Below are 56160 nucleotides of genomic sequence, written 5' to 3' on the forward strand. Positions count from 1 at the left end.
GGAAGGGATTAAGCAGGGCGCTGTTCTGGTCATCGACCGGTCAAGAACGGCAGTAGACGGCAGCACGGGAGAGTTTGAGGTAAAACGCCTGAAGCTTTTCCCGACTGCTTTCCTTGAGTCGCTGGATAATGTCGATGATGTTAGATTGATTGCAGGCGGCGATCTGGAAGGGGAAGAAACGATGATGTGGGGTGTGATGACGTTCATCATCAATGATGCGACGACAGGTGAGTTTGATGATTGCCCATTTATTTAGTTGTATTAGCTCAGACTTGAGCTGACAGTTTCATCGGACAAAACAGAATCAGATCTGACAGTCGGCTTTGAGCGAAAAGCCGACATTGCTAACAGCCTTCTGTGTGAATTATCAGGGAGCAGGTCAGTCCATTAATTAGTCAGTATGGACTCAACCCCACGAATCAGGCCGGGGAAATAAGACTGGTCTATCACTATGCCACCCTTAAGCGTCCACCCTTCATCTTCTTGAGGGCTGGCAGTAAAGTTGAAGCCGATAATATCATCGCCTTCCACCTCACGGACTTCAAACGCAAATACCGGCACTCTTGGCGTAAATAATTCAGGAGCCGCTTCTATGTTGTTCGAAATTTTGTCATAGAACCGCGAAAGCATGTCCCGAAGCCTTTCCAAATCAAAAAGAGTCAGCTCACACTCACATTGCAGCTTTATGGAAGGTTCCTCAATCTCCAGCCAGCACACAATCAGATCTTGTCGGCGGTCTTCCAGAACTTCGATTCGCTCGACAAAGGAGAAGCGGAATAAGACACTTTCGTTTTTGATTTCAAACATTATCGAACCGCCTCTATGTGATAGTGCATTACTGTCCAGTCCTTCTCTCTGATGATAACCTGCAAGGTGTACTTCTTAGGTCTATAAACGATCGCATTCCCTTCAACTCTTTTAGTGAGGCGGGTCATGCCTATGATGTATTCGAACTGGCCGGGTATCTTTTGTGGGTCCGGGCCTCGCCTTCCGAACCTTACCGCTTTTTCAAGGATATGAACGGGGATATACCTTCCGGGATCGGCCATATGCCTAGCAGTGGCCTGCGTGAACAGCAAGTTCCTTACTGACAGACCAGCCTTGAAGCGTCCCTTCAAGATATTGAGCGCCCCGCAGCTTAATACAGCCTTGACTCTGTTGCTGATGCCCGACTCAAACAATCCCACACCCGTGCGCAGCAGACGAAATGCACCAAACATGAATAAGGCAATATCAGTAGGGTCAATCAGCGGCGTCTCTAAGGGGACTTCTTCGAGTATCGCAAATCGTCCATCAGCGTCATATATCTGCCACAGGCCAGGTGCCTGAGCTACAGAGTAGCCAATGCATACGCCAGTTTGGTCGTCGATTATGGGCTGAGCGTTATGAGGAGGGCGATAGGTGGGAGTAATTGCGAAATACTCGCCTAGCGGTAGAGGTGTTCTGAAATTGTATTGATGCCCTGGTTCATTCCGATCCGTTTGGTTTAAAGCTGCCATTACAAGATTCTATGTAGTGATATCCTCAGGGAATTAAATACCACATGTCCTGCAATGGCAAACAAAGCATTATTTTTTCTTACGGTTCACAGCATGTAGATAATCCTGGCGATCGCCAGCTCAAAAAGTGCTGCCAGCATGGCCATGGTGATTATCTTTGCCTCGCCGCGCTTCAAGACGTCAAACTTCAGCACTAACAAAAGCCAACTGATCACAATGGCCATCAGCACCACCTGACCTAACATCATACCGCTCATTACTGTGCTCCTTTCCCTGGTGAGAACACGTAAACCGGTAAGGCGTAGTCCAGCTGGTTACACAGATACAGATAGCCGGTTCGCAGTTCTGCGTAGCAAGGCGCCATTATACTGATTTCAGCACCGGGTAAGTGTGATGAAACAGATCGGCCTTAATACACACTATAAGCGCTTCTGCGGCTTCATACATATAAGGATTGAATCGGTATCCCCATCACTCTGCGACTTTTTCCTGAAGCCGTGGGTGCGCAATTGCATGTGACCTGACTACCCATTTACATTTTACTTGACCATATCCAACAAAAAACGCGACTAAGGTGGCTGGCAGCTTTGAGCGATCAGCAGACATTACATGTCATCGCAGCCAATTTAACGTACAGTGATTCCTTTGAAGTTTATATGCAGAATTTATAAATGGTTATTGATTTGCAGCCAGTTTCACTTGCAGACAAAAATACTCTCCGGTCCATGTTTTCTCCTTACCTCAAAGAACTGTTTCACAGTGAGGACATGGAAGAAGATGACCCTTTTTTCGACAGATACTGGATCGATGAAGACAGGTGGCCTTATTTCATCATCAAGGATAAGACGATTGCGGGATTTGCGTTGATAAACACCTGGTCCCCGTCTGGAAAAGGCACTGACTATTCTGTTGCGGAATTTTATGTCCTCCCCGAGCATCGTGCAGGAGGTATCGGAAAACATGCTTTCACAAAACTTCTAAAGTTACATTCTGGAGTGTGGGAGATAAACGTAATGAAAGACAACGCAGCGGGAATGAGGTTTTGGGAAAAGGTCATACAGGTCACTGGTAAGGTATCAATTGAAAAAATTGCGTTAGAGAGTGATGTCGTGTTCCGCTTGTCCAGTCATTAAGCATCGATTCATAGTTGTAGGCAACCGCGAAATCCACACCCTTTGTCCGCTTTGAGCGAAGAGCAGACATGGTTTTCAATTACTTAGTCTGTTATTTAATATTTTAGCGCACGATGGCCTTGCTCATATTGATACCCGTTACTCCAAAACCGCTGCTCTCGTATATATGGAGAGCGCGGGCATTATCTCCAGCAACGCGAAGTCTAATCTCTTTAAAACCCTTATCCTGAAGATTATCTTCAAAAGCGCGAAGAGCCTGTTTACCCAACCCCTTTCCTTGGAATGAATTGAAAATATGAAAATCATAGATAAAAACCGTGCGCATTGCCGTATCTGGTTTGTACCAGAGATAGCCTACATGCCTTTCATATACATCTAATTTCGTGACAATGGACAGCAAAATTTGCCCATGTGTATTCACTCCTTCCGCAAGCAATTCCGATATTTCCTGCTTGGCTCTCGCCAGAGAATCACTTTTGGATATTCCATAATTTGACCCTATCTCATCTGCATAATCAGGAATAAAATATTCAAGATAAGCAGGGTACTCTTCTTCCGTCATTGAGCGAAACAAGATCATCTTTTAATCCTTATTGAAGAAGCCATACTAAGAGCGCTAACTGCGATGTCACGTCAATGTTATTCATTTATGGAATAACAACGGTCACGATTGATTACATGAAAGTGTTATTTCAACTTCCGCAATTGGCACAAAACTGCCTGTCAGATTGGGTTTAGTCCAGTGCCGTAACAGTGTCGGCTCAAATCTGAACTAATAAAATTTACACGAAAAAAAACCTCTGGGTTAGCAGAGGTTTTTCCTTCAAAGGATCCGCGTATCTTTTACGTATCCTTTTCTGTCTCGATGGTGTCAGTGCTGAGTCCTTGCCTAGCTCATAAATCACTGGTTTATATTAGTTTGTCCGGTCACTGTCCTATCTAATTTGGTGGAGCTGGGGGGATTTGAACCCCCGTCAATTATTGGGAAAAACTTCATAATAACAAGCTTTCGCCGATTGTAACTTACTGAGTTAACTTAACTAAATAATATGTCCATATTATGAAAGAGTTGGCTAACCATATGGATCATTAAGCAACCACGCAGGATTTAAAATCCCTCGGCGTTCGCGCTGTACGAGTTCAAGTCTCGTCCCGGGTACCATGGAAAATTACAGTATTATCATAAGCATAAAGTAGTAATGTCGTTATGCCACCTTCGGGTGGTTTTTTTGTTTTTGGGGTTTCATAATATTATTGGTCACCCACCGTAGGAACTGTAAGTATCCCAGCTTTAGTTCCACGCACTTTTTGAGATTTCTGGTTTCTCAGCCATCAACCGATATTCTTCCGGCGTCAGGTTATTCAGAGATTCATGAGGCCGCTCACTGTTGTATTCATTCAGCCAGCGCTCCGTTATTTCCCGTGCTTCATTCAGTGTTCTGAACAGATAAAAATCCAGTATTTCGGTCCGGTACGTTCGGTTAAACCGTTCTATAAACGCATTCTGTGTTGGCTTACCGGGCTTGATAAATTCCAGCTTCACCGCATGCTCTTCGGCCCATTGCGCCAGAGCCAGTGATATCAGTTCCGGTCCGTTATCCATTCGCATCTTCAGCGGATATCCACGGTTTGCCACTATCCTTTCCAGCACCCGGACGACACGCTGCGCTGGGATATTTAGGTCAATTTCTATCGCCAGAGCTTCACCGTTAAAATCATCGACAACATTGAAAGTCCGAAAACGTCGGCCACATGTCAGCGCGTCGTGCATAAAATCAATCGACCAACTTTGGTTGAGTGCTTCCGGCGTTGCCAGCGGAGCTGAATTACGCACCGGCAGGCGTTGTTTACCCTTACGACGAAAATTCAGTTTGAGAAGACAGTAAATCCGGTGGACACGTTTGTGGTTCCAGCCGTGCCCCTGCCTGCGAAGTACCTGAAAAAGCTTCTTAAAACCTTAGCGGGGATAGCGCTCAGCGACCTCTGTCAGCCTCTGGATCACCGCTTCATCACGTCGCGTATACGGTTGATAACGAAACACCGTCCTGCTCAGCGATAACGTCCTGCATGCCTGGCGTATGCTCATCGTAAATTGCGTGGTCAGATAGTTGACGAGCTCACGCTTTATCGCTGGTTTTAAAGCTTTTTTTCGATGACGTCTTTCAGCGCCCGGCATTCAAGACTCAGATCGGCAAACATCTGCTTCAGGCGACGATTCTCGTCTTCAAGATCTTTGATCTTTTTGATATCAGCGGCTTCCATCCCGCCATATTTCGCCTTCCAGTTGTAATAGCTGGCTTCAGAAATAGCAGCCTCAGGAGACACATCTTTGACGGTTCGACCAGCTTCTACAGATTTCAGGACGGCAATGATCTGATGCTCGGTGAATCGGATCTTACGCATAGCGATCTCCTCAGGTGGACATAATCAGTATGTCGGAAGATCTCTAAAAGTGAATGGTCCGTTTTAGTGGGATACTTACAGAACGACCTTCATTTTTCTGTCATAAATTGCCGTTTGCGATGCATTTTTTTGCCCGGTAATCGCCTGCTTGTTGTATAGATTTCCGGTCAAATCCGAAATGTCTTTCGCCTTCAAATCATGAAAGGTGAAACCGAATTCAATTTCAGGAAATTTTGCCTTTGCTTCATCCCTAGACCCCTAGCAGCTGCGCAGAAAACCTGAGGTAATTTGTTAGGTAGATAGGGAGTTTATTTAAAGCATCTGATTGAAAAGAAATTCAAAAAGATGCTTTATTGAAAACTTGCCGTAAAAGCGGGGTTAGCCTTTGGCTGACAGGGCGAGATGACGTGCTGCGGATCGCGCTCGATGGCTCTAAGCAGTGCTTTGGCAGGGCCAGTAGGTTCTCGCCGGCCTTGCTCCGAGTTTTTAACGTATCAACGCTCACTGAAATCAGTTTTGCGAAGCCACTTTGTGACAATCCCAAAGCAGTTCTGATCGCCTTGACCTGAACGGCAATCACGTTAGTTTCACGCGAAAGGTCGCGCGAGCCTTCAACAGTTTGCTCCAGTAAGAGCTCACGAAAAAGCATGGTGAGTTATAACATTATGATTGATATGGCCCATAAGGGGACATGCTTAATACAAAACTGGCTTGTAGATAAAACGGTGAGTTTTTAGCTAATTTTTTTCCTTAACTTAGGGAAATAGCGTTAATTCCAGCTTTGAATTTGGCGATAAATTTTGAATATTTATTTAAATAAATATACATAGTTCGCTTTAATAGTTAATTCTTTAACTTATTCAAGAGAGTTATTTGAAATTAATGAGTGGCTAACGATATATGAATTTTGAGATGGCTGAATGATTTTTAGGATTTAATACTTATTAGGAGCGTGTTAGTCTGGTTTTTCCATGCAATCAGAAAGGAAGTTTATATATGTCAAATGAAGACGTGCTTGTCTATATTCCATCAAGTCTGGATTGTTGTGAATGCCAACAACTCGCCTGTTTACGGTTCAATTACCAAATCGAGGATTTACCTCAGCTTCCCACTGCAGGAGAGCTGTTTACTGGCCTTACTCTTGAGCAGGCAAAGGTTATGGCGGCATTCCTTGATGAGTATATTCATAACACCGAATTGTCACGCTTACCTGTATATTTAAACTAAAAGCTTTAGTTTAAAAAGTTAACGTAATGCGTGTAGCGAATATTGACGCCATTAATAGTGGCGTTTTCAAAAGCACATACATTATTTGGGTAGACTTAGCCGTGATTAGTTTATAGGGAATGCATTCAAATAATCAAATCATTGAATGCATATTTGATATTCTGCCTAGGCTACCAACCAGGTGAAACGTATTTCTCCAGTGAAGACTCTCTGAATAGTTGGTGTTGCACTTTGCCATCGACAAACCACTCGCAGCGGTATTTTTCATCATCCTGATCGTAACTGTCGATAGTCATTTTTGGACCACCAGATTTAAGCAGTACTACGTCGCCCGCTTCAAATTTCTCTGCCATCTGTATTTCCTCATAACAAGGTAAAACTCCCTTTGAATATGGTTGATATTGCAGATAATTCAAGTCGCAAGGCCCGCGGTTCAAGTCTCTTGATGGGATTCATTACAGTGAGTTTCGGCGATTTTATACGCAATGAAGATGAATATAACCTCCATTTTAAAAACTTTAGCTTAATTTTCGAAGGTGAAAAAAGAGCAAAAGCCGCGTAGCCTCAACTCTTTTTACTATCAGAATTTCTTTAGATTTCGTACTGCACTCCGCGAACGACACCAATAATTTCACAGTTGTCGCAAATCGGAATATTGGCATAGCGCGGATTGAGAGGAACCAGATATTTGTTTGGACCATCAATGACTAACTTTTTCATTGTGGCCTCGCTAGTACCGGCTATACGAGCGACAACAATTTTGCCGTTGGTGGCTTCGACATTGGGATCGACAATCACAGTAGAGCCTTCCGGGATGCTAGGCAGACCAGATGGATTAGTCATTGAATCACCACGCACTGTTAAAGCGAATGCGTCTGAAGACACTCGTAATCCGGTTTCCATCCAGTACTCTGCTCTCTCAAAAAGTTCACTTGATTCCGATTCTGTAAACACCCCAGCTTGTACCCATGAAAGTATCGGGATTTTCCTGACGCTGGTTGCCAACGGCTGAAGGCCTGTAAAATCAGTGCCATACAACACATAAGCTTCAGTGGTATTAAAGTATTTTGCAAGCTTTAGCAGTGACTCTGCTTTAGGAACGTTTAAATCCTTCTCCCAATAGCCCACCGTAACGTCTGATACACCGCAGTATTCACCGAGGACTTTTTGTGTTGTTTTAGTCACACGGCGTAGTCTTTTTAGTCTCGCTCCTACTGATTCCATAAATTACTCTCACCAATCTTGTCCAGGTTGCATTTGATAAAACTTAACCATAGGCATACTAGCTAATTTAACTTAGGTTGGGAAGGTCAAGGATTAATAATTCTTAGGTATGACTTATGTTGATGACTTTGGCAAACCAAAAAAGCTTACACGGTCCGCAAAAAGCCATTTACTCTGTTAAAAGTGGTTACTGAGTCACGTAGCAATCCTGTAAAAAGCATGCCGTGGCCGCAACTCAAATGGCGTAAATTAAAATATCATTACTTTATGGGTGGCTTAACATGCTGTTTAATAAAGCCATTCACTTTATTCTGGGTATTCAAGGGATTTAAAAAAATATTTTTTGATCTGAGCGGAATGTAAAACGCCACTTCAGCCGTTGATTAGTACATATAAGAAACTATTGAGTATCGGTAGTACAGTTGGTCAAAATCGGTGGCGGGTCAAATTTTATCCATTAGAGTCACTGTCTGAAAATTCCAATAATTTAGCTTTAAGTTCTCTTAAGACTGGACCCACTAGTCTTATTTATCTCTTGAAATTGCTAAGTATTTTAGAGATTGCGCCTCGGTATTTTTATTCATGCGCAGCAGTTTCTCACTCGACACCTCCCAGATTCACATAAGTTATGTTCACTAATTTTTGCTAAGTTAACTTAGTTTTATTTGATCAAACTTAAGTTTGAATATAAAATCTAAGTTAACTTAGCAGGGTGATGCGTAGCTAATAGAACTTGGGTATGGATGTTTTAACCTGGGAAATCAACTCAGCCGCTAAATGGCAAGGTATGAATAAGCGATCTTTGGAGGACATCTTATGAGAGATATACCACAAGTTCTGGAGCGGTGGGGCGGCTGGGCGGCAGCGGATCACAGTCAGTTGGATTGGCAGAAAACGGCTGCCGGTTTCCGGGGATTATTGCCACGTCCTTCATCTTCGCGAATCAGCTGCTGCGATGATGACGGACTGTTAATTGACGGCTGTGTCACGCGCCTCCAGACTTCGCGGCCTGAAGAATATCAGCTGCTGATTCTGCACTATGTCATGAAGCAGCCTAAGCGTGCGATTGCCCGATCTATAAAACGTGATGAAAAACTGGTGCGGATCATGCTTCAAATGGCTGAAGGATTCGTCGAAGGATGTCTGGCAATGTTAGATGTAAAGCTGGATATGGACCCGATTGTTGAAATTTATCGCGAACCTAAAGAAATCTTCACACGGTCCGCAATAAGCCGTTTACTCTATCAGTAGTGGTTACTGAGTCACGTAGCTAACCCAGAATGTAAAACCTCGCTTCGGCGGGGTTTTTTGCGTTTAGGCCTCAAAAAGAGGTGATGTTGAATGTTTAAAAGTTTTTTCTACTGGCTGAAAAGCCTTTATTACACGCCGGCAAATGCCAATGAAAATACCACTGAAGAGGAAATAACCATGAGTGAATTAGCCCCTAATGTTTTAAATGCAACCGTTGCCGATGCGACACCTGCGGCAGATGTCACTGCTGCGGATACCGCCTCGGTGACACCAGTGACGGACGTAGCTTCTGCCAATGCCGCATTGGCAGCGGCTTCTACCGATACATCATCTTCTGATACCGAATCGGCCAGCAGTTTGGCTCAAGCTGATGCAAGTTCACCCCTGGATGATTTTAAGGCCAAGGCTCAGGCTTTTGTAGAGTTTGTGGAAAAGGGGATTGAAGTTTTGGGTCAGGAAGCTGAGGCCGAACTGGTTGCGCTAAAGGAAAAATATTTCTAAGCGCCTAGGTAAATGATTAGTTTAAACAAACAAATTTACCCTGCTTTGGCAGGGTTTTTAGTTTCATTCTAAGGGTCACTTCGGTGGCCCTTTTTGTTTACCTCTTTAGTGCCGAGTAATCAACCTCCCAAGACTTTATGTCGCAACTGACTCCGGCGCTGAAACTATGACTACAGAGCACAGCCAACAACAGTTGGAGGTGGAGACTATGAAAATGAACCCACAAAGTGACGGATTCTGGACGCATTTTTGGGCCACGATCACTGCACTCTTTAGTGCGGCGGGTCTGACCACTGAACAATGGATTTATGTGTTCTGCGCCATCTTCGGCGCATTGCTGTCTTTTAACTCTTATCGCAACAATAAACGTGCCCTGGTAAACCGTGAAAATGAAGACTCGAAAAGAACCGAGATCCTTCGTTCCTATCTTGCCGGTAGAAAAAATAATACGGAAGTGGATACCGCAAGCGTCGCCGAAGAGGTGAAAGATGTGATGAATAAGGTAGGTTCCTGATGGCTATGTCAGCAGCATTGAGAAGCAAATTAGTCAAATTGGGCGGCACTACCGCATTAACTATTGTGATTGCCTTACTTGGCGGGCCGGAGGGCGTTGAGGGGCAAAAAAGTACCCCTTATCGCGATGCGGGTGGGGTATGGACCGTTTGTAGTGGTATTACAGGGGCTGATGTTGTTCCGGGGAAATATTACTCGGACAAGGAGTGTGAGGCTCTGTTGCTAAAACACTTGCAGCCGGTCAAAAAAGCCGTCGATGCGGCAGTCAAAGTACCCATCGATAATTACACCCGAGCTGCGCTGTATTCCTTCGCCTACAACGTCGGTGTCGGCGCTTTTAAACACTCTTCTTTACTCCGACACCTCAATGCCGGTGATACCAAGGCTGCCTGCGATGACCTGCGCCAGTGGGTTTACGTGAATAAACAGCGCAATCGCGGGCTGATAAACCGGCGGGAAATCGACCGGCAAGTGTGCCTGATGAGGCCATCATGATTAATAAAATTGCGGTGATGACTACTGTGCTGATCCTCGCCTGTATAGGCCTGTTGCTGGCCGTTGCCTTTCATTTTTATGGAAAAACGCTAACGCAGGCCACGGCGTTGACTGCACTGACCCAACAAAAGGAGCAGGCCGAGTTTATCACTCAGTCACAGGCCCTTAGCGTAGGGATTTTCAACCAGATAGCCGGAGCGACGCTGAATGAACAGAAAAGTAGCCAGACCGCCAGTCAGCAGCGGCAGACAGTTATTAAAACGGTGCTTGCAACGGCGCCCTGCGCTGTGGTGCCTGTTCCTGCTGCCGCTAATGACAGCCTGCTCAAACACTACAACGCAGTACGTCAAAGTTCCAGTAACACCCATTCCGGCAAGCCTTCTGGCACAGTGTCAGCCGTCGTCTCCTCCCGCTGACCCCCTCAACTACGGAGCATCTGTTGTGTGGAACGAGCTTTTATTGACTGATTTACAAAACTGTAATGCCCAACTGGATGGCATTCGCCAGATAGAACAGGCAAGACAGAAGTAGCCTGCGCCGTTAATTATTAAGGGATATTCGTCGGGCAGCATCGACCTGCCCGTTGAATCTTTTCAACTTGTGATTATTTTGTTACAAACTTAAAATCATCATAAAGCAGCAGTTCTATTCCGATCGGTATAAAATGACATTTTTGAAAATGGCGAGCTGTTGACTCTACTATGAAATGGTTATCAAAAAGTGCGATTTTATTTGCCGTAAAGACCTGTATTGCGGCCTTTCTGGCGCTTTACATTGCGCTTAAACTTAACCTCGATAAACCAGCCTGGGCCATGGTTTCGGTTTATGTCATATCACAACTTTATTCAGCCTCCACTGTTTCCAAAGCGATTTTTCGCTTCTTGGGCACCGTTTTAGGCGGGATTTTTATTTTCATCATCTATCCCCTTACCGTTCAGCATCCTGTACTTTTCAGTCTCAGCGTGTCGCTATGGGTTGCCTGCTGCCTGTTCCTCTCGCTTCACGATCGCACGCCCAAAAGTTACATCTTTATGCTGGCTGGCTATAGTGCCGCCATCATGGGCTTTGCCGATGTCACCACGCCGCTCGCGATAACCTATACCGTTATTTCCCGTGTTGAAGAAATCACTGTTGCCATTCTTTGCAGCAGTCTGATCCACATGCTGGTGTTCCCGGTGCGCATGCGCAATCTGCTTGAGAGTAGTGTTAGCAATTGGTATGAAAGCGCCAAAAAGCTTTGCAACGAATTATTGACCGCCGAATCGAAAGACAGTACGCCGGAAAGGGCGCAGATTCTGGTGCAAATGGCCAACTATCCACTGTCTGTGGAAACGTTGATCACTCACTTGGTGTATGAAGGCGATTCTGCGCGTAAGCTCATTCGCCTGGTAAGTGCTCAGTACCAACATCTGTCTTATTTAATCCCTACGTTAACTGCTATTGAAAAACGCCTCAGCCTGTTGGCGGAGCAGGGGATTGTTTTTCCTGACTATGTCGCAGAGTCCTTTAATCATTTTCTGCAATGGCTCAACAGTCCGGAGCAAAGCGGGCAAGCCAAGTGGATTGAAAGCGACATCAGCGCCTCTCAGGAGCGCATCAAGGGACAATATGAGCGCGAAGAAATCAGTGCCGAAGAGGGCCTGTTGCTGATTGGCCTGCTCGAGCGTCTGCAGAATTTTATTCGCTTGTCCGAGTCTTATATGGGGGCTAAAGAGCGCGTCAGCAGCATGGGTACCGAGAGAAAACGCGACAAAGTCAAACTCATCAGGAAACACGCCGACCGTGGCATGATCCTGCTTTCTTGTTTTACCGCTTTTACTGCCACCATGATAGGTTGCATTTTCTGGATAGGCACCGGCTGGAAAGATGGCTCTACCGCGCCGATGATGGGAGCGGTGGTGTGCTCATTCTTTGCTTCTTTGGACAGCCCGATTGGCTCGATGAAAGTCTTCCTGAAAGGCGTGTTGGTGGCCATTGCCATCAGTATCGTTTATGTCGGGCTGTTAATTCCTCCGGCGATTAACTTCGAGTCGCTGATCATTGTGCTGGCACCCGGTCTTATCGCCCTGGGTTTGGTTATTGCCAACCCCTCTACCAACTTCCTTGGGCTAATTGTTGCCACCCAGATCCCGGGTTTTATTGGCATGACTCACAATCTCAAACCTGATTTGCTGTCGATCATTAATGCGTCGGTTTCTACGGTAGTCGGTATTGTGATTGCCGTGGTTTTGACGGCGGTTATCCGTAACAAACGGCCTTCCTGGACTGCGAAACGTGTGCTGCGTCGCGGTATTAAAGAGCTATTACAGTTTACCTCTGAAATCAAAATGAATGCCTCATCGTTATTGGCGCGTCAGAGGTATGTGGCCAGTATGATCGATAAGATAAATATCATTCTGCCGCGAAACACCGTCGACCCAATTCCTGACGTAGCTTTGGGGGGGAATTTGATTACCGAGATATGGCTGGGGGTCAATTGCTACGATTTTTACGCCCGTCATCAGGATTTACTCAGGGAAAATATTCTCGATAGCGACGCGTTAATGGCTGAAATTACTCGCTATTATAAAAAAAGGCTAAAAAATATTTATATCAAGCCGCCGCAGTCTCTTTTGGACGAACTCGATAAATTGCTGTTGCGAACTGAGTTTCTGTGCCGCTCGAACATGCAGTTATATACCCCCTTGTTTTATCTGTTCAACATCCGCATGGCGCTGTATCCCGCGCAGAGATGGCCTGAACAATAACCACTAAGTTTCAGATTAATAACGAAAAGTCACTTTAATGTGACTTTTCGTTTTATTTATACATAATTGTGAACATCTTTGTTACAAACAAAACAAGATAACTGCTTTATTAGAGGTATAAAATAATTCTTTAAAATTTACGTGATTTGTTTAAATAAAAAATGAAGTGGCTGACAAAAAATGCTTTTTTGTTCTCGGTAAAAACCTGTATTGCTGCATTCCTGGCTTTATACATCGCTTTAAAACTTAATCTTGATAAGCCTGCCTGGTCCTTGACCTCAGTTTTTATCATCTCTCAGCTTTACTCCGCGTCGACGCTCTCAAAGTCCGTATTTCGTCTTTTGGGAACGCTGTTGGGCGGCGCATTTATTTTCTTTATTTATCCGATCACGGTTCAGCATCCGCTGCTTTTCAGCGTAAGCGTTTCGCTGTGGATTGCTTTCTGTCTTTATCTTTCGCTGCACGATCGCACGCCTAAAAGTTATGTCTTTATGCTGGCAGGATACAGTGCGGCGATTATGGGCTTTGCCGATGTCACCTCCCCGTTGGACATCACCTATACGGTGATTTCGCGAATTGAAGAAATCGCTGTCGCCATCGTCTGTAGCACCTTGGTACATATGATCATTTTCCCGGTTCGTATGAGTACGTTGCTGGAAAATAGCGTCAACAACTGGTTTGAAAGCGCCAAGAAAATTTGCGGGGACATGCTGACGCGCGTGTCTAAAGAAAAGTCGCTGGAGCATGAAAATATCCTGATCCAGATGGCCAATTATCCGGTCAACGTCGAAGTGTTGATCACCCACTGCGTTTATGAGGGCGACTCGGCGCGTACCTTAATCCGCATGGTGACGGTGCAATATCAGCATCTTTCTTATTTAATCCCGACCCTGAGTGCGATTGAGAAACGTCTGATCTTGCTGAGCGATCACGGTATTACCTTTCCTAATTTTGTTGCCGAAACTTTTAGCCACTTTTTAATTTGGCTCAATAATCCTCAACAGTTTGGTGATACCACCGTGTTGGTGGATGAGATGATAGCTTCACAGGAAAGCATCAAAGATCTCTATATCCGTGGAGAGATGAGCGCGGAGGAGGGGTTATTGTTAACCGGCCTGGTTGAGCGCCTGCAAAACTTTATCCGTATAGCGCACGCTTATCTGGCAGTAAAAGAAAAAGTCAACGCGTTAGGCGATGAAAGGAACCCTGCGAAGTTTAAGCTATTTAAAAAGCATGCTGATAAAGGACTGATTTTCCTGTCTTCACTGACGATTTTTATCGTCACTATGCTTTGCTGTCTGTTCTGGATTGGCAGCGGCTGGAAGCACGGCGGTACCGCGCCAGTGATGGCATCGATTGCCTGTTCGTTTTTTGCGACTCAAGACAGCCCGATTGCCTCGCTGCAGGTTTTCCTTAAGGCGGTCATTATCGCCATCGCTGCCAGCCTGATTTATACCCTGATTCTTATCCCCACGGCGACCAGCTTTGAAGCATTAGTGATGTGTTTAGTGCCGGGTCTACTGGCTTTGGGGTTCGTCATTGCCAATCCGGCGACTAATATCTTTGGTCTGATTATCTCGACGCAGATCCCAAGCTTTATGGCCATGAGCCATGATTTCCGGCCCGATCCACTGACGATTATCAACTCGGCAATCTCTACCATTGTCGGCATTCTTATTGCGGTGCTGGTTACGGCAATTATTCGTAATAAACGACCTTCCTGGACTGCAAAGCGCGCGCTGCGCAGAGGAATTAAAGATCTATTGCAGTTCACCCAGGCAATTAAAATGAATAAATCGTCATTGCTGGGGCGTCAGCAATATGTGGCGGGAATGCTGGATAAAGTTAATATCATTTTGCCGCGTATCAAAGTGGACCCTATTCCTAATGTGGCCCTGGGGGGCAATCTGATAACAGAAATCTGGATTGGCGTTAGCGTATTTGATTTTTACGCCAGACATGAAGAGTTGTTGAGAAACAACGGTATTGATACTGACGCGCTGCTGTTTGAGATAAACAATTATATTAAGAGCAGGCTGAAAAACATTTACGTACCGCCTCCGCCATCGCTGCTGGGCGAGCTGAATCAGCTATTATTAAAGCTGGAACCAGCATGTCGGGCCGATATGCATCTATTTATGCCGCTGTTTTATCTATTTAATATCCGTATGTGGCTCTATTCTTCAGAGCGCTGGCCAACCGTTTAAATCCTGCCTGACGCTGCTGCGGACCTGAATTTTCGGTCCGCAGCATTGCCTGTTTTATCAAATATTTTCTAGCTCTATGTCTTTGGTTTTCGGTCCCAATATCGAGATAACCAACACCACAATGATCATACTGGCGACGATAAACGACAGTACGCCAATATTGCCGGTGTATTGCAAAAACATTCCGATAATAATGCTGCTAAACACTGTCGATAGGCGGCTAAACGAGTAGCAGAAGCCAACGGCAGTGACGCGAATACGCGTCGGGAACACCTCGGTTTGATAAGAGTGGAAACTATAGGTCATCCAGGCGTTACAGTAGCTGACCATAAATCCGCAGAAGATCATGCCGATTGGACTGCGCTGAAAACCAAATAACGCACCAAAAATGACTACCCCCAGCGCGCCTGCCACTACCTGCCACTTGATCTCGAACTTGTCGGCGTAGAGTACTGAAATCAGACACCCCAGAGGAAAACCGAGCGTGATAACTATCGAGTAAGACAGGCTGTGGGTGAAGCTGCTGCCTTGTCCGGCCAGCAGAGCAGGTAACCAGTTGCCGAAACCAAAGAAGCCAATGGCCTGAAATATATTGAAAATCATTAGCATAATAGTGCGAGAACGGAACTGTGGCGTCCAGATTTCTTTGAATCTTCCGCGACGCTCGAACTGTTGTTCATCATGTAGAGTCACCAGACGCTCAAGGCGTTCTACCTTCGCTGCTCCACACTGTTTTTCCAGATCTTCAAGCACTTCAAGGGCTTTATCAGCTTCGCCTTGCTGTAACAGCCAGCGAGGAGACTCAGGCAGTTTTTTGCGCACGATCCAGATAAACAGTGAAAACACTACGCTGACCAACAACACGTAGCGCCATCCGGTAAGGCCAAACCAGGTATGCGGAACGAACCACCATGAAATCAGCGCTACCACCGGGACCGACATAAACTGGATGAAAAATGAAAAGGCGAAGGCTTTACTGCGCAGGCGAGTAGGCACCATTTCAACCAGATAGGTGTCGATGGTTACCAGCTCGATACCCAAGCCAACACCGACCAGAAAGCGCAGGAAAATTATCCATTCGGCCTGGTTCTGAAAGACGATCAGCAGAGTGAAAAAGCTGTACCACAACAGGGCAAACATAAAGGTCAGGCGACGACCAAACTTGTCGGCCAACGGACTCAGAAGGCTGGTGCCGACAAACAGGCCGAGGAAGGTCGAAGAGGCGAAAGCGGCCTGATCCGAAATACCAAATACGCCAGCGCTGCCGGTGTGGAAAATGCCTTCAGCGATCAATCCCGGGCTGATATAAGCCGTTTGGAACAGATCGTAGAGTTCAAAGAAACCACCTATTGCCAACAATATTATAAAGCGCCACAGTCCCGGTGATGAGGGTAGGGCGTCTATCCTGGTGATCAGCTCAGGGGCGTTAATTGCCGCCGACTGATGCGATAAAGACGATGAATGTGCGAATTCCATAAGTACCATTACCCGTTAAAAAAACTCCACCATGCTAAGTTTTTATCACCGGATTTAAATTCGGAATAAGATTTCAAGATGTAAAAAAATAGAGGAATATTCTGATTAAAATTATCTTGGGAGATAATTAGCTTTGTATCTGTATCAAATCCCTGAAGCTAGTATTTATCCGATTTGCACAAAACTCATTCAGTAAATATTCAAATAAAGTTGAAGTCGTCAAGTTGGGCGTTTAATGGTGATTTATTAAAAAAACCATCAGCAATCAAGGGTTTTTAAAACTGATTTTTTCCTGAGATTTTCCCAATAAAAAGCTGAGTAACATCCACCCACAGGCCAGTGCTACGCTAAAAATCGCCATCGGCGCTAATGCTAGCCCTAATACACTTAGCGCCTGGTAGGACCATGCGCCAATCTGGTCACCGGTGCGATAAACCAGGGTGTCGATAAACACCTTTGCATGATATTTTTCCTGCTTGCTGACTACGGTAAACAGGATTTCACGACTTGGCCGAGCCAAAGCAAAATTAACCGCCCGCCGTAAAATAGTGAATCCAACCAAAATGCTTAGAGAAGGTGCCCAACCCAGCCAGGCAAAACCGATGATGCTAATAAAAGGCAGCAGCGCCAAAGTATAAGGTGTACCAAAACGGGAGATGATACGACCCGTAACCGTCAACTGGCAGAGTAAGGTCAGAATATTGATCGCCAGATCGACGCTGGCAAAAAAGGCGGTACGCTGACTTTCATCGCTGAAAGCCTGCCTCACGATGCTGGCTTGCTGAAAATAAAGCAGGGTTGAAGTGACTGAGTAAAACAGAATATAACCGCAGATACCTAGCAAATAAGGAGATTTTATCGTTTGTCGAATCCCGGCCAACAGGGGTGTCAGCACGTTTTTGGCCGTTTCGTTCACCAACATATTGCCGGTAGGTTCTTCGGCAGGCTTCTTTAGCTGCGCCCCGCGTCGCGATAATCTCACCGCGCTGAATACCGAAATCTGCACCAGTAATGCCGATAGCACCAGCAGCGCTGAAGTTGAGAGGTGTCGGGCCAGCAAGGCAGTGACTGTAGAACCGGCTATTGCGCCCACGGTGGCTGCGGCCGCCAGCAATCCAAACAGTCTCTTTCCTCGTCGGGTATCAAAGACATCGACAATCAGCGCCCAAAAAACCGAGACGGCAAATAGATTGAAAACTGAGACCCAGATAAAGAAGATCCGACCAACCCAGCGGTTGTTTAATCCACCAGGCAGAAAGAACAGCGCGGCGAACAGCAGCAGAATCAGGCTACAGAAATGGTAGCTGTAGGCAATAAAGCGTTCACGCGGCAGGCGCTGAGTCAGGAAATTATACGGCCACTGCAATAGCAGCATCGTCACCAGCACCGCGCTGAATAACCACGGCAGGGTATGAGCCCCCGCGACGGTACTGATCGTATCGCGGATTGGTCGGATAATGTAGTAAGCACAAAGCAGTGAAAAAACGTATAACCACCCCCACAGCAGAGGGGCGATTTCTTCACGGCGTACGCGCACCACTTTATGCCAAAGCCTTGGCCGAAGAAGGCGATGCAAAAAGTTATTTTTCAGCCTGATCAAGAAGGATTGGCCAGGCTAGCGCGCAGCTCTTTTTCGTTTAAAGCCTGTAAGAACAGTGATGATCCCGGTTGGAAAAGCTTGGCGCTGTCAAGATTACCGGTAACGACCGGCACGAAGCCCGCAGCATGAATCAAAGTAGAAATCGCTTCAACGGCGGCGTGACTGTCTCCGGCCAACGGCACTGCAATCAGCGGCGATTGATGGGCGTCGGAAGCCAACGTGCTGGCCGCTATCGAGTTAAAGGCCCTGACGACTTGAGCGCCGGGCAAGAATTTTGCGCTTGCCCGACCGCTGCCGATGCTCAGCGCGGTTTGTGCGGTTTGACCATCGCGACCTGGATACGGATTACCGACATCGAGCACGATTTTATTTTTTAACGCGGGTCCCAGCGTTTTGCCCAGTCCCGGCAAAGCTCCGTAGGGAACCGCCATCACCACCACGTCGCCAAACTGGGTTGCCTGCTGCACCGTGCCGACCTGGGTGTTATGCCCCAAAGAGCTGGCAAGCGATTTCAATTCATCTGGATGACGCGAGGCGAACATTACCTGATAGCCAGCATCGACCCACAGTTTGCCTAATGTCGATCCCATCTGACCGCCGCCAATAATGCCAATTTTAGGCAGCGGACGCGGCGCGGCCAATGCCTCGGAAGATAGCATAGCTATGCTGGTTAATATCAGGATTAACGCTAAAGGTAGCGCAGTGGCCAAATGAGTCAGGCGTTGGACAAAACCTGATAATTTCCTTAAAAACATGATTTTTTCCTCAATTTATTGCGTCACAACGGGTCAATAACTAACAATTGGTACCGGTCCCATTTTGATTGAAAAGTTTGGTATCTATCTTATTTTCTTAGCTTTGTTGCCAACGTTGCCGAATACCACCCTGAGTTCCGGTCACCGGATCGGTAGTCGGCATCGCGATCCGCGCTATGTTTTGACGTGTTTCGGCGAGCTTGGAAGGATCGTCGTGATAAAGATCCGGGCTTAATCCAGTAGGGTAGGCCCCCAATACTTGAAAATCGGCGCTGGCGGAAAGCTGTTTATGGCCTACTCCGGCGGGTATGAGAATGACATCACCCTTCTGGATTGTCGCTGTCGGGCCGGTTGCGCCACCCAACTGAACTTTTGCCTGACCCTGGCTGACGCCCAATAATTCATGGGTGTTGGAATGATAATGGGTGAAGGTGAATATCTGATAGCGCCACTGTACAGGCCAGCCGTTGCGGGCAAATAAATCAGTAAGATAGCCATCGGTATTGGCGATGTTTTTGGGCACGGCCTGTTGGTAAATCAATAGAGGAAGTTTATCGTTGGGCACGCCGCCAACGGTTTTATCTAAGGTGAGTGAGCGGATGTTGACGTTCGGCTGACTGTCTTGCGCATAGCCGGTCAATGGCATGGCTGAGGCCAGTAACAACAGCTGGCAAAAATCTCTTCTTGAAACTTGATGACGGTTGAGAATCTTCATTAAACGCTCCTGTGTCTGGGTTAACACATTGCCTGGGAAGGCTTTATGAACGCAGACGCACCTTTGCCAAAGCAAAAAGTGTCGCGAACCCACAGTTAAAATATGTGAGTTAGATCGCAATTTTGTCAAGGTCAGGAGCAAAATGAACAGAATAAATTGTGAAGGATGAGGAAATAAAACAGCCCCGAAGGGCGTTTATAGGGCTAGAAATCGCCCGCGGGTTCAGGATTACTTATTGCCTTGAGTGATAGAGGCAAATGGTAATTTGGCTGGCTTGAGAAGAAGGCTTGCAGAGCAACGCGCTTGCTTCGATCAACGGAAATTTCTTGCACGGTTTTGCGGAAAATACTGTAGCGTCCGCAGGTGGTGCAGGTTACGTTAACCACTTTTTCAGTCAGGTTGAGTGAAGTCTTGGTTTTGGTTGTACTTTGGCATAATGGACACTCGTCAGGAGTGTTAACTGCGGTGGAGCTCATAAAACCTCCGTTTTTATTTGGGCCAGCAGGTAGTATAGCGCAAAAAGCGGTCAAGACCTTAATGCTAATTGATTAAAAGACGATCTGTTTTTTTAAATGCTCAAGGACTGGGCATAATCAATGGTTTACACGACTTATTTTCATTCGTTGTAACAAAGCTCAAAGTAAGAATAAAGTAATGTTAAGAAACCGAAGAGGATATCTAACATTATGGCACTTACCCAACATATTGATAGTAGTAAGTATCGCAAAGTTTTTGTGGTTGGCGATCTTCACGGCTGCCTGACTCAGCTGAATCTGGCGCTGGAGTCACAGGCATTTTCTGCGCGGGAAGATCTGCTGATTTCGGTAGGCGATCTTATCGATCGCGGTGAAGACAGTATCGGATGTCTTGAGCTGATTGAGAAACCGTGGTTTGCCTGTGTCAGAGGCAATCATGAGCAAATGGCAATCGATGCGCTGCAAGGTCGTAATGTAGACCGCTGGCTGAGAAACGGCGGCGACTGGTTTTTTAAACTGCCGCCAGCGTTGGAAGCGCGCGCTCGGGAGCTCATCATTCAGGCCGCAAACTTGCCACACATGATTGAAATCACTACAGACGATGGACAGTTCACCGTCGTCGCCCACGCCGATTATCCGCTGAACACTTATATAAGTGGGCAACCCGTTGATGACTACGCCGTAATATGGAATCGCGAACGGATAACCGAGTCTGCTGCAGGTAATTTATCGACTATTGCGGGAGCGCAGCGATTTTATTTCGGCCACACTCCAGTAGAAGAAATCAAGAAATATGCTAATCAGTATTATATCGATACGGGCGCGGTATTTGGCGGACATCTCACGTTACTACAAATTCAGTGATATTATTGAGTTAATCAGAAACAAGGCGGTACTGAATTTTATCTCCCGAGAATAATAGATCATGGAAAACAAGCGTGAAGATCGGCTACAAAGATTGCTGCTGGCCTTGAAAAAAAGTGACAAGATCCACCTTAAAGATGCGGCATTGCTGCTTGATGTGTCGGAAATGACTGTTCGCCGTGACCTCAATGGGGCGGCAACTCCGTTAATTCTACTCGGCGGTTACATTGTTATTGATCCGAAAAACAGTCCGGCAACGCACTATTTTGTCAGCGAGCAGAAATCTCGTCAGGTGGCTGAAAAGCAGCATTTGGGAAAACTGGCCGCGCAGTTAATCAATGATGATGACCTGGTGTTCTTTGATTGCGGAACCACCACGCCCTATATTATTGAGCAAATTCCTGACGAGCTTGTATTTAGTGCCATTTGTTATTCGCTTAATACTTTCTTGGCTTTGCAGGATAAACCTAACTGTGAAGTCATGATGTGTGGGGGAAAGTATCGAGCCAGTAACAGCGTCTTTATTCCTTTTGGGCACAACAACAATGAGCTGAGCAATACTTTGCCGGATAAGGCTTTTATTTCCGCTGCGGGAATTAGCCTGGAGTATGGTGTCAGCTGTTTTAATTTCGATGAGCTGATCATGAAACACCCTGCAATGCAACGTTCGCGCGAGAAAATTCTCGTGGCCGATAGCAGCAAGTTTGGACAGGTTCGCCCGGCTTCTATCGCGCCTTTGAATGAATTTACCGCGCTGGTGACGGATTCCGCACCGCTGCCAGCATATATCGATTATTGCCGGCAGTCGGGTATCAGGCTTCTCTATTAATAAGTCTTAGCGCATGGCGGAAATTTTCTCGACCGACTGGTAGAAGACCACTTCAAATACTCCGGTTTGTCGGCCATCGCTGAGATACTGTTCATAGCATACTCGGCCATCAGGGCGGTAGCCGCTGTTGGCGAGATGAATACTATAGAAATCATTCCAGGCCTGAGCAAAATTGTCGTCATCGACAGTGGTATGAAATGCTGCATAAGTCCCGGCAGGCAAGGTTTGTAGCGTAATTCCCTCACTGTGATTATCCAGCTTGAAATCCTCATTTACGCTGACCGATGGGTCGGCGCGGCAGGCTTCGGGTGGGGTGGTATTCGGGTTATCCCAAAATATTGTCAGCCATTCTCCCTCCGAGAGTTCGTTCGCCTCGGCCCAGGGTGTCAGGGTTGAGAATCCCTGCTTGATGGTAGTTTCATAAGGTCCGACCACGCGGTGGCTGGCGACAACTTTTGCAGGTTTTTCCAGGATCATAAATGCCACAATATATTCCTCATCTTCAGTGAGTTAAGTGATAACTGCGATTAATCCTATAACAGATAGACAAATAAACCGTGCGAACTGCTCTACGTTATATAACAGTCAGCGTGATAAAATCAGGCTATCAAATTGCAGTATAGCCCTGACTGTAGTGAGGTTTTCAATGGATGTCGTTAAAAGTATTCTGAATAGTGAAATAGAGCGCATTAATCGTACCGAAGGCCGTGATGGCAAACCGCGTATTAACAATGAATTCTTTATTCATCACCCGTGGCTGTGTCTGGCAATGTTTGTCGGTTATATCGCAGTGGGTGTTGTCATGTATGCTTCGCCTTATATGGGGCTGGGCTGGTTTGCCGGTTTCACCCTATTTCTGGTATTTATGGCCGCGATGCTGCTGCTGGAAATCAAGCCTACCTATCGTTATGAAGATATCGGCGTGCTGGATCTTCGCGTTTGCTATAACGGGGAATGGTTTTTCAGCCGTGAAATTTCTTCGCAAGCAGTGGATACCCTACTGCAAAGCACGGTCGTAGACAGCAGATTCAAATCCCACGTCAAAAGTATTGTGCAAAACAAAGGTGCGATAGACTTCTATGATGTTTACGATCTGGACAGGCAATATCAATCTCATGTGCCTGCTTCACAAAGTTCAAAAATCGCCTGATAAAAAGAGCGACAAGTTTCATTTCTGCTCTGACTCTTCTGCGGCGGCTCTGTTAAACTGATGGTTAAGTACTATGCAATGAAATGTACGCAAAGAAATGATAAAATGTTCTTTGCAAGCTCAGGAGCCGTCGTGGAACGTATCAAACTTTCTATTCATCATCTGCATAAACTCGTTGCTGGCGAAAAAGTCGCGGCTAATGCGACAGCCAGGATTTATGCGGGGGATCAACTCATTGTCGTCGAAGAAATGCAGGGCCAAACGGCCTGGTATGATCGCTACATTCAGGCGAAAGACGATAATGGACAGCCTTTGCGAGTCGAATGGGACTGTGACGGGGACGCCAGCATGGACGTTTCTCGTGTCGAAGTCTGTTCTTGCTGCGGCGGCGATGAGAGTTTGCACGGTTAAGCGTTTTCGCCCTGTACCGATAGCGCGAGTAAATTGTTTAGGAGCGAGTAATGAAATTTCTGAATAATGAATTTGAGTATCGTACCTGGATTATCCAGGAAATTTTCCAGGCATCAGTTGTCGGTGAACCGTCTGACTTTGCCGACCAGGAAATTGATGATTTTATCTTTGACGCGCGCCCCGTGGCGTATCCATGCATCGCCGTGATGATTCAGACCCCTGGGCAGCCGGGCGTTTGCGAACCTCGCTTTGTCTATAAAGAGCAGGTTTTCGAGTGGGCACATCAGATGGGATTTGGCTTCGACAGCTAAGCCCTGGAATAATCCAGGGCCTGACAGCTTTATCAAGCACGTTAATTTTCACTGACGTTGCTTAATCAGACGTTTTTACGATCTATCTTCTCTTCGCCCCAAAACAGATAGTCTTCTTTGGTTTTGGCAAAAGCGACAGGCAAGACTTCATCATTGCCTTCTTCCCAGATTTTCTGGGCCAGTACCTCGTCATTATCCGCCAATTCGAAAATAGCCTCAGCAATCTCGTGAGAGGTTTCGCGGACGTTGGCCCAAGCTTTTATATTTGAACTTGTCATACCTTTCTCCTTTGTTTTGGCACTCCTTAACTATGGGTGCTGGTTCGGAGAGACGCAAATTTGAATGGCTAACTGTTGTGCAATCGCGGCTGTACTAGAGATGCGAGCGTGCTATCACGCTTTTCGACAGCACAGATTAATGGTATCTGTTCCGCGCTGTCGTTTATACTTATCAAACACTGTTTGCCAGGCGCTGAACGTCAGGGAGGCAGTATAATGATTAAAAACACGCGGTGTTTAAAACAAGGTGATAACGATGAGTGACGATATTTTTGATTTTGATATAGATGCTGCGCTGGAAACTGCTGAAGAGAAAGCCGCCGAAAAAGCGTCTGCCTTACCGGAAGTTTTGGAAGATGAAGCAGACTGCGAAAGCTGCAAAATCTGATTCAGCATCTATTAAGATAAAATTTAAAGAACCGCTTCGGCGGTTTTTTTGTGGGCTTAAACTGCCAATTTTTCTTTTCAAGCACTTTTTTAAAAATAATTTCCAGAAAAATTTAGAGGATTAAATATCCAATTTATTAAGCAGGGTGTTAATTTTTTCTTTGGCGCCATAGCCTTACGTATTCGTAACAATTGCAACTGCACTGAAGCAACTGTAAGGAAATTGTGAGCCGCCGGTAAATGGGATAAATTCCTATAGAACAGCTAGATAGCCAGAGTAAACTCACTCCCATCAGATCGGATAGATCCTGGAGTGTAATATGAAAAAAATAATGTTGATGCTCGCCGTGGTTTCCGCCTTGTCAGGCATCCCGGCAATAGCACATGCAAATGTCTCGGTCGGGGTTAATGTTCCTGGCTTATCACTGAATATTGGTTCCCGCGATCATCGTGGTTATTACTGGGATGGCGGTTACTGGCGTCCACCGGGCTGGTGGGCAGAACATCGTTATTATGGCGGTCGTTGGGTTTATTATCGCCCTGGTCCGCCGCCGCCGCCACGTGGTTACTACTGGCGTGAAGGTCCACCACATTGGCACGGTGGCCCACCTCCGGGCAGATGGCATGAAGGCCCGGGAAGATGGCATGATGGTCCACCTCCGGTTCGCTGGTAACAGCTATAACCCGTAGGCTAATTAAATTATTGATTAATAAAGATTTTTAGTACAGGGTTGGCGCTGGCTATGCGAAGGCATCCCCAACGTCAATTCTGTACTTCTTTATAAATCGAGATCGGCAGATCTTTGTAAAGCCATAGAATAAAGCGTTAGTTACCACGAACTTCTACCAATACCGGGCAGTGCGCATTGGCCACTACCTCGGCACTCACCGAACCGCTAAACATTCTGCCAAATGCCGTTAAATGGCGATGTCCCATGATAATCACCGACGCATTTTTACTTTTCGCTTCCTCGACCAACGTTTCCCCAGCCGATCCTATTACCAGATTTCCCTGAGCCTTAATGCCTGCTTCAGACAGTTTGCGCAAAGCGTTGGTTACCACAGCTGTGGCCATATCCTGCTCGGCCGTGGCGGCGGGGTACTCAATAACGTCCGCTGGCTGTTCTTGCTTATTGGCAAATGCGTAAGATTCATCGATACAACAGGTGACATACACAGTCGGTGAGCCGTATTGAGCAACCTGACTGGCCAGCGCGAGCACCTGTGGCATTTGCGATGAACCGTCCACCGCCACGATAATCACATCAAACATAGCCTGTTCCTTTTTTCAGGGATATAAAGACCAAATGAGTTGGTTGTTTATAAATGCGTTATTGAAGTTACTTAGCGCTATTTAGTCGGCCAATTTCGCCGATCAGCGACTCTTTGCAGCGCAAGATGGCCTGCTCGACTTTTTGCTGCCTGGAGCCGAAGCGCTCGGTGGGCATCAAAACAGAAATAGAATAGTGCCCAAGAATAGTTTCAATCGCGGTCGACATGGTCGAAACGCCCAACACGGTTTCGCCACTTTCCATTGAGATGCCAGTGGACCTGACCTGTTCAATCTTGGTCAGTAACGTGCTGATATCTTTGACCGTATTTTTGGTAGCAGGCTCCAGCGTTTCACCCACCAGCTGGCGTATTTCTTGATTGCTTTTCATCGAGAGCAGGGCGCGCCCGGCAGAGGTGCTATAAATGGGCAAGTTGAGACCAAATTTGGGCACAACGCGCAGCTCACGCTCGGCGACAATGTAATGAATGTTGGAGATTTGCCTGCCGCTGGCGCGGCCTAACGAGACGGTTTCTTCGGTTTCATTACACAGCTGTTGCAAGTAGGGCGAGGCAATAGCGATGACGTCGGTGTGAATGGTGGAAACCAGACGCAGTAACATTGGCCCCAGCCGCACGCCTCCAGCCCCTTCGGTACGAACCATGCCTTCTTCTGCCAGCGCGGCGACAATTCGTTGCACCGTTGAGCGCGGTAACTGTACCTCATTGGCAATTGCGCCCAGGCTCAAACCCTCAGGATGACTGCCTAACGCGTTCAGGATAGCGGCCGCGCGGGAGATGACCTGTATTCCACCGCTGCGTTCTTCGTCCGCTAAAATTTCATTATTCATTGCATCAATCCTTCTAAATTTTCGCTTCCCTGCCTCGATTATACCCTATCAATGGAGTGCCAGTGTGTACTTAAAACCGTCAAAAACCACATTGCAATACACTGCACCGTATTATAGTATCTCGTCAGTGTATCGTATAGTGATGCACTGCATCATTTAAATAATTAACAAATCATTGCGATTACTGTCTTTCAACCACTGGTATAAAAATGATTATTAACGCCGTTGAGCTGAATAAATAATATATGAATCAGCAAACTACACCTGTCAGTTCCCCAAGCGTGCCTGCCGCACCACCTCCCCCAGCGCCACAGCCTTTTACCTTAAGGCTGGTTATTGGAATGATCGGGGTCCTTATAGCCTCGATGTTTTCTGGACTCAATGATCGAGTGACTGACATCGCATTGGACGATGTACAGGGCGCGCTCAATATCAGCAGTGATCCTGGTAGTTGGGCAATCGGTGCTTATCAGGCTGCTGAGGTTGCCGCCATGATGCTGGCTCCCTGGTTTGCGATGACCTTTTCTCTACGACGATTTGCCATTGGCGTTTCGCTGGGCTTTTCACTGGTCGCTGCGGTGCTGCCTTATTCGCCGAATATCGACACTTTTATAGCCCTACGCGTAATACAGGGGATTTTTGGTGGTGCATTGCCGCCGTTGTTGATGACCGTTGCGCTGCGATTCTTGCCGCCAAAGTTCAAGCTCTACGGCCTCAGCGCCTATGTGCTTACCGCGACTTTTGGCCCGAATGTTGCCACCACGCTGGCGGCATTCTGGACTGATGTTGTCGGCTGGCGGTGGGTATTCTGGCAGGTAATCCCGCCATGTTTGCTGGCGGCCACGCTGATCGGCTACGGCATTCCTCAAGATCCTTCCCGTTTTGAGCGATTCAGGCAGATTGACATCGTGGGCATGCTAACCGGCACCAGCGGTATCGCCTTGATGGTGTTGGTTCTGCAACAGGGCGAGAGGCTCGACTGGCTGAATTCACCGCTGATTGTGATGATGTTGCTGTCGTCGATTGCGCTACTGCTGGTCTTCTTTATCAATGAATGGTCACACCCGCTGCCGCTGTTCAAATTGCAGATGCTGAAACGGCATAACTTGAGTCACGGCTTGTTGACGCTGGGCGGATTAATGGTGCTGGTGCTTTCCGGCTCGGCACTGCCATCGAGTTATATGGAAAGCGTGCAGGGTTTCCGCGCGGTGCAGGTCGGCCCATTGGCGCTGACGATTGGTCTGCCACAGCTGATCATTGCTCCACTAGTGGCGGCGGTATTGAATATTCGCTGGGTAGACAGCCGCGCGATCCTGATTATTGGTCTGGCGCTGATTGGCATCTCCTGTTACGGCGGCAGCCATATCACTGAGGGATGGGCCAGACAGAATTTTTACTGTTTGCAGGCGATGCAGGCTTTTGGTCAGCCGATGGCGATTTTACCTGTACTGATGGGCGCCACAGGCGTAGTGCAACCGCCAGAAGGGCCTTTTGCCTCGGCGATGTTCAACACGGTTCGCGGGTTTAGCAGCGTAATGGGCTCCGCGCTGGTTGGAGAATTCTCCAGTAAACGCGAGCAGTTTCACTCTAATGTGCTGTTAAATCATGCCGGTAGCGTTAACTCACTGCTTTCCCAGCCTTATGACGGCGATGGAACCTTTCTGGCACCGCTGAATCCAGACGGATCCGCGGTTTCAACCGAGGCGTTAAGCGCATTTTCATCGTTGGTTAAACGACAGGCCACAATTTTGGGAATCTCAGACAGTTATCTGATGATTATCGGCATTGCGATTGCGTTGGCACTGTTAACCATTTTTTTGCCTAAACGCACTTATTCGCCGCAGTCGCTGGTCAAGAAACCAGACTAACTACGCCATTTTTGCTTAAAGACTATCAATAAGAAAATCGAGAGAACAAGAACCATGTCAAAGACATCTTCAATCAAACCTGTATGGCTGGCAGTGGTCGCCATCATTATTTTACTGGCCATCGTTGGCTGGTATCTGATTTCCGGGCAGACATCGCCAACCACCAATGATGCCGTGATATCCGCCGACTCCACGCTGGTCGCCCCGCGAATTTCCGGCACCATCCAGTCTGTGCTGGTTGAGGATAATCAAACGGTGAAGGCGGGGCAGCTGCTGGCCAAGATTGACGATCGAGATTACGTTAACGCGGTACTAACAGCCCAGGCGGCGTTGGAAACGGCGCAGGCGCAGATGCAAAGTCTGGTTGCACAAGTGGCCAAACAAGGGCCGACGATCGAACAGGCACGGGCAGTGGTCAATGCCGATGCGGCGGGTCTGGTTTATGCTCGCAAGAGCGCCGAGCGTTATAAAGCGTTGTCGGCCAGTGGTTCAACCTCGCTGGATCTGCGTGATGACTCAGATGCCAACTATCGCCAAAAACTGGCTTCGCAACAGAGTGACATGGCGGCGGTGCAGGCTGCAGAGAGGCAACTGGATGTCTTGAAAGCCGAGCAGTCGCAGGCCAAGGCGGCTATTGATTCTGCGCAAACGGCATTGCAGCAGGCACGGCTCAACCTGTGCTATACCGATATCAAGGCCCCGATTGATGGGGTGGTGGGGGTCCGTTCAGTGCGTGTCGGGGCTTATGTCAGCGCGGGTACTCGTGTTCTGGCGGTGGTGCCGGTGCGCGAGGCCTATGTGGTCGCCCACTATCTGGAAACTCAGTTGGCTCATGTTCAGCCACATCAAACGGTGAGCATCAAAGTCGATGCTGTTCCGGATGTGACCTTCAAGGGTACGGTAGACAGCATCGCGCCAGCAACCGGCGTGACGTTCTCGCCTATCACCCCGGATAATGCGACCGGCAACTACACCAAGGTCACGCAGCGTCTCGAAGTCAAAATTCTGCTCGATGCCAATCAGCAGGATTTGTCGCGCCTGAGAGTCGGCATGTCAGTGGTGCCAACGATTGATATTCATAGCCGCTAGCTTGTAACGAAGAAAACTGATTTATCGGGAAGGGAAGAGCGGCACTGCGCGGCGGTTCAACCCTTCCGCCACGCAGTGCCTGTCATCTTGATTAACTCTGCTGCTGGTTGCCCGCAGTAACGGGTTTGTCGTCTTTATCTTCTTTCATAAACTGCCATTTGCCTGAGAACAGGAAGCGCAGCAATGGAATGCGTTTGTGCACCTCATAAAGGAAGAAGGCGATACCAAACACAAACACCAGCCCCAACCAGAAGCCCAACCAGTCACTTTTGATCAGCGGAGTAATAAACGCGCCATAAATCAACGTTAAAGGGTGGTGAATCAGGTAAACAAACAGCGATGCATTAACCAGGTAAGTGACGAACGGCGACTGGAAGTTCAGCACGTAATGGCTGAACGAGAACACCACGTTGACCATCAGAATGCCCAGCAGGCTGGTAATAATTGCATCCAGCTCCATCGAATAAAGCTCTGGCGTATTTACATGCTGGTTAATCATGTAAGCGGCGAACAGCAAGATACAAACCGCACAGGCAGGAACCGAGGGTTTAAGGAACATGCTTTTTAAGCTGGCAAATTTATAGGTACAGGCACCAATAAAGAAGAACGGCAGATAAAAAAGCGTCTGCATCACAATAAAGTTAAATGCACCGTTACCTAACAATTCAGGGGCAAAAAGATACAGGCTGCGATTAAACGCCGCGTATATTAATCCGAAAAATAAAAATAATATTGAGACTTTTCCTAATGAGTCAGCCTCGCGAATTATTTTAATAATCCGATTATTCTTATTTTCTTTTAATGCCCGGAATAAATAGAAGGAGATGGCGGTTAATATAACCAGAGTTAGCAGGAACCATAAATGGGCTACCAATTCCCAAACGGTGATATTAAGTTTCTGGTACAAATCCATCGTTCCCCAGTTGGCGAACTTGTCTGTAAAGAAGTACAGGAAGAACAACTGCGGGATAGTAATCAGCGGGAACGCCGCGGCCAGCGGGATGGCGACACGCTCTAGCCGCACCTTGAGCCACTTGTGGCGCTCGTAGCGCTCGTACAGCATGTAGGAGAAGTAGCCTGAAATGACAAAGAAAACCTGCATGCGAAAGGCATGAATAGTATCGTTTAATATTGTCAGACCATCAGAGGGCGTCGCGCTGTTTACGGCCCAAATATGACTGGAATAAATCAACGATATATGAAATGGAATACCGAGCAGCATTAAGTATGCTCGTATGGAGTCCAAAAAGAACTCACGTGGTTGAGTTTGTGGTTTCATAATGATCCATTTTAGCAAAATATCCGTTGACCACCGCTTGTTTTCTTATCAATTTACTCATTAATAAGAACTGTCTGCTTTTTGTAAAGCGACAACAGTAGCGGGCCGCAACCCTACTATAGACTCAGACAAGTTTCCATAGCGGGACTTTCTCCGAATTGATATCCTTGTACAACTATGTGCTTAAACGGTTCATCAACGTGATGATCCATTCACCTCTCAGTTGTCGGATTTCCGACTATTCCTTAAAATGGACTAAATGAGTTGAGCGCATTTAAAGGAGGGGACGTGCCGGGTAAAAATTTTTCCAAAGGGCCAGATATGACTAAAGTCCGTTTGCTGAGTGCCGCAGTGTTGATGACCTTGTTCACATCATCTGCCTGGGCTTTTTCTATTGACGATGTCGCCAAGCAAGCTAAAACGCTGGCTGATAAAGGCTATGAAGCGCCTAAAACCAATCTGCCATCGCAATTTCGCGACATGAAATTTGCGGACTACCAACAAATACAGTTCAATCATGACAAAGCGTATTGGAATAATCTGAACACGCCGTTCAAGCTTGAGTTTTATCATCAGGGAATGTACTTCGACACGCCGGTCAAAATTAACGAAGTGACCGCAAACAGTGTTAAAGAAATCAAGTACAGCCCGGACTATTTTAATTTCGGTAATGTTAAACACGACGCTGACTCGGTAAAAAACCTCGGTTTCGCTGGTTTCAAAGTTCTTTATCCAATCAATAAAGCAGATAAAGATGATGAAATTATGAGCGTGCTGGGCGCGAGCTATTTCCGTCTAATAGGTAAAGGTCAGGTCTACGGCCTGTCGGCTCGTGGTCTGGCAATCGATACTGCGCTTTCCTCTGGGGAAGAGTTCCCACGTTTTCGCGAGTTCTGGATTGAACGTCCTAATCCGGACGAAAAACACCTGGTAATCTATGCGCTGCTCGACTCACCTCGCGCAACCGGTGCCTATCGTCTCGACGTTTACCCTGGTAAAGAAGCCTCTGTAGACATCCAGGCCAAGATTTATCTGCGTGACAAGGTTGGAAAACTGGGTCTGGCACCATTGACCAGTATGTTCCTGTTTGGCCCGAACCAGCCTTCAACCGTGATGAACTATCGTCCGTCACTGCATGATTCTGATGGCCTGTCGATTCACGCCGGTAACGGTGAGTGGATTTGGCGTCCGCTGAACAATCCGAAGCACTTGTCGGTTAGCCAGTTCACTATGGAAAATCCGAAAGGCTTTGGCTTGCTGCAGCGCGGTCGTAACTTCCACGAGTATGAAGATCTCGACGATCGCTACGATCTGCGTCCAAGCGCCTGGGTAGAACCAAAAGGCGATTGGGGCAAAGGCAAAGTCGAGCTGGTGGAAATCCCGACTGCGGATGAAACCAACGACAATATCGTGGCCTTCTGGACACCAGATCAACTGCCAGCGGCCGGCAAACCGATTGATATCAGCTACCGCCTGCACTTCACCCGTGATGAAGACAAGCTGCATTCTCCGGACTCTTTCTGGGTATCACAGACCCTGCGTTCGGCCGGCGATGTCAAGCAGTCAAATCTGGTGCGTGAACAGGATGGCAGCATTGCCTACGTGGTCGATTTCGTGGGTCCTGCCCTGAAATCACTGAAACCGGATACCCCGGTCGCGTCTCAGGTCAGCATGGGCGACAACGCCGATCTGCTTGAGAATTCTGTCCGCTATAATTCTGTCACCAAGGGCTGGCGTTTGACGCTGCGTCTGAAAGTGAAAGATCCCAAGAAGCCGGTTGAAATGCGCGCTTCTCTGGTTAATGGCGACAAAACGTTGAGCGAAACCTGGAGCAATCAGTTACCTGCCAATGAATAAAACAACGCATTCTACTCAAGAGTACGTAGAGGCATTGCCCCTGACTGAGACTCAGAAAGGGGATATCACTCAGCAGCTTCCGGCTGCTGATGATGTTGCTTTCACGTCTCTGCATCACCGCCTCGGCGGTGATTCTGCTGTGGCGATTGAAACCGCTGACGCACAGGCGCCACTTGCTTCGGTGAAAGCGCGCATTGGCGAAGGCTGGCCAGACGCCGACGAGAACGGCACGTTATCCGCCGTGGATAACGAAGGCCGTACCGTGGTGAAAGCCATGCCGCCAGTCAAGCGTTCCAGCATGTTCCCTGAAATTTGGCGTACCAACCCGTTAGGCCGCTTCTGGGATACGCTAATGGGGCGCAGCGCGATTGCCCGTCGCTACACTTCTTCTCAAATGCCGGAGTCAGAGAAAAGGTGGCGCGCAGCAGGTTCCATTCGCCGTTATATCTTGCTGGCGCTGATGCTGGTGCAAACCGCCATCGCCACCTGGTACATGAAAACCATTCTGCCGTATCAGGGCTGGGCGTTAATCGATCCGTCCGATATGCTCAATCAGGATCTGCTGCAATCCGTGCTGCAATTGTTGCCGTACGTGTTGCAGACCGGAATTCTGGTGCTGTTTGCGATACTGTTCTGCTGGGTTTCGGCCGGTTTCTGGACTGCTCTGATGGGCTTCCTGCAACTGATGATGGGGCGTGATAAATACAGTATTACGGCTTCCACAACCGGTAACGAGCCGCTGAATCCCAATAATCGCACCGCGCTGATTATGCCGATTTGTAACGAAGACGTTGAACGGGTTTTTGCCGGTCTGCGAGCGACTTATGAGTCAGTAAAAGCCACCGGCGATCTCGACCAGTTTGATATTTACGTTCTCAGCGACAGTTACGATCCGGATATCTGCGTGGCCGAGCAAAAGGCGTGGATGGAAGTCTGCCGCGACGTCGACGGCCACGGGCGCATTTTCTATCGTCGTCGTCGTCGTCGCGTGAAGCGCAAAAGCGGCAACATCGATGACTGGTGCCGTCGTTGGGGCGGAGAATATGCCTACATGGTTATTCTTGATGCCGACAGCGTAATGAGCGGTGGATGTCTCACCGGTCTGGCACGACTGATGGATGCAAACCCTAACGCCGGTATTATCCAGTCTGCGCCAAAAGCGTCAGGCATGGATACGCTGTATGCGCGCTGCCAGCAGTTTGCAACACGCGTTTATGGCCCATTGTTTACTGCCGGTCTGCACTTCTGGCAGTTAGGCGAGTCGCACTATTGGGGCCATAACGCCATCATCCGCGTGAAGCCGTTTATTGAGCACTGTGCACTGGCACCTCTGCCGGGTGAAGGTTCGTTTGCTGGTTCGATTCTGTCGCATGACTTCGTAGAAGCCGCGCTGATGCGTCGCGCAGGGTGGGGCGTGTGGATTGCCTATGACCTGCCGGGAAGCTACGAAGAGTTGCCGCCAAACCTGCTGGACGAGCTGAAACGCGACCGCCGATGGTGTCACGGTAACCTGATGAACTTCCGTCTGTTCCTGGTTAAAGGCATGCACCCGGTTCACCGCGCCGTGTTCCTGACTGGCGTGATGTCTTACCTGTCTGCTCCGCTGTGGTTTATGTTCCTGGCACTGTCTACTGCGTTACAGGTTGTACATACGCTAATGGAACCACAGTACTTCCTGCAACCGCGCCAGCTGTTCCCGGTGTGGCCGCAGTGGCGTCCCGAGCTGGCAATCGCGCTGTTCTCGACTACCATGGTGTTGCTGTTCCTGCCTAAGCTGCTGAGTATCGTGCTGATTTGGGCCAAAGGTGCGAAACAATACGGTGGAGCGATTCGTCTGCTGCTCTCGATGCTGCTGGAGATGCTGTTCTCTGTGCTGCTTGCGCCGGTGCGTATGCTGTTCCACACCGTTTTTGTGGTCAGTGCGTTCCTGGGTTGGGAAGTGGTCTGGAACTCACCGCAGCGTGACGATGATGACACCCCTTGGGGCGAAGCATTCAAGCGTCACGGCTCACAGCTGTTGCTGGGTCTAGTTTGGGCTAGCGGTATGGCCTGGCTTGATCTGCGCTTCCTGTGGTGGTTGGCACCGATCGTCTTCTCGCTGATCCTTTCGCCGATCGTGTCTGTGCTTTCCAGCCGGGCGACGTTGGGTATCAAGAGCAAGGCCGCCAAACTGTTCCTGATCCCCGAAGAGTACGATCCGCCGCGTGAGTTGGTCGCGACAGAAGAATATCTGAAGCTTAACCGCGAACGTATGCTGAAAAATGGCTTTATGCACGCAGTGGTCAACCCGACTTTCAATGCGCTGGCAACGGGTATGGCGACTTCGCGTCACCTGCTGCGTCAGACAATTGAAAACGGTCGTCGGCAAACGCTTGAAAAAGCCTTGCAGAGCGGGCCGAAAAGCCTCGGTAAGGCCGATCGTCTGGTGCTGCTGAGTGACCCGGTGATTCTGGCAAGACTGCACTCGGCTGTGTGGACCAATCCAGAATTACACGAATGGCGAGACTATTATGGCGAGCTGCCGCGTAACGTTCAGGCCTTCCCTGAAACGCAAACGCTGGAAGCGAAAACCGCCTGAGAATATTGGGTTGCCAGTTAAAGCGGTAGCCCATTCTCAACGGCAGTTAACGTCATAAATCAGACGGTTGACCTAAAGAAAACGGGCAGTTTGCGTAATGCAGACTGCCCGTTTTTTTATGCGCGAAAGATTTCAGAGAAGGTTTTTTACTCCCTTAACTCAATTGGCCGGAGCCTGATCTTCTACTGCTGCCAGCTTCTCAACTGTGGTGTGGAAGGTGTCCTCATTCAGCTTGGGTAAGCCATCGAAAACCACCTTGTTGCGGTAAAGATCGCGATCTGCTTCAACAATATGCGGTTGAGTATTCAGACTGCCAGTCGCAACACAGATGTTGTTAACATCTTTCAATTTCGGATCCCAGATATTGCCCATCTTGCTACAGCTATCTACCCAGACAAACTTCTCGTTCGGGTCGAGTTTCGAAAGCTGTTGCTCTAAAGGAGCTGAAAGATAGACGTCAAACATCGGGTCGACCCTGCCATCGGTAACCCGCAGGATTAGCGGATATTTGAACGACACGCCGGAGAAGGTCAGCATTTTGCTGTCGGTGTGCAGTACATAATCGGTGATCGTTTTCGGGAAATCCCACATCTTGATAATTGCCGGTTTCCAGCGCAAAACGTGACGACGGATATCGCGATAGTTATTGGCGAGCGACTCGCTGGTCAGGCTGCTGCGCCCCAGTCCGATATAGTTGTCGCCGCCCATCACATCCAGCACGGTCGCACCGTTATCCAGCGTGGTTCTCTTCTGACTGATGACCTGATTATTGGAGCCTGTACCGCGCAGCACGAAGAACAGATCTCTACGATTTTGTTTGGTCAGAATCGAATACGCGGTGTTGTTCATTGCCAGATGGTCAGAAGAAACAACAATCACTGTATTTTTGAAATACGGCGAGGCTTTGATTTTATTGATAAGTTTTGCAACCTGTTCCTGACTACAGGCAACGGCGCTTAACGACTGATTGCGTTTATTGTCATAGGAATAGCTTTTTCTGTTGCAGGTCGCATCAATATAGCCGTCGGGATGATGAGTATCGACGGTCAACGCGAACAGTGAGAAAGGTTTACCGGCTTTAGACAACTCGATAAAACGATTGTAAACGAAGTCCAGCATCGTATCGTCATACCAGCCCCATTCATTTTTATAATTTGCATCTTTGACTAACGGCTTAAGCTCGTTATAGCCATAGAGATGGTCGATGCCGTGGGTCGACAGCAATAGTTCTTTGCCGGCAAATGCCAGGTTCGCGCCCTGATAAAAATAGTTGGTATAGCCAGAAGCTTTCAGGATATCGCCAAGACAGATGCTGCGCGGATAAAAGGTCGACAATGAGCTTGACGCGTTGCTGTCAAAAGGGGCAAAAAGCGGGATGCCGCACAGGGCCGAAACCATGCCGGATACGGTGTTTTCTGCCCCGGGTATCTGAATGGTATTACTGAAGTCTAGCGACTCTTTCTTTATTGCGCCCAGTTCAGGAGTCAGGTCCGGAAATACGTCATTATCGAAATAAGTACGCTCGAGACTTTCACCAAAGATATACACCAGATTAGGCTTGCTGCCGTTGATAGTCTTGACCGCGTCTTTATAGTTTTCGGAAAAATCAGACTTATCATCGCCATACTGAGAAGTAGTCAGACTGACCAACTGGGCCGTAGCGGGCGAAGTACCAATCGCCAGCAGCGCAAAAAGCAGCGCTCCATAGTTGTAGGTGATCCTGCGATCGGTGTTTTTATTGCGTAAAATTAACCAGGTCAACAAGCCAAATATCAGGAAAATAAATACGATCAGGCCTATTGCCGGGAGAACATATTTGCCAACTCCGGCGCCGGTCAGACTATTGGTAATGGTAAACAACACCTCGTCATTTACGCCCTCACCGGTGAAGTAATTACTTGCAGTCCAGATAGCGCTCAGGAGCAGAAACAGCGCCGAAAGTAACAAATTCACGGAGATCCAAAAGGAATTTCGTTTCGCCTTGAAGATACAGAGGGTAACTGAGGCGATAAAAAACAAAACGGAAATGAGTTCAAGTGCCATGCACTTTCCTTGAGTGGGAATTAACCGATGGAGTAATAACCCTTTGATAAAAAACATCTAATTAAAACGGAGATGATTCTTATTCAATAGGACCCTTACTGTTCATCTTAATATAATTTTAATAAACAATTCTTATACAGAATGATCGCGCCGTATTTTATAGCATTTTCTTATCTAAGGTGAAGCCTTATGACAGTATTGGTTTTACGTTTGCTTAACGCAGGCAGAGGCTTTGGCTGTGGTAAACTTAACAATAGAAACGGTAAGAAAAAGGGGATTCTGGTGTGAACAAGGGTGTAATCGCAAGGACAGTTTTGCTTGGGGTTGCCGTGGCTACTTTATCCGGCTGTGGCAGCATTATAAGTCGTACAGTACCGGGGCAAGGGCATAATAATCAATACTATCCGGGCGTGCAGTGGGATTTACGCGACGGGCCGTGGCGATATGTCACCGTCATCGATGTTCCGCTTTCGATGATAGTTGATACCTTTATGCTACCTATTGATGCCCGCCACGGGCCGTACGAGTAAAATCAGGCCAACCGCGCCTGACTGGCAAAATTAATCAACGTCACGTCCTGGATAGTCGTCTTCATCGTCCCATTCTTCAGCCGCGGCGGCACCTTCTTCCGTATCCAGTGGCGGCTCTAGCTGATATTCGCCTTCGTCCCATTCATACAACGTATTCTCGTCCTGCCATTCCTCCAGCAATTCTTGCTTATCAAAATCGTCATCAAAAACTGCCTGTGCAGCTTCGCCGCTCAAGAAGCTTAAATCCTGAGTCTCTTCGCCTTCCTCGGCACCGAACTCGGCTTCCCACATGGTGTCGCCGTCTTGCATAATATATTTCTGCAAGTTGAGCTGGCTGACTGACGGTGATTCGTCGTCTGAAGTTTCGGCATTTTTCTCCAGAAACTCTTCTCGTGCTGCATCTATAGCCTCTTCCAGCGTGGCATACAGTGACATATTTCCTCCTTTTACACAGGTTGCAGTGTTTTTAGGAAAGGATAGTTGAAGATTTACGGCTCACAGACAATTAGGAATAAAAAAAATTAATTTGCGATTCGGTAGGAGATTTATTGAGCTAAAAGACCGCGTTAGTTCAACTTGAGTAATGAGGGGCGGGGCACAAAATGAGAAAGTTGAACACGAAATCGCCTGTCTATGTTGCGTGTGACGGAACATTAGCATAAACTGTTCCTTGTTGCGCAACAAGGAGTGGTTATGATCATTAGCTGGAAGCATCGGGGATTACAAAAATTTTTTGAGACAGGATCAACAGCTAAAATCATGCCAGAGCATGCAAAAAACTGAGGACTCGGTTAAGAGTTATTGATATTGCGCAAAATATTGAGGACATTAACCTTGCTGGGTACAAATTACATCCTCTGAAAGGAGATCGTGAAGGGGTCTGGTCAGTAACAATTAGTGGGAACTGGCGTATAACTTTCGAATTCCGGAATAGCGACGCCTATATTTTAAATTATGAGGACTATCACTAATGGCTATGTTTAATCCTCCCCATCCAGGGGAAATTATCTCAGGCATTCTTGAAGATTTAGGTGTCGGGATCCGAGAACTGGCGCGTGCGCTTGATATAGCCCCTTCAACGGCTCAGCGTTTAGTCAGTGGCCAAGCGGCCGTTTCACCAGAGATGGCAATAAAACTGGCGGCAGTATTAGGAAGCACTCCTGAAATGTGGATGCGGCTACAAGCGAGCTATAGTTTGGAAGTTGCTGCAAAAGCTGTTGATACCTCTCGACTGACCCAGCTCTATAAGCCTACTTCTTTTACGCCTCATTGGATTTAAGGGACAATGTATGCGCTACAAGATGGGGAAACGGACGTGGGCTATTTTCGGGAATTTCACTTCTTTAAACGGGATTGCAGGCAATGAGTAATAATTGCTTTCTGCACCGGCAATAACCACTGCTTTTGCTGATAACCGGCAAAATTTGCATAGAGCAGAGGATCAAAATCCAATTCTTGTCCGATGGTGAAAGGGGGCGTGGGCAGGAGTTTGGGCCGACCAAGCTTTTGCAGCAATGCTTCTGTGAGTGAGAGCGGTGTTGCACAATTTGGAGGCCAACCGTCTGTTATCACAACATCCGCGGTAAAATCGAGTGTTGAAGTAAATTTTACCCCTTGTGCTCCATCGTGAAATTGCCGATCGCAGAAATGGGTCAGCTGTAAACCCAAGACTAAAGCCAGCTGGTGCCATGAGCGGAAGACATTAGTCGTTGGCCCCCAAAGGCAAATACGCAGCTGGTTTATCGCGCCTATCGACTTATTAATCCAGAATGCATCGGTTAACACCTCGCACGGATGTCCCTGACTGGACATAGCATTAATCACCGGTTTAGCAGAGTGCTTTGCAAACTGCGAGAGCCTCTGGTGATTTGCTTCTCGAATCACATAGAGACTGTAAAAGGGGTCAAGATAACCGGCTAGATCCTCCACGCGTTCAGCTGTTTTCAAAAGATTCGGCAGCTCGATAAAAGGGATTTCAAGCTCCTGGAATGCCTGAATAAAGGTCGTGCGCGTTCGTATGCCATTTCCTTCGAACGACCAGGCTGCTTTGCAATTTAGGGATTTCGATGGGGCTTCCGCCAACCGCCAAATCTCATAAACGTTTTCAACGCTGAGTTCACTTAACGCTATTAGATTCATCACATTATCTCGGATATTGACCCATCTTGAAGTTCAGGCTTTTTTTAACCGTTGGCCATTCGCTGTCAATAATCGAGAAAATTACCGTATCGCGACAGGCACCGTCGGGATCCTTTTGCATATTGCGCAATACGCCGTCCTGCTTGGCGCCGAGGCGCGCAATGGCGGCTCTGGAAGTGTGATTGTGCCAGTGGGTTCTGAATTCCACCGCAATGGCGGCAAGTTGTTCAAACGCATGCTGTAACAGCAGATATTTACACTCGGTATTGACTGCGGTTTTTTGCACACTTTTCGCATACCAGGTAAAGCCTATCTCAACGCGGTGATGCTGATTATCTGCGCGGCAAAAACGCGTGGTACCCACTATCTGCCGAGTTGCGTTAAGCATTACCGCAAATGGCAGAGAAGCTCCGGCCTGCTGCTCTTTTAACGCTGTTGCGATGTAACTCTCAACGCTGCTTTTAGTCGGCACAGAGGTGTACCACAATTTCCATAACTCCCCGTCGGCGCACACCTTACCGAGTTCCTCGGCGTGTTCGCTGCGCAGGGGAATCAACGTGACCGTTTTGCCAGGTAGTGTGATTTCTTGCAGCCAGTTTTCAGAAGTCATAATCCTTTATTTTTCCTTTAATTAGAGCATTCCTATACCCTATAACTCCAAAACGGTTTTGCCAATAAGTTTTAGGAAAATCGATGGTTAGTTTGCAAGCGTTTTTGTCAATGGAGATTCAGCTTTGCAAAGAGGGTGCGGCGATAGGGTAAAGGTTTAGCAAACGGGGTTTATTCATTGAAAATAGTGGCTCAAAGTAAGCCTGAACTCATTTGATAAGGCCGTTGCCATGAAAATTTCTACCCGCAGTATCTTGTTACCGCTTTGTGGTATTGCCGCGTTAATCAGCGTGGGAAGCCATGCAGCAGAGTCTACGGAAAAAGCGCCACAGAATGCGCCTGTCAGTCACCCTCAGGATGAGCCGCCGTTTCACGGTGAAGGCCCGCATTTTCCACCCATGGGGATGATGATGCCGCCTCCGCCAATGCACGGTTTCTGCCACGGCGGCGAACTGTTCTGTGCATCGGTTGCCAGTGATAATCCCACCGATACGCTGCAAAAGTTGAACGGTGTGATCCCTGCTCCAACTGCTGGTAAACACTATGAAGTGCGCGTATCTGTGATGGAAGTCCCGGACTTCCCGCACCATGAGCATGGTCCAAGAGGCCCGCAGCCGGAAGGCAACAAATAGCGTTTTGACTCATTCAGCGCCATTCGGGGCAGGGCAGAGGTCTTACTCTACCGTTGCCTGGCTCGGACGGCGCTGTAAACTCCAATAGGAGTAGCAGGCATTAAACAAGACGACACAGGCGGTGACGCAAAATACTGCTCTAAACCCATAACCTGCCGAAACTGATGCGCCTAGCAAGGGGCCGGTTACGTTCCCGACATCGCGGAAAGACTGGTTATAGCTAAATACTCGCCCGGCGACCTGATTAGTACAGTTATAAATCAGCAAAGTTTGTACTGCTGGCAGTAATGCGCCATCGCACGCCCCCAACAAGAATCTGAGAATCCCCAACTGTAGCGGATTTTGCACGAACGCCATCGGGATAAGCAGCAGCACCGACACTCCAAGCATTGCTACCAAAATTCTTTCAGGTCCAATCCTGTCGCCCAACTTGCCTAATTTCGGCGCGCTTATCAGTGCCGCTACTCCCGGTACAGAGGCGATCATTCCGCTGATAAATGCCAGACTTTGGGTATTTCCGGCCAGTTCACGGACGTAGAGGGTCAGGATTGGCGCGATCGAGCCGGTGGCAACCTGAATGATTAAGGTGGTGATAAACAGGCACAGCACTAATTTGGGATCTTTAAGCGAGGCGAAAACCTGCTTGCGGTTAAGAATATCTTTCTTGTTAACCGGAACAAATTGCTCGCGGATGAGATACAGCGTCATCAGGAAGCAAATAAACAAAACCGTCGCGGTAATAAAGAATACCGGTCGCAGGCCGTAACTATCGGCCAGAATTCCGCCAACTAATGGACCAATCAGCGCACCGCTTACCGCGCCGGTGGATAAAGTCCCTAACGCCCAGCCACTTTTATTGCGCGGTATTTGAGTGGCTATCAGGGCATTGGCATTAGGCACGAATCCGCCGAGCAAACCCAGCAGCGCACGCAGGATAAGAAACTGCCAGATATTTTGCGCCATTCCCATCAGCGCCATGACGATGGCCATTCCCAGGGCCGAGCGCAACAGCATGATTTTGCGCCCTTTGCGATCGGCCAGGCCGCCCCAGAACGGCGAGGCAACGGCAGAAAACAGGAAAGTAATGCTGAACACTAGCCCTGACCACATGTTCAGGGATTCATGGCCTGTGACGCCGAGCGTTTCAATATAGAGCGGCAGGAAGGGCATGATAAGACTGAAGGCTGCACCGGTGAGAAAACAGCCGATCCAGGCAACAAAGAGATTGCGCTTCCAATTAATGGGTTCTGGTGCTTGGTCCGATGCGGGTGCCGAGTTCATAAAATACCAATGAGTGAGGTCCATTTACTCTGTGAAGAGGGCAAAACAGAGCACAACAATAGTGAGTTAGCTCGATAATTATGCGCCGAATTATTACCCACTTCAATCGTGTTACTAACTTATTACGAAAAATTAAATAAGATTATCAAGATGAGAATAGCGAGGATATCAGATAAAAATCACAACAAAATCAGGTTTAAAGCCGGGTAACCCAGATCTGGGTTACCCGTGAAATCGACAACTTAACGCAGTGCAGGATTACTCATCACCGAGTAACGACCGCTGCCGAGCAACATAATCACCAGGCCACCAAAGAAATACAGAGCCTCGCCTTCAAGCCCCCAGGCCCCCACTTCGGTGAGGGTGAAAAATTTACCCCCGACAACCAGCAGGACAGCAACAACCAGATTGAAAGACATTACCAGAGCCGCAGGGCGAGTAAAGATACCCAGAATAATAAGGATTGGGGCAATAACCTCACCAATGTATGCGCCGTAGGCAATAAAGCCCGGCAGGCCGTGAGAGCCAAGCATCTGGACAATCCAACCCACACCATTTTCCATTTTGGCGACACCGTGGAACAGGATCAGGATGCCGAAAGTCAGGCGTAACAGTAGCTTGCCAAAGTCAGGATGGTCGGTAATCCGAGTAAAACAGGTGTTCAATTTTGCCAGCATAATGTTGTCCTTTAAAAGTGTGAAAGCAGCCAATCGACGTTTTAAGCTTTAATCATGAAAAAATCAGAGATTAATCACGTCAGGAAATTATGACTTAGTATTGGCTGCATTTCGTTCAGAGGAAATCAGATAACTTTGATGAAGTCTGTCAAAAAAACTGTTTTAGCAAACCAGAAAGGTTGAAATACAAGACCCTCTGGCAGTAGGTTTGTCATTGCCAGAGGGGCAGAATGGAAAAAAGGATTAATACAGTGAAGACTCGCCTTCAGGACGGGTTTTAAAGCGACGATGCAGCCACATATATTGTTCTGGGGCGAGCTTAATTTCGTCCTCAACCACTTTATTCATATAAGTTGCCGCCACAACTTCATCATCGAGCGGGAAGTTTTCTACAGCCGGATGGAGCAGCAGTTCATAACCTTTACCGCCAGGTAAACGGCGCGGTGTAAAAGGAATAATTGCCGGTTTGCCCATTCTTGCAAGCAGATAGGTACCGGTAGTAGTCGCGGCTTTATCAACCGCAAAGAAAGGCACGAACACGCTGGCCCGTGGGCCATAGTCGTGATCCGGCGCGTACCAGATGATATCGCCCTGCTTCAGGCTGCGGATCATACCTTTAAGATCTTTGCGATCGAGCATCGCCTTGTTTGACCGCATACGGCCTTTGGTTTGCATCCAGTCCATTAGCTTATTGTCATGTGGACGATAAACGCCGATGCCTGGATTGTGGATGCCGAAAATGCGTGCGCCGAGTTCAAGCGTCAGAAAGTGAACACCAATCAACAGAACACCCTGCTGGTTATCACGAGCCTGCTGAATGTGCTCCAGACCGCTGACCTTAAACCAGCGTTCGATACGCCAATCAGGCCAGAACCACGCCATTCCCGTTTCAAACAGTCCCATGCCGACGGATTCAAAGTTTTTTACTATTAACTGATCGCGCTGATTTTGCGGCATATCCGGGAAACATAGCTCAAGATTACGCTGCGCGATGGTAGAGCGGCGCTTAAGAAAACGCATGGAAAAACGACCGATACCGCATCCCAGACGATAAATAACTGGATAGGGCAAAAGCACCAATAAATACAACAGTCCCAGACCCATCCAGGTAGGCCAGTATCTTGGATGCAATAATGAACGGTTAAAGGTAGGTACTTGAGTCATAAAATCTCTGCGTCATAGTGTTGAAGTAGGAAAATATAAGCTCCGTCCAGACTGTATTCGCGACCGGATCCCATGAGGTAACGCGCCGTGAAGCCAAACAATCTGCTAGCAGCTCGCCGAGGTAAACACCTGCTTAATGTGATATCACATTGTTACAGCCGGTAAATTTGTCTCAGCAAAGGGGTTTATTTTGACATTTTTTTTAATCAAGTTGAAAAACCAAGGCATTAAAACCTAATTTACAATGGGTTAGACTCTGAATCCACGCGAAAACGAATGAAATTTATCCTTTGTTTATCATTTTTTGAACTGCACGGTTTTTGCATTATCGCTGCAAGGGATTGCAGGAGCCGCCTGGGGCTTGCGACTTGAATATTGTTAAAGAACCCGATTTTGTCAATTTCTAGGGTAAATTCTTTGATTATTTAAAATGAAGGTCGTCGCTGATTCGTGGCTTGGCCTGATAAGCCATAAAAAAAGGACATCTGACTACAGACGTCCTTTGGTTGCTCATAGTGAATGAATTAATGATTACTTGGCGTTAAACAAGCCTTTAACGGCATGAGGTTCACTGCGCCAATACTGTTTCGGAGCACTGACTTTGGCACCGAGTTTGGCGGCAGCGTGCCATGGCCAGCGTGGGTCGTAAAGAATACCGCGCGCCAACGCAACCATATCTGCCTGGCCGGTGCCAATAATGGCTTCCGCCTGCTCCGCTTCAGTGATCAGGCCTACCGCAATGACTGGCATATCCACGGCTTGTTTAATGCTTTGTGCAAAAGGTACCTGGTAATTTGGGCCAACCGGGATCTTCTGCTGAGTTGAAAGACCTCCGCTTGAAACGTGAACATAATTACAACCCAGTTTTTCAAGAAATTTAGAAAGCTCAACGGATTGCCCGATGTCCCAGCCGCCTTCAACCCAATCACTGGCAGAAATACGCACGCCAATCGGTTTGTTGTTGGAGAAGACTTGACGAACCTCCTGATAAATTTCCAGCAGCAGGCGAATACGGTTTTCAAATGAGCCACCGTACTGGTCAGTGCGCTGGTTGGAAAGAGGTGAAAGGAACTGATGCAGCAGATAGCCGTGCGCGCCGTGAAGTTCAATCAGATCAAAGCCAAGCTTGTCAGCGCGTTTGGCGCTTTCAACAAAGGCTTTTTTGAATTCATTTATTCGTTCAATAGACATGGCCTGCGGGGCCGCATCGGTGTCGGCAAAACCAATGGCTGAAGGAGCAACAGTTTGCCAGCCGCCCAGTTTTGCACTGATCTGTGTTCCACCTTCCCATGGTGCGTAGCAAGAAGCTTTACGCCCGGCATGACCTAACTGTATACCCAGTGGAATATCACTGTTTTCTCGCAAAGAAGTGACAAGATCCGCCATTGCCTCTTCGGTTTCGTCATTCCAAAGGCCTAAATCCTGGGGAGAAATACGACCCACGGCTTCAACGGCGGTGGCTTCCAGGATCAACAGTCCAGCTCCCGAGAATGAAAGTTGACCAAGGTGGGCATGATGCCAAGAGGTTGCCTTACCTTGTTGTGCTGAATACTGGCACATTGGGGCTATGATGATACGGTTCTCTAAGGTCAGTGAACCCAGTTTGATGCTTTCAAATAGCTTGCTCATAGTGAACCTCGAATGAGTTTGGGTTAATGAAGTATGCACACAATTTGCGTTAACCGAAGCTTTAATCCTGGTGGCTTTTTCAGGTATGATAGCGCCGCTTAAATTTTTACTCTGCTTAGAATAGCCTCAACGAAAGACAGGAAAGTACACCATGCCAGTGTTACATAACCGAATTTCTAACGAGGAACTGAAAGCGCGCATGTTGGCCGAGACCGAGCCGCGCACAACAGTTTCTTTTTACAAATACTTCCATCTTGATGATCCTAAAGCATTTCGTGACCAACTCTACCTCGAATTGGTTAAGTTAAATGTTTGTGGCCGCATTTATGTGGCCAAAGAAGGCATCAACGCACAAATCAGCGTGCCGCAAAGCCAATTTGAGGCCTTTAAGCAGCTGTTGTTTACTTGTCATCCCGCTTTTGAAAATATTCGTTTGAATATTGCACTGGAAGATGATGGCAAGTCGTTCTGGGTTTTACGTTTCAAAACTCGTGAGCGCATCGTTGCCGACGGCATAGATGATGAGACTTTTGACCCTTCCAACGTAGGTGAATACCTCAAGGCGGAACAGGTCAATGCGATGATTGACGATCCGGACGCTCTGTTTGTCGATATGCGCAACCACTATGAGTACGAAGTGGGGCACTTTGACCAGGCGATTGAAGTTCCTTCCGACACCTTCCGCGATCAGCTGCCTATGGCCGTTGATATGCTTAAGGAAAATAAAGACAAGAAAATTGTTATGTATTGCACTGGCGGCATCCGCTGCGAGAAAGCAAGTGCTTACATGCTGCATAACGGTTTTAAAAATGTTTATCATGTCGAAGGTGGGATCATCGAATACGCACGTCGTGCCAAAGAGCAAGGCTTGCCGGTTAAATTCAAAGGTAAAAACTTTGTCTTTGACGAGCGTATGGGCGAGCGTATTTCAGACGACGTCATTTCCAACTGTCATCAGTGCGGCGCTGAATGTGATAATCACACTAACTGCCTGAACGACGGCTGCCATTTGCTGTTTATCCAATGTCCGGCCTGCGCTGCAAAGTTTGAAGGATGCTGTAGTGAAATTTGCCAAACCGAGCTGAAGCTGCCTCCTGAGCAACAGCGCGCACTTCGTGCCGGCCGTGAAAATGGCAATAAAATCTTCAATAAATCCAAAGGATTACTGCAGACCACTATGCATATTCCCGCCCCTAAAGATGCCGCTTCTCAGGATTGATTCGCGGTCTCTCGGGCCAAGCCTGCAGATATTTTTCCGCAGGCTTGGTCCTTTGCATCTCTTTATTAGCTATTAGAAATCTGAACTTCCAGGGTCTGTGCCGTAGCCTCAATTTTTTTGAGCGCTACTTTAAACAAATGAAACTGTTCACTATCCAGTTCGGAAAATATTTTCTCTATAGCCTCGTGTTTTGGCTGTTGAACCGCCTCAAGTGCTGATATCCCCTGGTTTGTAAGCTCAAGAAGCTGCGCTCGCCTATCGGTTGGATGTCGCTTCCTTACCAACAATTCGTCTCTTTCCAGCGCATCAATAGCATCGGTGATCGTGCGGGGTGACTGTTGTAATTGCTGGGCGAGTTCACCTGGCCGACAAGTTCCTTCATTACTGATAATCGAGAGTAATTTCCCTCGCGCAAGAGACAGGCCCTGTGCTGACATCGCCGAATCAACTTGCTTGCGCATCAGACGAATGACGGACAGCATCAGCTCAACGATTTCCAGAGAATCTGTAGCATTTAATTTATTGCTCATAATTTGCAGAGGCTCATTTTTATGTGGCTGAGTGGGTCGAAATAATTGTCTTAGGATAGGCCAATATTGTGGTGTATTTACCTCTCATTTATTTCAGGGAGATGTCACTTATCATCAGTGTAAATTTTATCTTAGCCCCGGTTTTGCTGACTATGCTTTAGTGAAGCGTATCAAAATTTTGACAATTTCTTTAACCCTGAAATTATATAATTACATTATAAATCAAGTTTTTGTGATTTTTTTATTTACTGGATTGATGCAGGTTTACAGCAGCTATGGATGCCAATAAATACCGCAAACTTGATCAATATCTCTTTTTTGTATAGGTTAAAGATATGTAAATTTGTGTGTTTCAAGTAAAAGCGGTCTGGATTTAAATGCCGTTTTAAACACAAAAAAAAGTGAATAATAAACGCAGCTGCATAGCCTTCGCATCATGTTTATTCGTCATGAATGAATAGACCAAATGACCAGGGAAGCGAAAGCTATGGTGCTGCACTGAAAGCCATAGTGGCAACATCTGAGGTTATTTTATGCATGATTCAACAGAATCTCACACTTCACACATCAGATTTTGGCGTAAGCGTAATAAGCCAGAGCTAACTCTAGACGACATCACCATTGTAGACCGAAAAATGCTCAATCGCACCGTTGGTGCTGCGGCATTGGGCAATGCTATGGAATGGTTCGATTTTGGTGTCTACAGCTTCCTTGCCGTCACCATCGGCCACGTATTCTTTCCCAGCGGTAGCGCCTCGGCGCAGCTGATTGCGACATTCGCGACTTTCGCTGCTGCTTTCTTGGTGCGACCATTGGGCGGCATGGTCTTCGGACCTCTTGGCGACCGTATTGGCCGTCAAAAAGTGCTGGCATTCACTATGATTATGATGGCCACCGGGACTTTTTGTATTGGTTTGATCCCAAGTTACGAGCGTATTGGTCTTGCTGCGCCGATCTTGCTGCTGATGGCCCGTCTGGTGCAGGGCTTCTCAACTGGGGGGGAATACGGTGGAGCGGCGACATTCATCGCTGAATGCTCAACCGATAAACGCCGTGGATTTATGGGCAGCTGGCTGGAGTTCGGCACCTTGGGCGGCTATCTGTTGGGCGCTGGCTTAGTCACCGGTTTGACAGCTTACATGTCCTCCGAGCAGCTGTTGGCCTGGGGTTGGCGTATTCCTTTCTTTATTGCTGCGCCGCTGGGCCTGTTCGGTTTATATATTCGTTTAAAGCTTGAGGAAACTCCTGCTTTCCAGAAACATATGGAAAAACAGGATGAGATCGAGCACAACAAACCTCAGCAAACCTTGTTGGAAATGTTGCGTAAGTATTGGCGTCCAATGTTGCAGTGTATTGGGCTGGTACTGTTGTTTAACGTCTCCAATTATATGCTGACGTCATATATGCCTAGTTATTTGACTAGCGTTTTGGGCCTGAGTGAACTTAGTGGACTAATGCTTATCATGGTAGTGATGTTTATCATGATGCCGATGACACTGCTGTTAGGTTACTGGAACGATCGTCTGGGGCGGAAACCGGTCCTGCTGGCCGGAGCCGGTGGACTCATTCTGTTTTCAATCCCGGCTATGATGCTGATTGGCCACGGTGGGATGACAGGAGTATTCTGCGGCCTGATGCTGCTGGGCGTGTTGCACACTTTCTTTAGCGGAACCATGCCAGCCGCGTTACCTGCATTGTTCACTACGAATACTCGCTATAGCGCATTAGCCATTGGTTTTAATATTTCAGTATCTCTGTTTGGCGGGACTACACCGCTGGTCACTTCATGGCTGGTATCGACCACCGGCAACGTGATGGTGCCAGCTTATTATCTGATGGGCGCTGCGGTCATCGGTGCTGTTACTGTTTTCTCTCTGAAAGAGAGCGCTCGCAGGCCACTCATGGGTTCAGCTCCGGCTGTTGAAAACAAAGAAGAGGCTAAAAAGTTGTTGAAGAGAATTCATTTACGTCGTAAAAAACGTGATGAAGAAAAAGCTGATTTGGTAAATAACACTCCAGCTCGTTAATCTATGCTGCTTTAAAGAGTTTTAATAAAAAGGCTTCGAAAGGTAGCCTTTTTAAAATAATGTTTAATACTATCGAGTCAGTGAGAAAATATCGGCTTTTGTTTGACGACTCATTGGCTTTTGTGCCAGTGGGTTAATGGGCCAATAAAAATATTTGATCAAATTATAAATAAAACAAAACTCAAGTCGATTTCTGACTTTAATTTTTTGAGTAATATGTCGTTTATGCACATAAACCGTTCTATCACTAATATTGAGCTTTTTAGCAATACGATAATTTGGCACTTCAGCCATCCAGTCATTCATAACCAAAATCTCTTGATCACTGTAGATTGAGTAAGGTTGGGTGCAGATTTTTAATGGTGCCCGAGTTGAGGCTAAATCATTCAAACGGTGTAATATTGAGTTAACCATCTGTTTTTTAAGTATTAAAAAGTTCTCGGCGATAGTAATTGGTTCATCACTTTCTGGATAGTTGGCATCCAGATAACAGTAAATTCTGCTGGTGGTTCTTAACTTTAAAAAATTATTAATATTACAGCTGGTTTGAGTGCTGTGGCAGTGGCTAGTCATATTTGCCAGAATAATGTCAGGTTTTAAATTCGTCGCTTCAACTAACGCTTTTTCCAATGAATCAACGTCTACTACTTCAATTTGACGATTTTTAGTTAACACCGAAAGCATACCTAGACGCATGTATCCACACGGCTCTACGATAAGTATTTTCATCATTGACGTCCTTGTTGTATTTGCCTAAAGAAAAAGACGATCACTCCTGTGATCCCGAAAAGTCAGAATAGGGCGAAATAATAGGCAATGTCAAATAACTGTTTAAAAAAATTGCGAAATATAGATGGGGGTTATTTTTCTTATAATAATTATTCGCCGAATGGATTAATCGGCGAATAATTCAATCATTAATGTAGTGTTATTTGAAACGAGAAAGCGAAAACGGCGTCATGTCAGTTTTAGGCGGGAGATCCTGCGCGAATAAGGACACAGTTTCGCCTAATGCGCTGGCGAATTTAAATCCATGGCCACTTAAACCCGAAATAACCAGCGTGTTGCTGTGACCAGGTACTCGATCGACAATAAAATCTTCATCTTCTGTCACGTCATAGGTACACGATGCACCGTGCAGGCATACGCCAACTCCCGGCAAAAATTGACGCAGGAAACTGAAAACTTCTCGGCCGTCCTCCGCTACGCTACCAAACGGTGTACGTTGCTCTGGAGAATCAATAGGTTGTCCGCCATTGTGTTTGCCAAGCTTCAGGCTGTCTTTTACCGCCGGAAAGCCATAAAACTGATCGCCCGCGGTGGTTTCAACGGTAAATGCCGGGAAGTGATTCTCTTCGCTGTAGCGGCCATCTGCCTGATGCCAGGCAAACACCTTGCGCATTGGTGTCATTGGCAAAGACGGCAGGAATTTTTTCACCCAGGTGCCTGCGGTCAAGGCTAGCTTGGGGGCGCGATACTCACCCTCTTTGGTGACGACGACTGCCGTGTCACCTTCATAGCGAATAGCATCTACCGGGCAATTAAATAGCTGTGCACAGCCTGCTTCTCTGGCGAGTCGGATATAGCCAGAAATCGCTTTTTCGCAATACAGGTAACCTGAATCCGGCTCAAATACGCCGCAGTAATCGTCAGTTACATTGAGCTGAGGCCATTTATGTCGAATTTGATCGGCATTAAGAGATTGAGTATTGAGATTGAATTCCACCGCGCTGGATTTAACGTTGGCAATAAACTCTGATCCTTGCGGACCAATATTGATGACACCGCAAGAGCGGAAGATTTCTTCGCCAGTCAGGAAACCTAGTTCGTTCCACAGTGCCTGCGCGCGTAAAACCATAGGCACGTAGCGCGCGCCTTCACCGTAAGCGTGACGGATAATTCGCGTCTCACCGTGGTGACTGCCTTCCTTGTGCGGAGGCATTGCGCTGTCAATCATCAATACTTTCAGTCCGGCACGGGTGGCATAAAAGCCTGCTGCAGCACCCACAGAACCACTACCAACCACAATTAAGTCATAGTCCATCAGACGAAGGTTCCTCAACAAAAAATAAAAGGGGACAGGGCATGATAGTGATTTATTGGGGCGAATGGCAAGGCAGAAGGAGGCATTAAAAAAGGCACCCGGAGAGTGCTCGCGGGTGCCTTAGGCTAAACGTTTCTGATTAGTGTTTTCTTTGATCAAGATACTCATACTCGTGTGATTCGATCTTTTCTATGCCAGCTTCAAGGATATTGATCAGTTGCCTGGCAACGTCGGTAGTTAACCATAAGGTTCTATCTACCTGAGCATCCTCTGGCGGTTGGTCTTTAGAAGACAGGTAATGAAGACGTATCATCATGGCGTCGTAAGAATCTACGGTACTGATATCCCAACCTACAAGCGGGTGTGTCTGAATAACTTCGTCATTTCTGTCCATATAGACCCCTTAATTTGTAGTGACTAGCGTGAGTGACTAACGAGGATCAATGCGGCTCATTATCTGGTGAGCAGATTAAGTATAAGCATTTCTCATAAATTTGGCATAGAAATCCCTTATTTAGTTGTAAATAAATTTTTGAGTACAATTTATAGGCGTTGTTTGACACATTCGATAAATAAAAAAGCCGGACAGCGACGCCCGGCAAAGTTACTTTTGGCTTATTCAGCCTGGTTATTATCAATTTATAGGGTGATTAATATTCGCTTTCATTAGAAAACCAGTCATCGGCGCTTTCCCAGGTTTCCTGCAATATTTCTTCGATCAGATCTTTATCAGTTTTCAAGCCGCCCATAACTGTAAGATTATTGGCACCGGCATAGCGGACATGCACGCTATTATCGGTGTCAGAGAATTTTTTATTGATACGCTTACTCAGCTCGCCTGACAGTGCTTCCAGTGCGCCTGCCGGCAATGGTTTGGTCCTGTCAATGCAGACTTCAATACGCATGATTGCCACTCCGTATAATTAATACTGTGAATATATACAGTTAATTTAAGAAGAGCAAGAGGGAGAGTTAAAAAACGGGAAGGGCGCTGCCTTCCCGTGATATTACGTACCCATTAACAGGCGGTGACTTTCCAGTTCAGTGTTTGGCCGGCCAGGAAAGGCACGATGGAATCATTACCCAAAGGAATGGTTTCAGGCTGAGTCACTGGCGTTCGGGTCAACTCAACGGTTCCTTCATTCATTGGCAACCCGTAGAAGTTCGGGCCGTTCTCAGAGCAGAATGCTTCAAAATGCTGTAACGCATTCATCTCTTCAAACACAGTGGCATAAGCAGATAGCGCCAGAGGAGCGTTGAAACAGCCAGCGCAACCGCAGCTGGACTCTTTGAGATGTTTAGCGTGTGGTGCAGAATCAGTGCCCAGGAAGAAACGTTTATTACCGCTGGCAATCACTTCACGCAGCGCTTGCTGGTGTACGTTACGTTTGAGGATTGGCAGGCAGAACAGGTGCGGACGCACGCCCCCGACCAGCATATGATTGCGGTTGAACATCAGGTGCTGTGGAGTAATCGTCGCGCCCAAATATTCGTTGCCGCTTTGCACATACTGCGCCGCTTCCTGAGTTGTGATGTGCTCGAAAACAATTTTCAGCTGCGGGAACTGGCGACGGATAGGGTCCATCACTTCATCAATGAAACGCGCTTCACGGTCAAAAATATCAACATCGGCGTGGGTCACTTCTCCATGAATAAGCAACGGCATGCCAATTTTCTGCATGCGCTCCAACACCGGATAAATGCCTTTAATGTTTGTCACACCGTGGCTGGAGTTCGTGGTCGCATTGGCCGGATACAGTTTAGCCGAGGTAAATACCCCCTGCTCGAAGCCGCGAGACAGCTCATCGGGATCCAGTGAGTCGGTCAGATAGCAAGTCAGTAGCGGGGTAAACTTGTGTCCCGCCGGAATGGCCGCTTCGATACGAGTGCGATAGGCAATCGCAGCTTCAACCGTGGTAATTGGCGGTGTCAGGTTTGGCATCACAATAGCGCGACCAAAAACTTCACTGGTAAACGGCAATACTGTATTTAACACAGCGTCGTCGCGAAGGTGGATATGCCAGTCGTCTGGGCGGCGTATTTTCAAAACTTGCGGTATTGCGGTCATGTTACAAAACTCCGGCATTGAGAGACAGGACGTTAGAATCAGGTGCAGTAATGGGAGCATTATCGGCGGGGTATAAGGATAAGCGCAAAATGTAAAGGATGCATCAGTTTGTTAGGTTAACATTGAAATCAGTGTTAATCGGCGAGCATAGTTGAAGGTAATTATTAGACCTTCTTAAATTATCTAGGTGCTTAGAAGCGAAAGTTATTATACAGGAGCTGAATCTATGGAAGTCCGTATCGTTGCCCCACTGACCGTAAAACCAGAGTACATCGAAGAAGTCACCCACGCACTGTTGGACGTTGTGGCGGCAAGCCGCGAAGAATTGGGTTGCCTGCAATACGATTTACATCGTGAAATCGACAGTGCCAACAGCTTTGTCTTTTACGAGCGCTGGCGTTCTGATGAAGCGGTTGCCCAGCACGAGGCAAGCGAACATTTTAAACACTTTGTTAAGCAACTGGATGGCAAGCTCGAGAAGATTGAAATCAAGAAACTCAAGCTGTTCGCCTGATATCCTGAGATACGATAATAAAAAAACCCGCCATTGGCGGGTTTAATAGTTTTGAATCTAGCGTCGATTTACTGTGGCATTTCTGGCTTGGTTGCCGGAGCTGTCGCAGTGGTTACCGCGGCATGACCGCCGGCAGAACCTTTACCATCGAAATCATAGGCTGGGCGAACCCAGTCACTGAAACGAGGCGGCTCGGCTACGTAGACGGCAGCCGGCGCTTTAGTCATCGGCGCAGTCGCATGATGCTTGAAGCGAGGCTGTGCATCGCTTGATGCTTCAGTTTTTGCTAAGGATTCAACCGCTTTTGGCTCAGCGACAGACTGCTCCACGACAACCGGTGCTGGAGACGCCGGAACTTCAATTGCCGGTGCCTGAGCTTCAGTTGCCTGAATACCTGCAACTTCCAGCTTAGCCGAGGCTTCTTCTGGCTGTGCCTGAGGCTTGGCTTCTTCAACCACTGGCTGGGCCGTTTCTGCTACTGGTTCAACCGTAGCTGGAGAAGCGATAACTTCTTCAACTTTAGGTTCAGCAGCCGCCACTGGTTCCACAACAACTGGTTCCACAACAACTGGCTCAGTAGGAGTGGGTGCCGGAATTTCAGCATCAGCGACTTCCAGAGTCGCGGGCTCAACCACGTGAGGTTCAGCGGCTACTGCAGTTTCGGCTTTAATAGCTTCACCTTCCTGCTCAATAACCTGCTGCGCTTCTTCGAAGGTCAGGGCAGCTGACTTGACTGGAGTCTCAGCAATTGGTGCCGACACTGCCGGAGCAGTTTCAGTTACCGGAGCAACCACTGTCGCGGCTGGAGTATTTTCCTGCGCAATGGCAACCTGCTCAGTCAACACTGCTGCCTGAACCACTGGCTCGTCGTGGCGCTGAGTTTGTTCGGTCTGCGACTGAACGTGTTCAGACTGCACTATCGGATAAGAGATCCACACTTTACCAGACGCCATCTCTGGAGAGACAAACGCACCCGCCAACGGCATCGGCGACTGAGTCGGGTAACGCTCATCACGGTAACGACGACGGCGTTGGCCACTGACGCGCAGGTGACGCGGAGAACGACGTGAGCGGCGTGGCATACCGTTTTCACGGTTGTTGTCCTGCGCATCGTCGGTATCTGCATCATTAGTCACTTCAAGAGGTTGCGCAGTATCAGATACTTTTACGTCTGCGGCTTTTGGCTCGGCAGGACGCTCAACCGGTTTAACGCCGGTAATCAGCATCTGTGCAGCATCTTCAACGTCCTGGTCAACTTCAGCGGACTCGAAACGAATCTTCTGGTTAAGCGGACGACGTTGGCGACGGTGAGAAGGCATGCGATCTTCTTGCTCTTCTACGGCGACAACCGGTGCTGCTACAACTTCTTCAACGACAACTGCTTCAGCAACTTTCTCTTCCTGCTGATTTTTGCGTTTGTCATCATTACGTCGACGTGAACGATCGCCACGTTCGCGACGAGGCTGCTGTTCTTCGCGAGCTCCAGCGTTTTCAACATCCTGAACTGCGGTTTCTGCAACAACAGGCTCTTGATTACGACGGTTGCGACGCTGATCTTCGCGTGGCTCGCGGGTATCGGTACGAGTATCGTTGCGTTCCGTGCGGTCAGAACGTTCGTTACGACTATCGGTACGGTTTTCACGGTTATCGCGATTGTTGTTGCGATCTCCGCGTTCACCACGTTCACCGTTGCGATCGCGACGAGTGCTCTGACGACGCTGATTGCGGCGCTCATTGTTACGGCGATTTTCAGTTTCTGCCGCGGTTTCCGGCTGGACCTTAACTTCTTCAACCGGTTTCGCTTCAGGCTG

At 47.6% G+C, this 56160-nt stretch carries 57 protein-coding genes and 5 pseudogenes (1 of these 62 only partly in view); 28 read left to right on the plus strand and 34 right to left on the minus strand.

The annotated features are described in order from the left end of the window. Positions 1-256 (plus strand): annotated as a pseudogene (locus SPM24T3_RS15625) (DNA polymerase V); the annotation flags it as partial. Between the two features lie 131 nt (positions 257-387). Here the strand turns inward: SPM24T3_RS15625 and SPM24T3_RS15630 are convergent. The 3 genes from SPM24T3_RS15630 to SPM24T3_RS25515 form a co-directional block, all read right to left on the minus strand. Beyond that, the gene (locus SPM24T3_RS15630) at positions 388-807 is read right to left on the minus strand and encodes a hypothetical protein (RefSeq protein ID WP_009637757.1); all 420 of its coding nucleotides are present in this window, start codon (positions 805-807) and stop codon (positions 388-390) included. Then, positions 807-1499 carry a hypothetical protein gene (locus SPM24T3_RS15635; protein WP_009637758.1) on the minus strand — a complete coding sequence of 231 codons (693 nt, stop codon included), beginning with the start codon at positions 1497-1499 and terminating at the stop codon, positions 807-809. Before SPM24T3_RS15635 ends, SPM24T3_RS15630 begins: the two co-directional genes overlap by 1 nt. Before the next feature lie 86 nt (positions 1500-1585). Further along, positions 1586-1756 (minus strand): hypothetical protein, encoded by a 171-nt coding sequence (locus SPM24T3_RS25515; RefSeq protein ID WP_157135317.1) that lies wholly within the window; start codon positions 1754-1756, stop codon positions 1586-1588. Positions 1757-2170: 414 nt separating this feature from the next. Between SPM24T3_RS25515 and SPM24T3_RS15640 the strand changes: the two genes are divergently transcribed. Then, entirely contained in the window at positions 2171-2632 is a 462-nt protein-coding gene (locus tag SPM24T3_RS15640) for a GNAT family N-acetyltransferase (RefSeq protein WP_009637759.1), read from the plus strand. A gap of 103 nt (positions 2633-2735) precedes the next feature. Here the strand turns inward: SPM24T3_RS15640 and SPM24T3_RS15645 are convergent, their stop codons facing one another. From SPM24T3_RS15645 to SPM24T3_RS25950, 4 genes and pseudogenes are all read right to left on the minus strand, one after another. Then, positions 2736-3212, minus strand: coding sequence for a GNAT family N-acetyltransferase (locus SPM24T3_RS15645; RefSeq protein WP_009637760.1), 477 nt, complete (start codon positions 3210-3212; stop codon positions 2736-2738). Between the two features lie 711 nt (positions 3213-3923). Further along, a pseudogene (locus SPM24T3_RS15650) lies at positions 3924-5035 on the minus strand (IS3 family transposase). A 75-nt stretch (positions 5036-5110) separates the two neighbouring features. Continuing rightward, positions 5111-5290: pseudogene (locus SPM24T3_RS25945) on the minus strand (integrase); the annotation flags it as partial. Between the two features lie 95 nt (positions 5291-5385). Further along, positions 5386-5684 (minus strand): annotated as a pseudogene (locus SPM24T3_RS25950) (helix-turn-helix domain-containing protein). A 347-nt stretch (positions 5685-6031) separates the two neighbouring features. Here SPM24T3_RS25950 and SPM24T3_RS15665 point away from each other — a divergent pair. Beyond that, positions 6032-6262 (plus strand): hypothetical protein, encoded by a 231-nt coding sequence (locus SPM24T3_RS15665; protein ID WP_009637764.1) that lies wholly within the window; start codon positions 6032-6034, stop codon positions 6260-6262. A gap of 170 nt (positions 6263-6432) precedes the next feature. Here the strand turns inward: SPM24T3_RS15665 and SPM24T3_RS15670 are convergent, their stop codons facing one another. Beyond that, positions 6433-6615, minus strand: a complete 183-nt coding sequence (locus SPM24T3_RS15670) for a YodC family protein (RefSeq protein WP_009637765.1) — start codon at positions 6613-6615, stop codon at positions 6433-6435. Between the two features lie 238 nt (positions 6616-6853). Next, a complete protein-coding gene (locus SPM24T3_RS15675; RefSeq protein ID WP_037378818.1) occupies positions 6854-7486 on the minus strand; it encodes a LexA family transcriptional regulator in 633 nt (210 codons plus the stop codon). An 816-nt stretch (positions 7487-8302) separates the two neighbouring features. Between SPM24T3_RS15675 and SPM24T3_RS15680 the strand changes: the two genes are divergently transcribed. From SPM24T3_RS15680 to SPM24T3_RS15710, 7 genes are all read left to right on the plus strand, one after another. Beyond that, a complete protein-coding gene (locus SPM24T3_RS15680; protein ID WP_009637767.1) occupies positions 8303-8737 on the plus strand; it encodes an antiterminator Q family protein in 435 nt (144 codons plus the stop codon). Between the two features lie 90 nt (positions 8738-8827). Continuing rightward, positions 8828-9238: a hypothetical protein gene (locus SPM24T3_RS25955; protein ID WP_009637768.1), complete on the plus strand. Its 411-nt coding sequence runs from the start codon at positions 8828-8830 to the stop codon at positions 9236-9238. A gap of 166 nt (positions 9239-9404) precedes the next feature. Continuing rightward, the gene (locus SPM24T3_RS15690; RefSeq protein WP_237713084.1) at positions 9405-9752 is read left to right on the plus strand and encodes a hypothetical protein; all 348 of its coding nucleotides are present in this window, start codon (positions 9405-9407) and stop codon (positions 9750-9752) included. Beyond that, positions 9752-10246, plus strand: coding sequence for a lysozyme (locus SPM24T3_RS15695; RefSeq protein ID WP_009637770.1), 495 nt, complete (start codon positions 9752-9754; stop codon positions 10244-10246). The genes SPM24T3_RS15690 and SPM24T3_RS15695 overlap by 1 nt, the downstream gene beginning before the upstream one ends. Then, the gene (locus tag SPM24T3_RS25520; RefSeq protein WP_009637771.1) at positions 10243-10662 is read left to right on the plus strand and encodes a hypothetical protein; all 420 of its coding nucleotides are present in this window, start codon (positions 10243-10245) and stop codon (positions 10660-10662) included. The genes SPM24T3_RS15695 and SPM24T3_RS25520 overlap by 4 nt, the downstream gene beginning before the upstream one ends. Positions 10663-10947: 285 nt before the next feature. Continuing rightward, positions 10948-12993, plus strand: a complete 2046-nt coding sequence (locus SPM24T3_RS15705; protein WP_009637772.1) for an FUSC family protein — start codon at positions 10948-10950, stop codon at positions 12991-12993. A gap of 161 nt (positions 12994-13154) precedes the next feature. Next, positions 13155-15200 carry an FUSC family protein gene (locus SPM24T3_RS15710; protein WP_009637773.1) on the plus strand — a complete coding sequence of 682 codons (2046 nt, stop codon included), beginning with the start codon at positions 13155-13157 and terminating at the stop codon, positions 15198-15200. A gap of 57 nt (positions 15201-15257) precedes the next feature. On the opposite strand, the gene SPM24T3_RS15715 is transcribed toward SPM24T3_RS15710, so the two are convergent. The 5 genes from SPM24T3_RS15715 to SPM24T3_RS15735 form a co-directional block, all read right to left on the minus strand. Further along, positions 15258-16676, minus strand: coding sequence for an MFS transporter (locus SPM24T3_RS15715; protein ID WP_192807955.1), 1419 nt, complete (start codon positions 16674-16676; stop codon positions 15258-15260). Positions 16677-16941: 265 nt separating this feature from the next. Continuing rightward, the gene (locus SPM24T3_RS15720) at positions 16942-18213 is read right to left on the minus strand and encodes an NTP/NDP exchange transporter (RefSeq protein WP_237713085.1); all 1272 of its coding nucleotides are present in this window, start codon (positions 18211-18213) and stop codon (positions 16942-16944) included. A gap of 59 nt (positions 18214-18272) precedes the next feature. Continuing rightward, the gene (locus SPM24T3_RS15725; RefSeq protein WP_009637776.1) at positions 18273-19031 is read right to left on the minus strand and encodes an NADPH-dependent F420 reductase; all 759 of its coding nucleotides are present in this window, start codon (positions 19029-19031) and stop codon (positions 18273-18275) included. Positions 19032-19128: 97 nt separating this feature from the next. Continuing rightward, a complete protein-coding gene (locus SPM24T3_RS15730) occupies positions 19129-19746 on the minus strand; it encodes a cupin domain-containing protein (protein WP_009637777.1) in 618 nt (205 codons plus the stop codon). A gap of 203 nt (positions 19747-19949) precedes the next feature. Then, complete coding sequence (locus SPM24T3_RS15735) at positions 19950-20222, minus strand: hypothetical protein (protein ID WP_009637778.1); 273 nt, start codon at positions 20220-20222, stop codon at positions 19950-19952. Positions 20223-20432: 210 nt separating this feature from the next. Here SPM24T3_RS15735 and SPM24T3_RS15740 point away from each other — a divergent pair, with 210 nt between their 5' ends. Then, a complete protein-coding gene (locus SPM24T3_RS15740; protein WP_009637779.1) occupies positions 20433-21086 on the plus strand; it encodes a metallophosphoesterase in 654 nt (217 codons plus the stop codon). A gap of 61 nt (positions 21087-21147) precedes the next feature. Beyond that, positions 21148-21915, plus strand: coding sequence for a DNA-binding transcriptional repressor DeoR (deoR, locus tag SPM24T3_RS15745; RefSeq protein ID WP_009637780.1), 768 nt, complete (start codon positions 21148-21150; stop codon positions 21913-21915). 6 nt (positions 21916-21921) lie between these two features. Here the strand turns inward: deoR and SPM24T3_RS15750 are convergent, their stop codons facing one another. Continuing rightward, positions 21922-22392 carry a GyrI-like domain-containing protein gene (locus tag SPM24T3_RS15750; RefSeq protein WP_237713089.1) on the minus strand — a complete coding sequence of 157 codons (471 nt, stop codon included), beginning with the start codon at positions 22390-22392 and terminating at the stop codon, positions 21922-21924. A 169-nt stretch (positions 22393-22561) separates the two neighbouring features. Between SPM24T3_RS15750 and SPM24T3_RS15755 the strand changes: the two genes are divergently transcribed. From SPM24T3_RS15755 to SPM24T3_RS15765, 3 genes are all read left to right on the plus strand, one after another. Then, positions 22562-23065 (plus strand): YlaC family protein, encoded by a 504-nt coding sequence (locus SPM24T3_RS15755; RefSeq protein WP_009637782.1) that lies wholly within the window; start codon positions 22562-22564, stop codon positions 23063-23065. 132 nt (positions 23066-23197) lie between these two features. After that, positions 23198-23476, plus strand: a complete 279-nt coding sequence (locus tag SPM24T3_RS15760; protein WP_037378850.1) for a hypothetical protein — start codon at positions 23198-23200, stop codon at positions 23474-23476. A gap of 50 nt (positions 23477-23526) precedes the next feature. Further along, the gene (locus SPM24T3_RS15765; RefSeq protein ID WP_009637784.1) at positions 23527-23787 is read left to right on the plus strand and encodes a hypothetical protein; all 261 of its coding nucleotides are present in this window, start codon (positions 23527-23529) and stop codon (positions 23785-23787) included. A 65-nt stretch (positions 23788-23852) separates the two neighbouring features. Here the strand turns inward: SPM24T3_RS15765 and SPM24T3_RS15770 are convergent, their stop codons facing one another. After that, a complete protein-coding gene (locus tag SPM24T3_RS15770; protein WP_009637785.1) occupies positions 23853-24065 on the minus strand; it encodes a YccJ family protein in 213 nt (70 codons plus the stop codon). A gap of 256 nt (positions 24066-24321) precedes the next feature. Here SPM24T3_RS15770 and SPM24T3_RS26055 point away from each other — a divergent pair, with 256 nt between their 5' ends. Then, on the plus strand, positions 24322-24453 hold the full coding sequence (locus SPM24T3_RS26055; RefSeq protein WP_009637786.1) for a hypothetical protein: 132 nt from the start codon (positions 24322-24324) through the stop codon (positions 24451-24453). Between the two features lie 319 nt (positions 24454-24772). Beyond that, positions 24773-25126, plus strand: a complete 354-nt coding sequence (locus SPM24T3_RS15775) for a DUF2502 domain-containing protein (protein ID WP_009637787.1) — start codon at positions 24773-24775, stop codon at positions 25124-25126. 152 nt (positions 25127-25278) lie between these two features. Here the strand turns inward: SPM24T3_RS15775 and SPM24T3_RS15780 are convergent, their stop codons facing one another. Both SPM24T3_RS15780 and SPM24T3_RS15785 read right to left on the minus strand, forming a co-directional pair. Further along, positions 25279-25725, minus strand: a complete 447-nt coding sequence (locus SPM24T3_RS15780) for a universal stress protein (RefSeq protein WP_009637788.1) — start codon at positions 25723-25725, stop codon at positions 25279-25281. Positions 25726-25792: 67 nt separating this feature from the next. Further along, positions 25793-26572 carry an IclR family transcriptional regulator gene (locus tag SPM24T3_RS15785; protein ID WP_009637789.1) on the minus strand — a complete coding sequence of 260 codons (780 nt, stop codon included), beginning with the start codon at positions 26570-26572 and terminating at the stop codon, positions 25793-25795. A gap of 245 nt (positions 26573-26817) precedes the next feature. Here SPM24T3_RS15785 and SPM24T3_RS15790 point away from each other — a divergent pair, with 245 nt between their 5' ends. Then, the gene (locus tag SPM24T3_RS15790; protein ID WP_037378822.1) at positions 26818-28440 is read left to right on the plus strand and encodes an MFS transporter; all 1623 of its coding nucleotides are present in this window, start codon (positions 26818-26820) and stop codon (positions 28438-28440) included. A 54-nt stretch (positions 28441-28494) separates the two neighbouring features. Continuing rightward, the gene (locus SPM24T3_RS15795; protein WP_009637791.1) at positions 28495-29529 is read left to right on the plus strand and encodes an HlyD family secretion protein; all 1035 of its coding nucleotides are present in this window, start codon (positions 28495-28497) and stop codon (positions 29527-29529) included. Positions 29530-29620: 91 nt separating this feature from the next. On the opposite strand, the gene mdoC is transcribed toward SPM24T3_RS15795, so the two are convergent. Further along, positions 29621-30808 carry a glucans biosynthesis protein MdoC gene (gene mdoC, locus SPM24T3_RS15800; RefSeq protein ID WP_050956173.1) on the minus strand — a complete coding sequence of 396 codons (1188 nt, stop codon included), beginning with the start codon at positions 30806-30808 and terminating at the stop codon, positions 29621-29623. 321 nt (positions 30809-31129) lie between these two features. Here mdoC and SPM24T3_RS15805 point away from each other — a divergent pair, with 321 nt between their 5' ends. Further along, complete coding sequence (locus SPM24T3_RS15805; protein WP_009637793.1) at positions 31130-32665, plus strand: glucan biosynthesis protein G; 1536 nt, start codon at positions 31130-31132, stop codon at positions 32663-32665. Continuing rightward, the gene (mdoH, locus tag SPM24T3_RS15810) at positions 32658-35243 is read left to right on the plus strand and encodes a glucans biosynthesis glucosyltransferase MdoH (RefSeq protein WP_009637794.1); all 2586 of its coding nucleotides are present in this window, start codon (positions 32658-32660) and stop codon (positions 35241-35243) included. Before SPM24T3_RS15805 ends, mdoH begins: the two co-directional genes overlap by 8 nt. A gap of 159 nt (positions 35244-35402) precedes the next feature. Here the strand turns inward: mdoH and opgB are convergent, their stop codons facing one another. Further along, on the minus strand, positions 35403-37343 hold the full coding sequence (opgB, locus tag SPM24T3_RS15815; protein ID WP_369699992.1) for a phosphatidylglycerol--membrane-oligosaccharide glycerophosphotransferase: 1941 nt from the start codon (positions 37341-37343) through the stop codon (positions 35403-35405). Between the two features lie 227 nt (positions 37344-37570). On the opposite strand from opgB, the gene SPM24T3_RS24775 reads away from it, so the two are divergent. Beyond that, positions 37571-37816: a YceK/YidQ family lipoprotein gene (locus SPM24T3_RS24775; protein ID WP_071988441.1), complete on the plus strand. Its 246-nt coding sequence runs from the start codon at positions 37571-37573 to the stop codon at positions 37814-37816. A 30-nt stretch (positions 37817-37846) separates the two neighbouring features. On the opposite strand, the gene SPM24T3_RS15820 is transcribed toward SPM24T3_RS24775, so the two are convergent. Continuing rightward, positions 37847-38251, minus strand: a complete 405-nt coding sequence (locus SPM24T3_RS15820) for a MysB family protein (RefSeq protein WP_009637797.1) — start codon at positions 38249-38251, stop codon at positions 37847-37849. A gap of 258 nt (positions 38252-38509) precedes the next feature. On the opposite strand from SPM24T3_RS15820, the pseudogene SPM24T3_RS24780 reads away from it, so the two are divergent. Further along, positions 38510-38787: pseudogene (locus SPM24T3_RS24780) on the plus strand (type II toxin-antitoxin system RelE/ParE family toxin). After that, positions 38787-39095 (plus strand): HigA family addiction module antitoxin, encoded by a 309-nt coding sequence (locus tag SPM24T3_RS15825; protein ID WP_009637798.1) that lies wholly within the window; start codon positions 38787-38789, stop codon positions 39093-39095. Before SPM24T3_RS24780 ends, SPM24T3_RS15825 begins: the two are co-directional and overlap by 1 nt. 56 nt (positions 39096-39151) lie before the next feature. Here the strand turns inward: SPM24T3_RS15825 and SPM24T3_RS15830 are convergent, their stop codons facing one another. Together SPM24T3_RS15830 and SPM24T3_RS15835 are read right to left on the minus strand one after the other, a co-directional pair. Next, positions 39152-39955: a hypothetical protein gene (locus SPM24T3_RS15830; protein ID WP_009637799.1), complete on the minus strand. Its 804-nt coding sequence runs from the start codon at positions 39953-39955 to the stop codon at positions 39152-39154. Positions 39956-39959: 4 nt separating this feature from the next. Continuing rightward, entirely contained in the window at positions 39960-40565 is a 606-nt protein-coding gene (locus tag SPM24T3_RS15835; protein ID WP_009637800.1) for a GNAT family N-acetyltransferase, read from the minus strand. 229 nt (positions 40566-40794) lie between these two features. Here SPM24T3_RS15835 and SPM24T3_RS15840 point away from each other — a divergent pair, with 229 nt between their 5' ends. After that, positions 40795-41196, plus strand: coding sequence for a hypothetical protein (locus SPM24T3_RS15840; protein WP_009637801.1), 402 nt, complete (start codon positions 40795-40797; stop codon positions 41194-41196). Between the two features lie 42 nt (positions 41197-41238). Here the strand turns inward: SPM24T3_RS15840 and mdtG are convergent, their stop codons facing one another. The 4 genes from mdtG to SPM24T3_RS15860 form a co-directional block, all read right to left on the minus strand. Beyond that, positions 41239-42477: a multidrug efflux MFS transporter MdtG gene (gene mdtG / locus SPM24T3_RS15845; protein WP_037378826.1), complete on the minus strand. Its 1239-nt coding sequence runs from the start codon at positions 42475-42477 to the stop codon at positions 41239-41241. Positions 42478-42719: 242 nt separating this feature from the next. Continuing rightward, a complete protein-coding gene (locus SPM24T3_RS15850) occupies positions 42720-43154 on the minus strand; it encodes a DoxX family protein (RefSeq protein ID WP_009637803.1) in 435 nt (144 codons plus the stop codon). Positions 43155-43397: 243 nt separating this feature from the next. After that, positions 43398-44318 carry a Kdo(2)-lipid IV(A) acyltransferase gene (locus SPM24T3_RS15855; RefSeq protein ID WP_009637804.1) on the minus strand — a complete coding sequence of 307 codons (921 nt, stop codon included), beginning with the start codon at positions 44316-44318 and terminating at the stop codon, positions 43398-43400. Between the two features lie 531 nt (positions 44319-44849). Continuing rightward, positions 44850-45947, minus strand: a complete 1098-nt coding sequence (locus SPM24T3_RS15860) for an NADH:flavin oxidoreductase/NADH oxidase (protein WP_009637805.1) — start codon at positions 45945-45947, stop codon at positions 44850-44852. A 151-nt stretch (positions 45948-46098) separates the two neighbouring features. Between SPM24T3_RS15860 and SPM24T3_RS15865 the strand changes: the two genes are divergently transcribed. Next, a complete protein-coding gene (locus SPM24T3_RS15865; protein WP_009637806.1) occupies positions 46099-47166 on the plus strand; it encodes a rhodanese-related sulfurtransferase in 1068 nt (355 codons plus the stop codon). Positions 47167-47231: 65 nt separating this feature from the next. Here the strand turns inward: SPM24T3_RS15865 and SPM24T3_RS15870 are convergent, their stop codons facing one another. Next, positions 47232-47696, minus strand: a complete 465-nt coding sequence (locus SPM24T3_RS15870) for a MarR family winged helix-turn-helix transcriptional regulator (RefSeq protein ID WP_009637807.1) — start codon at positions 47694-47696, stop codon at positions 47232-47234. 533 nt (positions 47697-48229) lie between these two features. Between SPM24T3_RS15870 and proP the strand changes: the two genes are divergently transcribed. Beyond that, positions 48230-49723, plus strand: a complete 1494-nt coding sequence (gene proP, locus SPM24T3_RS15875; protein ID WP_009637808.1) for a glycine betaine/L-proline transporter ProP — start codon at positions 48230-48232, stop codon at positions 49721-49723. A 69-nt stretch (positions 49724-49792) separates the two neighbouring features. Here the strand turns inward: proP and SPM24T3_RS15880 are convergent, their stop codons facing one another. The 5 genes from SPM24T3_RS15880 to pyrC form a co-directional block, all read right to left on the minus strand. Next, positions 49793-50455, minus strand: a complete 663-nt coding sequence (locus SPM24T3_RS15880) for a response regulator transcription factor (RefSeq protein ID WP_237713087.1) — start codon at positions 50453-50455, stop codon at positions 49793-49795. A 196-nt stretch (positions 50456-50651) separates the two neighbouring features. After that, entirely contained in the window at positions 50652-51767 is a 1116-nt protein-coding gene (gene solA / locus SPM24T3_RS15885) for an N-methyl-L-tryptophan oxidase (protein WP_009637810.1), read from the minus strand. 139 nt (positions 51768-51906) lie between these two features. Continuing rightward, positions 51907-52161: a biofilm formation regulator BssS gene (bssS, locus tag SPM24T3_RS15890; RefSeq protein WP_009637811.1), complete on the minus strand. Its 255-nt coding sequence runs from the start codon at positions 52159-52161 to the stop codon at positions 51907-51909. A gap of 256 nt (positions 52162-52417) precedes the next feature. Next, a complete protein-coding gene (dinI, locus tag SPM24T3_RS15895) occupies positions 52418-52672 on the minus strand; it encodes a DNA damage-inducible protein I (protein WP_009637812.1) in 255 nt (84 codons plus the stop codon). Between the two features lie 113 nt (positions 52673-52785). Then, complete coding sequence (gene pyrC / locus SPM24T3_RS15900) at positions 52786-53835, minus strand: dihydroorotase (RefSeq protein WP_009637813.1); 1050 nt, start codon at positions 53833-53835, stop codon at positions 52786-52788. Positions 53836-54061: 226 nt separating this feature from the next. Between pyrC and SPM24T3_RS15905 the strand changes: the two genes are divergently transcribed. Continuing rightward, positions 54062-54349: a putative quinol monooxygenase gene (locus tag SPM24T3_RS15905; protein ID WP_009637814.1), complete on the plus strand. Its 288-nt coding sequence runs from the start codon at positions 54062-54064 to the stop codon at positions 54347-54349. Positions 54350-54417: 68 nt separating this feature from the next. On the opposite strand, the gene rne is transcribed toward SPM24T3_RS15905, so the two are convergent. Beyond that, a protein-coding gene (gene rne, locus SPM24T3_RS15910; RefSeq protein WP_037378861.1) for a ribonuclease E crosses the window boundary here: on the minus strand, positions 54418-56160 show its final stretch. It continues 1773 nt past the right edge of the window; the window shows 1743 of its 3516 coding nt (coding positions 1774-3516); its start codon lies beyond the right edge, outside the window; its stop codon occupies positions 54418-54420.

Source organism: Serratia sp. M24T3 (genome assembly GCF_000257645.1).
In the GTDB taxonomy this organism is placed as follows: domain Bacteria; phylum Pseudomonadota; class Gammaproteobacteria; order Enterobacterales; family Enterobacteriaceae; genus Rouxiella.

What these genes read in the sequence shown, in the direction of transcription:
- pyrC (WP_009637813.1), bottom strand. Translation starts at nt 53,835, where the DNA reads ATGACCGCAATACCGCAAGTTTTGAAAATACGCCGCCCAGACGACTGG.
- proP (WP_009637808.1), top strand. Translation starts at nt 48,230, where the DNA reads ATGCATGATTCAACAGAATCTCACACTTCACACATCAGATTTTGGCGT.
- SPM24T3_RS15830 (WP_009637799.1), bottom strand. Translation starts at nt 39,955, where the DNA reads ATGAATCTAATAGCGTTAAGTGAACTCAGCGTTGAAAACGTTTATGAG.
- SPM24T3_RS15860 (WP_009637805.1), bottom strand. Translation starts at nt 45,947, where the DNA reads ATGAGCAAGCTATTTGAAAGCATCAAACTGGGTTCACTGACCTTAGAG.
- SPM24T3_RS15775 (WP_009637787.1), top strand. Translation starts at nt 24,773, where the DNA reads ATGAAAAAAATAATGTTGATGCTCGCCGTGGTTTCCGCCTTGTCAGGC.
- SPM24T3_RS15790 (WP_037378822.1), top strand. Translation starts at nt 26,818, where the DNA reads ATGAATCAGCAAACTACACCTGTCAGTTCCCCAAGCGTGCCTGCCGCA.
- SPM24T3_RS15835 (WP_009637800.1), bottom strand. Translation starts at nt 40,565, where the DNA reads ATGACTTCTGAAAACTGGCTGCAAGAAATCACACTACCTGGCAAAACG.
- mdtG (WP_037378826.1), bottom strand. Translation starts at nt 42,477, where the DNA reads ATGAACTCGGCACCCGCATCGGACCAAGCACCAGAACCCATTAATTGG.
- SPM24T3_RS26055 (WP_009637786.1), top strand. Translation starts at nt 24,322, where the DNA reads ATGAGTGACGATATTTTTGATTTTGATATAGATGCTGCGCTGGAAACT.
- SPM24T3_RS15675 (WP_037378818.1), bottom strand. Translation starts at nt 7,486, where the DNA reads ATGGAATCAGTAGGAGCGAGACTAAAAAGACTACGCCGTGTGACTAAA.
- SPM24T3_RS15705 (WP_009637772.1), top strand. Translation starts at nt 10,948, where the DNA reads ATGAAATGGTTATCAAAAAGTGCGATTTTATTTGCCGTAAAGACCTGT.
- mdoC (WP_050956173.1), bottom strand. Translation starts at nt 30,808, where the DNA reads ATGAAACCACAAACTCAACCACGTGAGTTCTTTTTGGACTCCATACGA.
- SPM24T3_RS15825 (WP_009637798.1), top strand. Translation starts at nt 38,787, where the DNA reads ATGGCTATGTTTAATCCTCCCCATCCAGGGGAAATTATCTCAGGCATT.
- SPM24T3_RS15670 (WP_009637765.1), bottom strand. Translation starts at nt 6,615, where the DNA reads ATGGCAGAGAAATTTGAAGCGGGCGACGTAGTACTGCTTAAATCTGGT.
- SPM24T3_RS15725 (WP_009637776.1), bottom strand. Translation starts at nt 19,031, where the DNA reads ATGTTTTTAAGGAAATTATCAGGTTTTGTCCAACGCCTGACTCATTTG.
- SPM24T3_RS15785 (WP_009637789.1), bottom strand. Translation starts at nt 26,572, where the DNA reads ATGAATAATGAAATTTTAGCGGACGAAGAACGCAGCGGTGGAATACAG.
- SPM24T3_RS15735 (WP_009637778.1), bottom strand. Translation starts at nt 20,222, where the DNA reads ATGAGCTCCACCGCAGTTAACACTCCTGACGAGTGTCCATTATGCCAA.
- SPM24T3_RS15755 (WP_009637782.1), top strand. Translation starts at nt 22,562, where the DNA reads ATGGATGTCGTTAAAAGTATTCTGAATAGTGAAATAGAGCGCATTAAT.
- SPM24T3_RS15665 (WP_009637764.1), top strand. Translation starts at nt 6,032, where the DNA reads ATGTCAAATGAAGACGTGCTTGTCTATATTCCATCAAGTCTGGATTGT.
- SPM24T3_RS15870 (WP_009637807.1), bottom strand. Translation starts at nt 47,696, where the DNA reads ATGAGCAATAAATTAAATGCTACAGATTCTCTGGAAATCGTTGAGCTG.
- SPM24T3_RS15680 (WP_009637767.1), top strand. Translation starts at nt 8,303, where the DNA reads ATGAGAGATATACCACAAGTTCTGGAGCGGTGGGGCGGCTGGGCGGCA.
- SPM24T3_RS15840 (WP_009637801.1), top strand. Translation starts at nt 40,795, where the DNA reads ATGAAAATTTCTACCCGCAGTATCTTGTTACCGCTTTGTGGTATTGCC.
- SPM24T3_RS15695 (WP_009637770.1), top strand. Translation starts at nt 9,752, where the DNA reads ATGGCTATGTCAGCAGCATTGAGAAGCAAATTAGTCAAATTGGGCGGC.
- bssS (WP_009637811.1), bottom strand. Translation starts at nt 52,161, where the DNA reads ATGGACAGAAATGACGAAGTTATTCAGACACACCCGCTTGTAGGTTGG.
- SPM24T3_RS15630 (WP_009637757.1), bottom strand. Translation starts at nt 807, where the DNA reads ATGTTTGAAATCAAAAACGAAAGTGTCTTATTCCGCTTCTCCTTTGTC.
- SPM24T3_RS15730 (WP_009637777.1), bottom strand. Translation starts at nt 19,746, where the DNA reads ATGAAGATTCTCAACCGTCATCAAGTTTCAAGAAGAGATTTTTGCCAG.
- SPM24T3_RS15905 (WP_009637814.1), top strand. Translation starts at nt 54,062, where the DNA reads ATGGAAGTCCGTATCGTTGCCCCACTGACCGTAAAACCAGAGTACATC.
- SPM24T3_RS15740 (WP_009637779.1), top strand. Translation starts at nt 20,433, where the DNA reads ATGGCACTTACCCAACATATTGATAGTAGTAAGTATCGCAAAGTTTTT.
- mdoH (WP_009637794.1), top strand. Translation starts at nt 32,658, where the DNA reads ATGAATAAAACAACGCATTCTACTCAAGAGTACGTAGAGGCATTGCCC.
- SPM24T3_RS15780 (WP_009637788.1), bottom strand. Translation starts at nt 25,725, where the DNA reads ATGTTTGATGTGATTATCGTGGCGGTGGACGGTTCATCGCAAATGCCA.
- SPM24T3_RS15855 (WP_009637804.1), bottom strand. Translation starts at nt 44,318, where the DNA reads ATGACTCAAGTACCTACCTTTAACCGTTCATTATTGCATCCAAGATAC.
- deoR (WP_009637780.1), top strand. Translation starts at nt 21,148, where the DNA reads ATGGAAAACAAGCGTGAAGATCGGCTACAAAGATTGCTGCTGGCCTTG.
- SPM24T3_RS15635 (WP_009637758.1), bottom strand. Translation starts at nt 1,499, where the DNA reads ATGGCAGCTTTAAACCAAACGGATCGGAATGAACCAGGGCATCAATAC.
- opgB (WP_369699992.1), bottom strand. Translation starts at nt 37,343, where the DNA reads ATGTTTTTTATCAAAGGGTTATTACTCCATCGGTTAATTCCCACTCAA.
- SPM24T3_RS15795 (WP_009637791.1), top strand. Translation starts at nt 28,495, where the DNA reads ATGTCAAAGACATCTTCAATCAAACCTGTATGGCTGGCAGTGGTCGCC.
- SPM24T3_RS25515 (WP_157135317.1), bottom strand. Translation starts at nt 1,756, where the DNA reads ATGAGCGGTATGATGTTAGGTCAGGTGGTGCTGATGGCCATTGTGATC.
- SPM24T3_RS15820 (WP_009637797.1), bottom strand. Translation starts at nt 38,251, where the DNA reads ATGTCACTGTATGCCACGCTGGAAGAGGCTATAGATGCAGCACGAGAA.
- SPM24T3_RS15770 (WP_009637785.1), bottom strand. Translation starts at nt 24,065, where the DNA reads ATGACAAGTTCAAATATAAAAGCTTGGGCCAACGTCCGCGAAACCTCT.
- SPM24T3_RS15880 (WP_237713087.1), bottom strand. Translation starts at nt 50,455, where the DNA reads ATGATGAAAATACTTATCGTAGAGCCGTGTGGATACATGCGTCTAGGT.
- SPM24T3_RS15805 (WP_009637793.1), top strand. Translation starts at nt 31,130, where the DNA reads ATGACTAAAGTCCGTTTGCTGAGTGCCGCAGTGTTGATGACCTTGTTC.
- dinI (WP_009637812.1), bottom strand. Translation starts at nt 52,672, where the DNA reads ATGCGTATTGAAGTCTGCATTGACAGGACCAAACCATTGCCGGCAGGC.
- SPM24T3_RS15690 (WP_237713084.1), top strand. Translation starts at nt 9,405, where the DNA reads ATGACTACAGAGCACAGCCAACAACAGTTGGAGGTGGAGACTATGAAA.
- SPM24T3_RS15640 (WP_009637759.1), top strand. Translation starts at nt 2,171, where the DNA reads ATGGTTATTGATTTGCAGCCAGTTTCACTTGCAGACAAAAATACTCTC.
- SPM24T3_RS15710 (WP_009637773.1), top strand. Translation starts at nt 13,155, where the DNA reads ATGAAGTGGCTGACAAAAAATGCTTTTTTGTTCTCGGTAAAAACCTGT.
- SPM24T3_RS15765 (WP_009637784.1), top strand. Translation starts at nt 23,527, where the DNA reads ATGAAATTTCTGAATAATGAATTTGAGTATCGTACCTGGATTATCCAG.
- SPM24T3_RS15715 (WP_192807955.1), bottom strand. Translation starts at nt 16,676, where the DNA reads ATGGAATTCGCACATTCATCGTCTTTATCGCATCAGTCGGCGGCAATT.
- SPM24T3_RS25955 (WP_009637768.1), top strand. Translation starts at nt 8,828, where the DNA reads ATGTTTAAAAGTTTTTTCTACTGGCTGAAAAGCCTTTATTACACGCCG.
- SPM24T3_RS15865 (WP_009637806.1), top strand. Translation starts at nt 46,099, where the DNA reads ATGCCAGTGTTACATAACCGAATTTCTAACGAGGAACTGAAAGCGCGC.
- SPM24T3_RS15850 (WP_009637803.1), bottom strand. Translation starts at nt 43,154, where the DNA reads ATGCTGGCAAAATTGAACACCTGTTTTACTCGGATTACCGACCATCCT.
- SPM24T3_RS15750 (WP_237713089.1), bottom strand. Translation starts at nt 22,392, where the DNA reads ATGATCCTGGAAAAACCTGCAAAAGTTGTCGCCAGCCACCGCGTGGTC.
- solA (WP_009637810.1), bottom strand. Translation starts at nt 51,767, where the DNA reads ATGGACTATGACTTAATTGTGGTTGGTAGTGGTTCTGTGGGTGCTGCA.
- SPM24T3_RS25520 (WP_009637771.1), top strand. Translation starts at nt 10,243, where the DNA reads ATGATTAATAAAATTGCGGTGATGACTACTGTGCTGATCCTCGCCTGT.
- SPM24T3_RS15645 (WP_009637760.1), bottom strand. Translation starts at nt 3,212, where the DNA reads ATGATCTTGTTTCGCTCAATGACGGAAGAAGAGTACCCTGCTTATCTT.